Below are 57671 nucleotides of genomic sequence, written 5' to 3' on the forward strand. Positions count from 1 at the left end.
CTACACCGAACTCCCCTCCACCAACCCCGCCGTCCTCGCCTTCCTCCGCCGGCACGACGACGACCTCGTCCTCTGCGTCCACAACTTCTCCCGCTCCGCCCAGCCCACCGAACTGGACCTGCGCGAGTTCGCGGGCCGTCACCCGGTCGAGCTGTTCGGCGGTGTCCGCTTCCCCGCCGTCGGTGAGCTGCCGTACCTGCTGACCCTCGGGGGTCACGGCTTCTACTGGTTCCGGCTCACCCGAGTCGCATCCCGCATCGGCCGCCACGCGTGAGCGCGGGCCGAGGAGAGGACGCGTCACCATGCCGAAGACCGCACCCCTGCGCCCCGGACCCGCGCACCCGGCGGAACCGGCGGTCCCCGCGGCCCCGCTCGGCGCGCTGCTGAGGGAATGGCTGCCGCGACAGCGCTGGTTCGCCGGCAAGGACCGGCCCGTGACCGAGATCGGCCTGCTGTCGATGACGGAGCTGTTCCCCGGCTGTCTGCACCTGCTGGTGCACACCGGGCACGGCACCGTGCCCGCACCGGGCGGCACCCCCCTGGCCGGGGACTGCTACCAACTGCTGCTCGGCGTGCGCGAACGCCCCGCGCCCCGGCTCGGCCCGGCCCTGATCGGACGGGTCGAGGACGGCCCGCTGGCCGGGCGGACCGTCTACGACGCCCTGCACGACCCGCGCACCGCCCATCTGCTCCTGGAACGGCTGCGCCGCCCCGGCACGGCCGGCCCGCTGCGCTTCGAGTGCGATCCGGCGCGTCCCGTCCCCGGCGGGCTGCCGCCGCGCGTCCTGGACGCCGAGCAGTCCAACTCCTCACTGGTCTACGGCGACGCGTACATCCTGAAGGTGTTCCGGCGCATCCAGCCCGGCGTCAACCCCGATCTGGAGGTTCCGGACGCGCTGGCCCGGCAGGGCTGCGACCGGGTCCCGGCACCCGTCGCCTGGCTGCGCACCACCCGACCGTTCGAGGCGACGCTCGGGGTGCTCCAGCCGTTCCTGCCGGACGCCCGCGACGGCTGGTCCCTCGCCCTGGAGGCGCTGGCCTCCGGTGCCGACTTCACCGGCCGGGCGCACCAGTTGGGCGTGGCCACCGCCGAGGTGCACCTGGCGCTGGCGGCCGCCTTCCCCTCGGGACCCGCCGGGGAGAACGGACCGACGGCGGCGGCCATGACCGAACGGCTGACCGCCGCCGCGCACTGCGTACCGGCCCTGCGGCCCCATGTCCCGGGGCTGCGCGCCGCGTTCTCGGCGCTCACCACCTGCGACCCCGGGCCGCCCGCCCAGCGCGTCCACGGGGACCTGCACCTGGGCCAGGTGCTCCGGGCGGGACGGGACTGGTTCGTCATCGACTTCGAGGGCGAGCCGTCGCGCCCGCTGGCCGAGCGACGCGACGCCCACTCCCCCGTGCGGGACATCGCCGGCATGCTGCGCTCCTTCGACTACGCGGCCCGGCAGAGCCGCCCGTGGCGTCCCGAGTGGGCGCGCCGCTGCCGGGAGGCGTACTGCGCGGGCTACGCGGCGCGCGCCGGCTGGGACCCCCGCAAGAAGCACGGACTGCTGCGCGCCCACGAGACGGACCGCGCGGTCTACGAGGTGCTGTACGAGGCCCGGCACCGCCCCGACTGGCTTCCCGTACCCATGGCGGCGATCGAACGACTCGCCGTGAGAGGAGACTGACCCGTGGCCCTCCACGACACCGCGCTGCCCGAACCGTCCGGCCCCGCCCCGGCCCCCGGGGCGGCGCCGCCGCTGGACCCCGCCGACCGGGAGCGGCTCCTTTCGGGCTCCCACCACGATCCGCACGCCCTGCTCGGCGCCCACCCGGTCCCCGGCGGCGTCGTCCTCCGGACGCTGCGCCCGTTCGCGCGCGGGGTGAGCGTGGTCGTGGGCGGTGAGCGGCACGCCCTGGCCGCGGAGGGGGACGGGCTCTTCTCCGGTGTCCTGCCGCTGCCCCGCGTGCCCGGCTACACGCTGGCGGTGGCGTACGAGGAGGGGGAGCACGAGGTCCACGACCCGTACCGCTTCCTGCCCACCCTGGGCGAGCTGGACCTGCACCTGATCGGCGAGGGACGGCACGAACGGCTGTGGCGGGCGCTCGGCGCCGAGCCCATGGTCCACGACGGGGTGGCCGGGACCCGGTTCGCCGTCTGGGCGCCGAACGCGCGCGGGGTGCGGGTCGCCGGGGACTTCGCGCACTGGGACGGCACGGCGTTCCCGATGCGCTCACTGGGCTCGTCCGGGGTGTGGGAGCTGTTCCTGCCGGGCGTCGGCGAGGGCACCCGGTACAAGTTCGAGATCCACTCGCGGTACGGGCAGCGGTTCCTCAAGGCCGACCCCATGGCGCGGGCCGCGCAGGAGCCGCCGGACACCGCGTCCGTGGTGACCGCCTCCCACTACACGTGGGGCGACGCCGCCTGGATGCGGGCCCGGGGCGAGGTGCCGGTGCACGAGGCGCCGTTCTCGGTGTACGAGGTGCACCTGCCGTCGTGGCGCCCCGGGCTCGGCTACCGGGAGCTGGCCGAGGTGCTGCCCGCGTACGTCCGCGACCTGGGGTTCACCCATGTCGAGCTGATGCCGGTGGCCGAGCACCCCTACGGCCCGTCCTGGGGCTACCAGGTCACCGGGTTCTACGCGCCCACGGCCCGGCTGGGCCCGCCGGACGACTTCCGGTTCCTGGTCGACTCCCTGCACCGGGCGGGCATCGGCGTGATCATGGACTGGGTGCCGGCGCACTTCCCCAAGGACGACTGGGCGCTGGCCCGCTTCGACGGGGACCCGCTGTACGAGCCCGGGGACCCGCGGCGGGCGGAGCACCCGGACTGGGGCACATATACCTTCGACCTCGCCCGGACCGAGGTGCGCAACTTCCTCGTCGCCAACGCCGTGTACTGGTGCGAGGAGTTCCACGTCGACGGGCTGCGGGTGGACGCGGTCGCCTCGATGCTCTACCTGGACTACTCGCGCGACTCCGGACAGTGGGAGCCGAACGCGCACGGCGGCCGGGAGGATCTGGCGGCGGTGGCGTTCCTCCAGGAGATGAACGCCACCGTCTACCGGCGCTGCCCCGGGGTGGTCACCATCGCGGAGGAGTCCACCGCCTGGGGCGGGGTGACCCGGCCGACCGACACCGGCGGGCTGGGTTTCGGCCTGAAGTGGAACATGGGCTGGATGCACGACTCGCTGGAGTACGCCGCCCACGAGCCGGTGCACCGCAGGTACCACCACCACGGGATGACGTTCTCCATGGTGTACGCGTACAGCGAGAACTACGTGCTGCCGATCTCCCACGACGAGGTGGTGCACGGCAAGCGGGCGCTGGTGTCGAAGATGCCGGGCGACTGGTGGCAGCGGCGGGCCACCACCCGGGCGTACCTCGGCTTCATGTGGGCCCATCCGGGCAAGCAACTGCTCTTCATGGGGCAGGAGTTCGCCCAGGGTGCCGAGTGGTCGCAGGAGCACGGGCCGGAGTGGTGGCTGCTGGACGAGGGGTACCACTCGGCGGGCGACCACCGGGGGGTCCAGGACCTCGTCCGGGACCTCAACGTCCGCTACCGGGGGACGCCCGCGCTCTGGCAGCGCGACACCGATCCGGGCGGCTTCCGGTGGGTCGCGGTCGACGCGGCGGAGGACAACGTCTTCGCGTTCCTGCGGTTCGCCGCGGACGGCTCCCCGCTGCTGGCGGTGTCCGGCTTCTCGCCGGTCGTGCGGCACGACTACGCGCTCGCCGTCCCCGGCGGGCCCGCCCTCTGGCGGGAGGTCCTCAACACGGACGACACCCGGTACGGCGGCAGCGGGGTGACCCACCCCGATCCGGTCGAGGCGGAGGACGGCGTACTGCGGATCACGCTGCCCCCGCTGGCCACGGTGTGGCTGGCGCCGGTCGCCGGGTGAGGCGCGGCGGCGGGTCGGGGTCGCGCGACCCGGGACGGGCGGCTCCGGGCGAGCGGTACGGCCCGGGCCGCGCGGCGGACCGGGACGGGCCACCGGCCGCGGAGTTCCGGGACACGGCGGAGGGGCCGGGCACTGGGAGGCCGGGCGCGACGCCCCGGAGCGGCGGGCCCGAGCCGTCGGAGGCCGGCTCGGGCGGCTCGGAGCGGTCGGAGCCCGGCCGGGGGCGGCGGGAGCCGTCCTGGAGTGGTCGCCGGCCGACAGAGGACGGGCCGGAGCCGACCGGGAGTGGCCGCCGGCCGACCGGGGACGGGCCGGAGCCGACCGGGGACGGACGGGGCCGTCAGCGCATCAGGGCCAGGGCGTAGCCCACGCAGCCCGCGGCGAAGACGACCACCACGGCCAGGATCAGCGTCAGCGGCCCCTTGCTCCATCCCTTCGTCGGATTGTGCGCGTCGCTCGGGCCCGCGCCGGGCAGACCGCTCTCCGCGGGCGGGGTCTCCCCGGGCGGTACACCACCACCGGGCTCCAGCCCGGTGGTGCTCGCGGGGTCGGGATCGGGGTTCGTGTGGCTCATGCCCCACGAGTCCCCCGATCCCGCCGGATCACCGGACCGGCAACACGTTCCTCCCTCCGGCTCCCCGCCCGCGCCCGGCTGAGCTAGATTCGGCCACGCAGCCGACGTACCCCCCGGCGGTGTCCCTTCCGTACCCCAGGAGCAGCGCATGCACGACCCCGCTCTCGCTCCGGCGGCCCCGCCCCTGGCGGGTTCGCTCGCCGACAGCGTCTTCGAGACGGCGGCCCGCGCCCCCGCGCTGCCCGTGCTCGCGCGCCGCCCCGGACCGTCCGGCGGGGCGTGGCTGCCGGTGACGGCGGCGGAGTTCCGCGACGAGGTGGTCGGCCTGGCCAGGGGGCTGATCGCGGCGGGGGTCGCCCTGGGCGGGCGGGTCGCGATCCTCGCCCGGACCCGCTACGAGTGGACGGTGTTCTGCCACGCGCTGTGGGCGGTGGGCGCCGAGGTGGTGCCCGTCCATCCGACCGCGCCGCGCGATCACGTCGAGCGCGTCCTGCGGGACACCGGCTGCGTCGCGGTGGTCGTCGAGGACGAGCAGAGCGTGATGACGGTCGGCTCGGTGCTCTCCTCGCTGCCGGGGCTGCGCCACGTCTGGCAGCTGGACGCGGGCGCGCTGGAGACCCTGACGGCGCGCGGCACGTACATCCCGGCGACGACGGTGGACTCGCTGCGCCGCGTGGTGCTGCCCGAGGCGACCGCGGCCGTCGTGCACACCTCGGGCACCTCCGGCCCGGCCCTGGGCTGCGCGCTGAGCCACCGCAACCTGGCGAGCCCCTGCGACACGCTGCTGGCCGCCTGGGGCGACGCGGCGACGCCCGGCGGGCAGGGCTCGGTCCTGGCCTTCCTGCCCCTCTCCCACGTGGACGGGCTGCTGGCGCAGTCCCTGGCCGTGCGCGGCGGGCTGGTGCTGGGGCACGAGCCGGAGCCGGACGAGGAGGCGCTCGCCGTGGCACTGCGCTCCTTCCGCCCGACCCATCTGCACGGTGCGCCGTCCGTCTTCGAGAAGCTCTACAAGACCTTCCTGCGCGACGCCCGGCGGGCGGGCCGCGGCGCCCTGTTCGAGCGGGCCGCGGTCACGGCGCGGGACCTCGCCATCGCCCAGGAGCGCCGCCGGCTGGGCCGCGGGCCGGGGCCGGGACTGGACCTGCGGCTCCAGCACGCCGTGTACGACCGCACCGTGTACCGCAGACTGCGCGAGGCGCTGGGCGGCCGGGTGCGCCGCGCCACCTCCGCGGGCTCCCCGCTCGGCCGCGAACTGGCCCTGTTCTACGAGGGCGTCGGCGTCCCCGTGCACGACGGCTACGGGCTGACGGAGACCGCCGGTCCGGTCACGGCGCAGCAGCCGGGCCGGGAGAAGGCCGGGACGGTGGGCCGGGCCCTGCCCGGCTCCGAGGTCCGGGTGGCCGACGACGGGGAGATCCTGGTGCGCGGCCCGTCGGTGTTCCGCGGCCACCCCGGCGACGGGGACGCGGCGGGCCGGACGCTGTACGACGGCTGGCTGGCCACCGGGGACCTGGGACGGATCGACGAGGACGGCTGTCTGACGGTCGTCGGGCGCAAGCGGGACACCGTCGTCACCAGCGGCGGGCAGGCCGTGTCCCCGGCGCCGCTGGAGGAGCGGCTGAGGGCGCATCCGCTGGTGCACCAGGCGGTGGTGGTCGGCGACGGGCGGCCGTGCGTCGGCGCGCTGATCACCCTGGACCCCGGCTTCCTGACGCAGTGGCGGGCGGGTCTGGCACTGCCCGGCGACGCGTCCGCGCGGGCGGCGCGGGAGGAGAACGCGCTGCGCGACGAGATCGGGCGGGCGGTCGCGGCGGCCAACAGCGCCGTGCCGAGGCCGGAGGCGATCCGGGTCTTCCGGGTGCTGCCCGCGCCGTTCGACGTGGCGGGAGGGCTGCTGACGCCGTCGCTGAAGCCGCGGCGGGAGGAGATCGCCCGCGCCTACGCCTTCGAGATCGACGCGATGTACGAGGCGCGCCGGCGCCGCCGCACCGACCCCGGGCCGGGGGACCCGCTGGGCCCCGACGACTCGGACAACGTGTTCCGGCGCTGACCCCGGCGCGCCCGTCCCCGCCGGAACACCCGCCCCGTCCCCGGTCCCTGTCCCTGTCCCGCCGGCAGCTGTCCCGCCGGTGACCGCCCCGACGTCCTGCGCGCGCCGCCCCGTCCCGGCCGGTCGTCGTCCCGGCCCGTGGTCCGCCAGGGCGGCGGTGGTCACCGGCTCCGGCCTGCGCGACCGCCCGCCCCCGTCCGCGCTTCTCCCGTGCTCCCCTCCCCGTGCCCCCGGCGCCGGCCTCGGCCGCGCCCGGCGGCCCCGTCCCCGCGGTGACCGGAGCGTCACCCGGTTACGTCCCCGTCCGCCGGGTGCCGGACGGGGCGCGTAGGCTCCGCCGGTTCGGGAACTAAGCAACGGAGGGGGCGCAGGAGAGAGGACGACGCCCGGCAGGTGGCCGGGCCGGGAAGGCGAAATGGCAGCCGAGTCGCGTTGGGACAGGACACTGGCTTCCGAGGAGATCACGAACCGCACCGCACGCTTCACCGGAGAACTGCACAACGTGACCGGTGCCCGCCTCGTCGCGGAGGAGTTCCTCGGCGACCTGGCCCGCCGGTCACCGCCCTCGGCGCCCGAGCACTGGGACGACATCCTGCTCGTCGTCACCGAGTTGGCGGCGAACGCCGTGCAGTACGCGCCGGGACCGTTCGAACTGCGGCTGCGGCGGACCTTCGACGGGGTGCACGTGGTGATGCACGACACCAGCGCGACCGTACCCGCGCCGCGTCCCTTCCATCCGAGCAGCGGGGGCGGCGGGATCGGCTGGCACCTGATCCACACCCTCTCCGACCAGGTCAGCGTCGTGCCCGGGCAGCGGGGCAAGGACATCCACGTGTTCCTGCCCTGGTGAGGGGGCCGGCGGAACGGGCCTCGGGGTGACGGGGGTTCCTCCGGTGGCCCGGGGTTCCTCCGGTGGCCACAGCGCCCCTGGACGGGCGCGGGGTACCGCCGGTGCGTGACGCGCCCCGTCGTTCCGGTGCGCGCTCCCCCGCCCGCGACACCCCGGTACGCGCCGCTCCGCCACGTGGGGTCGGCCACGCGGGTTCCGGTGCGCGGGGTTCCGGTGCGCGGTGAACACGTACGACCGTGTCCGCGCTCCGGCTGACGGACGATCCGGCCCTGAACCCGCGAACCGCCGCCGTCCTCCGTGCCGCCGGCCCGCTCCGCCCGCCGTCCGGCCCCGGACGCGCCGCTCCCCGCCGTCCGGGCCGCCTCGCGCCCCGTTCCGTCCCCGCGGTCCGGGCCTCCACCGCGTCCCGCGCCGGGCCCGGGCACCGCGCCGCGCGCACCCCGCGCGCCGCGGGCTACGGCTTCCCCGCGCCCGGTCCGGCGGACCGGACCGGTACCAGGACGGAGATCGTCTTGCCGCCGGCCGGGCGCGGCACGATCGCGACGTCCCGTGCCAGCCGGACCACCAGGGGCCAGCCGTAGCCGCTGCCCCGGTGCTCGGTGGGGAACGCCCGGGCCGCGCGGGGCTCCGCCACGCTGTGGTCGTGGACGGCGACCCGTACGCCGTCCGCGGTGGGCCGCGCCTCGAACCCGGCCAGTCCCCCGCCGTGCCGGATGGCGTTGGTGACCAGTTCGGACACGACGAGCAGCAGATCGATGACGTCCTCGGCGCATGCCCCGCCCCGGTGACCGTCCCACTCCGCGCGCACCACCGACTCCGCGTACGCCCGCGCGGCGGCGGCGCTCCTGACGGCGCCCGCCGCCGGAGCCCCGCGCGGCCCGGCACCGGGTGCGGTGCCGGGCGCGGCCGTGGTGGTCCCGTCGGTTGGTTCCATGTCGGTGGTTCCCCTGGTCTCCGCCGTGCTGTCGTTCGGCACCGGCTCAGTCCGCGGTGCTCTCCCGCGGGGGCAGGCGGTGATAGTAGTCGCCCACGGCCGTCAGATATCCCCGGTCCATCGTCTCGCTGTCGGTGCGGAACCGGGGCGCGGTCTTGACCTGGGCCCGGGTGCAGGCGACCGTGACGGTGCGGGCGGCGGGGTCGACGCCGTCGACGACGCCCGCCGGTATGAGCACGCTGCGGCCGAAGACCCAGACGCCGGTGTCGACGACGAGGTGCGGCATGCCGAAGTGCTCGGCCTGCCGGTCCACATGGCCGATGGTCCCGTCGCTCGCGACGACGTCGTACCCCGTCAGGTCCGTCCGTTCCGGACGGCCGATGTCCGCCGGATACGACCAGACGCTCTCCTTCGGCACGCTGCCCCTTCCCTCCCGCGTGGATGACGACCGGCGGTCCGGACGGCCGCCGGGGCCGCTCCGGCCCCCGCTGCGGGCGGGCCGGGCTCCACCACGGCGAATACCCGGAGCGGGCCGCCGCATTCGGGGGTGGCCTCCGGGCGGGCGTGGAAAAACCGGCCGAGTACCCCTTCTCCGCTGAAACATGCGCCCGGGAGGGGGTGGGAAGGAGGCTGTCCGGACGGGAGATCACCGCTTTGGTCAGGGGCCCGCGGCCGGGTTAGCCTCTGGCGTATTTTTCTGATCGGGCGGCTCCGCCGAACTGCGGAGAGGCCGAAGCAAACAGGCCGGTTTCGCCCGGCCGCGCCCGGGGGCAGCCGCCCGGGGCGCGGCGGGCTCCTGGGGAGCGGAACGAGGGTGCGCATGACCAGCGACAGCACCGGAAGTGTCGACGCGGCTCCGGCCGATCAGGAGTTGCGGCGGCTCCTCGCGGGGCTGACGGCCGTACGGGACGGGGACTTCGGCACCCGGCTGCCCGCCGACGCGGACGGGCTGATGGGCGACATCGCCACCGTCTTCAACGGCATGGTGGACCAGTTGTCGGTGTTCACCTCCGAGGTCACCCGGGTCGCCCGGGAGGTCGGCACGGAGGGCACGCTCGGCGGCCAGGCGCGGGTACCGGGGGTCTCGGGCACCTGGGCCGACCTGACGGACTCGGTCAACGCCATGGCGGGCAATCTCACCACCCAGGTGCGGGACATCGCGCAGGTGGCGACGGCGGTCGCCAAGGGCGATCTGTCGCAGAAGATCGACGTGGACGCGCGCGGCGAGATCCTGGAGCTCAAGAACACCATCAACACCATGGTCGACCAGCTCTCCGCCTTCGCCGACGAGGTCACCCGCGTCGCCCGCGAGGTCGGCACCGACGGGCGGCTCGGCGGCCAGGCCGACGTGCAGGACGTCCGGGGGACCTGGCGGGACCTCACCGACTCGGTCAACTTCATGGCGGGCAATCTGACCAACCAGGTGCGCAACGTCGCCCAGGTGGCCACGGCGGTCGCCGAGGGCGACCTGTCGCAGAAGATCACCGTCGACGCGCGCGGCGAGATCCTGGAGCTCAAGAACACCATCAACACCATGGTCGACCAGCTCTCCGCCTTCGCCGACGAGGTCACCCGCGTCGCCCGCGAGGTCGGCACGGCCGGCAACCTGGGGGGCCAGGCGCAGGTGCGGGGGGTCTCCGGCACCTGGAAGGACCTGACCGACAACGTCAACGTGATGGCGTCCAACCTGACGGGCCAGGTGCGCTCCATCGCCCAGGTGGCCACCGCCGTGGCGCGCGGCGACCTCTCGCAGCGGATCACGGTCGAGGCCAAGGGCGAGGTCGCGGCGCTGGCGGACGTGATCAACACCATGGTCGACACGCTGTCCGCGTTCGCGGACGAGGTCACCCGGGTGGCCCGCGAGGTCGGCACCGAGGGGCGGCTCGGCGGCCAGGCGCACGTGCCCAACGTGGCCGGCACCTGGAAGGACCTCACCGACAACGTCAACTCGATGGCCAACAACCTCACCGGCCAGGTCCGCAACATCGCGCTGGTGACGACGGCGGTGGCGCGCGGCGACCTGTCGAAGAAGATCGACGTGGACGCGCGCGGCGAGATCCTGGAGCTGAAGACGACGATCAACACGATGGTCGACCAGCTCTCCGCCTTCGCCGACGAGGTCACCCGGGTGGCCCGCGAGGTCGGCACCGAGGGGCGGCTCGGCGGCCAGGCCGAGGTGGAGGGCGTCTCCGGCACCTGGAAGCGGCTCACCGAGAACGTCAACGAGCTGGCCGGGAACCTCACCCGCCAGGTCCGGGCCATCGCCGAGGTGACCTCGGCCGTCGCCGAGGGCGATCTGACGCGCTCCATCAACGTGGAGGCGTCCGGCGAGGTCGCGGAGCTGAAGGACAACATCAACGCGATGGTGGAGTCGCTGCGCGAGACCACCCGGGCCAACCAGGAGCAGGACTGGCTCAAGACCAACCTGGCCAGGATCTCCGGGCTGATGCAGGGCCACCGGGACCTGCCGGTGGTGGCCGAGCTGATCATGGACGAGCTGGTTCCCCTGGTCTCCGCGCAGTACGGCGCCTTCTACCTCGCGGAGGACGCCCCCGGCGGCCCCGAACTGCGGCTGGTCGGCTCGTACGGCTACCCGGAGGAGACCGACCGGCCCACCCGGATCGCCTTCGGCCGCACCCTGGTCGGCCAGACCGCGCGCAGCCGGCGCACCATCGTGGTGGACGGGCTGCCGCCGGACTACGTGACGATCTCCTCGGGGCTCGGGCACGTGGTGCCGACGGCGCTGGTGCTGGTGCCCATCGTGGTCGAGGGCCAGGTCCTCGGGGTGATCGAGCTGGCCTCGGTGGCCCGGTTCACCCCGATCCACCGGGACTTCCTGGAACAGCTCATGGAGACCATCGGCGTCAACGTGAACACCATCGTGGCCAACGCCCGCACCGACGAGCTGCTGGCCGAGTCCCAGCGGCTGACCGCCGAACTCCAGGCGCGGTCGACGGAGTTGCAGGTGCAGCAGGACGAACTCCAGCGTTCCAACGCCGAACTGGAGGACAAGGCGTCGCTGCTGGCCGCGCAGAACCGGGACATCGAGGCGAAGAACCTCCAGATCGAGCAGGCCCGGCAGGAACTGGAGGCCCGGGCGCAGCAGTTGTCGCTGGCCTCCAAGTACAAGTCGGAGTTCCTGGCCAACATGAGCCACGAGCTGCGCACCCCGCTGAACAGCCTGCTGATCCTGGCCCAGCTGCTCGCCCAGAACCCGTCGCGGAACCTGACGCCGAAGCAGGTCGAGTACGCGGGGATCATCCACTCGGCGGGCTCGGACCTGCTCCAGTTGATCAACGACATCCTCGACCTGTCGAAGGTCGAGGCGGGCAAGATGGACGTCTCCCCGGAACGGGTGACGCTGCGCCAGCTCATCGAGTACGTCGAGGCGACCTTCCGGCCCATGACGACGCAGAAGGGGCTGCGGTTCTCGGTGGCCACGGCCGCGGGGGCGCCCGCGGACCTGCTCACCGACGACTCCCGGCTGCGCCAGGTGCTGCGCAACCTGCTGTCCAACGCGGTGAAGTTCACCGAGCAGGGCAGTGTGGAGCTGGCCGTCGAACCGGCCCCGGACGACGAGGTCCCGGCCGGGGTGGTGCGCGGTGGCGCGGTGGTCGCCTTCCGGGTGCGGGACACCGGCATCGGCATCCCGGAGCAGAACCTGGAGTCGATCTTCGGGGCCTTCCAGCAGGCGGACGGCACCACCAGCCGCAAGTACGGGGGCACCGGGCTCGGCCTGTCCATCACCCGGGAGATCGCGCAACTGCTGGGCGGCGCCGTGACGGTGGAGAGCGTGCCGGACCGGGGCAGCACGTTCACGCTGTTCCTCCCGGTGGCGCGGCCCGACTTCGAGGACGTGCTGCGGCACGCCCCGGGCGCGGAGCAGCCGTCCGCCGAGGCGTCCGACGGCGGCCCGGGAGGGGCGGTGCCGCTGCCCGAGCTGACCTCCGGACAGCGGCGGCGTCCCCGGCGCCTGCTGGTGGTGGAGGAGCGGCCGCGCGGACTGCTGACGCTGGTGGCCGAGAGCGTGGTGGCGGACCTCTCGCACGGCCGGGACGACACCGGGGCCCGGCCCCCGCTCGACGTGATCACCGCCATCGGGGCGCAGGAGGCCGCCGGGGCGCTGGCGGCCGAGCCGTGCCACTGCGTGGTGCTGGAGCTGGGCATGCGGGACGGCGAGGCGTCCCGGTTCCTGGGGGCACTGCGGGGTGACTCGGGGCTGGCGAGCGTGCCGGTGCTGGTGCACAGCGGGCACCGGGCGGACGCGGAGCTGGAGGAGCGGCTGCGCTCCGGTACCGGCGGCGGGACGCTGGAGTTCCTGTCCAGCCTGGACGAGCTGCGCGAGCGCATCGCGCTGCACCTGGCCGCCGAGGAGCCGGGCGACGTGCTCACCCTGGTCCGGCACGAGGACCCGGCGCCGCACGTGGCGCGGTCGGCGGACGCGCCCGACGGGCGGACCGTCCTGGTGGTCGACGACGACGCGCGCAACCTGTTCGCGCTCAGCGGCATCCTGGAGCTGCACGGCTTCCGGGTGCTGCACGCGGAGAACGGCCGCCGGGGCATCGAGACGCTGCTCGGCCATCCGGAGGTGGCGCTGGTGCTGATGGACGTGATGATGCCGGAGATGGACGGCTACACGGCGACGGCCGAGATCCGCCGGATGCCGCGCTACGCCGAGCTGCCGATCATCGCCGTCACCGCGAAGGCGATGCCGGGCGACCGGGAGAAGAGCCTCGCCTCGGGGGCCAGCGACTACGTCACCAAACCCGTGGACACCCAGGACCTCGTCGCCTGTGTGCACCGCTGGCTGCCCGCATGAGCGCCCCCGGACACCCCCGAGGGCCCCGGCCCGGCGGGAGGACGCCCGGCACGGAGACACCCGGCGGAGACCCCCGCGGAACGGAGGCGCCCGGCCCGGAGCAGGACGCCCCGGTGGCGGTCCCGGCGACCGGCCGCCCCGCCCCCGGCGGCGCGCCCGCCGTCCCCCCGGCCCGGCCGGGGGGCGTCACGCCGCTGTCACCGGTGGGCCGGCTGGCGGCCACGGTGGACCGGCTCAGCCGCGAGGTGCGGGCCGCCCAGGCGGAGGCCGAGGGGCGGGCCCTGATCGAGCTGGCCAAGGGCATCCTGGTGGAGCGGCTGCGGTGCGGACCGGCGCAGGCCGCCCGGCAGCTTGCCGAGCTGGCCGAGCAGTCCCAGGTGACCCCGCTGGCGTTCGCGGTCGAGGTCATCAACCAGGCCGCCCGGGACCGGATGTCGGAGGTGACGGAGGCGTTCCTCGCGGCCACCTCCGCCGACGCCCACCGGGACCGGGCCGCCGTCACCGCGGAGACCCCGGCGGGGTCGGCGGCCGTGCGGCTGCGGGCGGCCGAGAGCGGCGCGCTGGCCGCCGACGACACCCAGGCCGTCGCCGACGCCCTGCTGGAGCAGGCGCTGCGCCCCCTCGGCGCGGCCGCCGTCGCCATCTGGGCGGCCGGCTCCGACGGCTCGCTCACCCTGGCGGGCAGCGCCGGGTTCTCCCCGGCGGAGGCCGCCCGCTGGCGGTACGTGCCCCCGGACGTGACCACGGTCGCCCGCACCGGGCTGACCGAGCGCTCCGGCCAGTGGATCGGGTCGCTCGCCCGGACCGGCCCGCCCAGCGTGGGCCGCCACCAGTACCCGGACGGCGGGCGGGTCGCGCTGCCCGCCGGGACGGGGGGCCGCATCCACGGGGTGCTGGAGATCGTCTGGCCGGGCCCGCTGCCGCCCCGCCCGCCGCAGGTGGTGCGCCAGCTGGAGGCGCTGGCCGAGCTGTGCGCGCACACCCTGGAGTCGTACTCCCCGCCCCCGGGCACCGGCTCCGAGCCCCGGGTGATGCCGGACGCGGCCGAGCTGATGGACCTGGCCGACGGGCTGCACGACCCGGCCCTGGTCCTGGTGCCGTATCTGGACGTCTCCGGGCAGCTCGCGGACTTCCGCATCCAGCACGTGAACAAGCGCTTCCTGGACCCGGCCGGACGGCCGCGGGCCGTGGTCGGCGGGGCGCTGCTGCTGGAGGCCTTCCCGATGGCCGCCGGGGAGAGCGAGCTGTTCCGCAGCGTGGAGCGGGTGTACGCGACGGGCGAGCCGTTCCGGGCACGGCGGATGAACCTGACGGCGCTGGTGGACCAGGTGCCGCTGTCGGCCCTCGCGGACATCAGCATCAGCCGGCACGGCAACGCGGTCCTGCTCATCTGGCGGATCGAGGACGAGACCGCGCGGCTGGCCAGCCTGCTCCAGCACGCCCAGCGCCTCGGGCGGATCGGCGGCTTCGAGGAGAACCTGCTGACCGCCGAGATCACCTGGAACGGCCAGCTCTTCGACCTGTACGGGCGGCCCCGGTCGAGCGTGCCGGTGCCCCTGGAGCGGCTCGCGGCGCACGCGCACCCGGACGACGCGGTCGCCATCGGCCGCTTCCTGCGCACCCTGCTGCACCACCGCAGGCCCGCGTCGGCGGCGTTCCGGCTCCAGCGGCCGGAGGGGGTGACCCGGCACGTGCGGGTGGTGGCGGAGCCGGTGCTGGACACCGACGACCGGCTGCTGGTGGTGCGCGGCGCCTACCAGGACATCTCGGCGCAGCACTGGACGGAGGTGGCGCTGGCCGCCACCCGTGACCAGCTGGCCCAGTCCGAGCAGCAGGCCATCGAGCGCAGCAGGCTGACGCTCCAGTTGCAGCACGCCATCATGCCGCCGGCCCAGACGCCGCTGACCGTCCCCGGGCTCCAGGTGGCGGTGCGCTACCGGCCCGCGGAGACCGAGCAGCTGGTGGGCGGCGACTGGTACGACGCGGTGATGCTGCCGAGCGGGCGGGTGCTGCTGTGCGTGGGCGACGTGGCCGGGCACGGCATAGAGGCGGCGACCAGCATGGTGGTGCTGCGCAACGCGCTGCGCGGACTGGCGGTGACCGGGGCAGGACCCGGCCAGCTGCTGTCCTGGCTCAACATCGTGGCGCACCACCTGACGGGCGGGGTGACCGCGACGGCGGTGTGCGGGCTGTACGACCCGGACCACCGGACGCTGCGCTGGGCCAGGGCGGGACATCTGCCGCCGGTGCTGGTCCGGGACGCGGCGGCGGAGCCGCTGCCGCTGGTGCGGGGCATGCTGCTGGGCGCGGTGCCCGAGGCGGCCTACGAGGAGGACGAGGCGCAGCTCGCCGCCGGGGACACGCTGCTGATGTACACCGACGGTCTGATCGAGCGCCGGGACCGGTCGGTGGAGGAGTCGCTGACCCATCTGCTGAGCACCGCGCGGCAGCGGCCGAACACGCTGGACCAGCACCTGGACCGGCTGCTCACCTACAGCAGGTCGGACACGGACGACGACACGTGCCTGGTGGGGATCCGGGTCGGGTGACGTATGAGCCGGGGATCGGGGGGTAGACGCGGAGCGCGATGGGCACCGCGCGCGGTGCCCACCGGGGCGGGAGAGTGCCCCGGCCGTCGAACGCTGGAGGTACACGTGTCCCTTGCCCAGAACCCGCTGTCCGTCGATGTGACGCTGCCCCGGGAGGACGTCGCGCTGCTGAAGGTGGTGGGCTACCTGGACGTCGACACCGCCACCGAGTTCCAGCACCATCTGGCCAACCAGCTCCATCACGGGCGGCGCCACTTCCTGCTGGACCTCTCCCAGGTACCGTTCATGGACTCCTCCGGGATGAACATCATCCTGCGGGTCTACCAGGAGGCGCGCGATCTGCCGGGCAGTGTGCAGATCATCGCGCCGCCGCCCGCGGTGCGCCGGATACTCGACCTGACCGGCGTCAGCATCACCGTGCCGGTCTCCGGGACCGAGCGGGAGGCGCTGGCCCGGGTCGACGCGGGTCCCGCGGTGCCGCCGGAGGCGGGGGTCTGACCCCCGCCCCGGACCGTCGTCCCCCGGCGCGGGGGACGGGGCACCGGCCGCCGGACGGCCCGGCCGGGCCCCGCGGGGGAGCAGGTGCCGTCCCGGGCGCAGCACCACACGCGGTGGGCGCCCGGCAGATTCACGCCGTCGTCTCCGAGCCCCCGGGCCGGTGCGGCGCCACGCGTACGAGGAGTGGAACAGGTGCCGGAGCAGGTACGGGGAACGGCCGGATCGCCGACGGACGAGCTGAAGGGGTTCCTGCGGCGCCGGCGTGAGCAGATCGGCCAGCGCTGGGCGGACGAGCCGCTGTTCCGGGCCGTGTTCACGCTCTCGCGGGACGAGGCGGTCGAGGCGGGCAAGTCCGTGGTGGACGCGCTGGCGCAGGTCGCGGACGCGGCCCGGGTGGAGGACCCGGACGCCGCCGGGTTCACGACCGTGCGCGAGCAGCTCGCCCGGATGGGCGTGGCCCGCTCCCGGGCCGGTCTGAGCACGAGCCAGGTGTCCACCGAGCTGGCGGCGCTGCGCCCGCCGCTGGAGAACCTGCTGCTCGCCGATCTCGCGGACGCCCCGCCGGAGCACGTCCGGGACTGCCTGAGCACGCTGAGCGTGCTGATGGGCACCCTGCGGGTCGTGGTGGTGCAGACGGCGCTCAGCGAGGGCCAGGCGCTCATCGACCGGCAGCGGCTCCAGCTCCTGGAGGTGGCCACCCCGGTGATCAAGCTCTGGGACGGCATCGTGGCCGTTCCGCTGATCGGGACGCTGGACAGCGCGCGCAGCCAGGTGGTGATGGAGACCCTGCTGGAGGCCATCGTCGAGCAGCAGGCGCGGTACGCGATCCTGGACATCACCGGTGTCCCGACCGTCGACTCGCTGGTGGCCCAGCACCTGATGAAGACGGTCGCCGCGGCGCGGCTGATGGGCGCCGAGTGCATCGTCTCCGGCATCCGCCCGGCCATCGCGCAGACCATGGTCCACCTGGGTCTCGACCTGGGCAACGTGGTGACCCGGGCGAGCCTGGCCGACGCCCTGGGCTACGTCCTGCACCAGCTCGGCGGCGGCATCGTGACCCCCGACCCGACGGGTCCGGTCGCCCGGTGAACGAAGCGCTTCCGGGGCCCTTCGCGGAGCCGGTGACGGGGCACGTGCCGGTGCTGCGGCTCGGCGAGGTGCTGCTCGTCACCCTCCAGGGCGATCTGCACGACAGCACGGCGCGGCGGCTCCAGGACGACCTGGCCGGGACCATCGTCCGCAGCGGCGCCACGGGGGTGGTCATCAACATCTCCGCCGTGGAGATCGTCGACTCCTTCCTCGGCCGGGTGCTGGCCGAGATCGCCGCGCAGACCGGGCTGCTGGCCGCGCGGACGGTGCTGGTCGGCATGCGCCCGGCGGTCGCCATCACCCTCGTGGAGCTGGGTCTGGACCTGCCGGGGGTGCACACGGCGCTGAGCACCGAGGCCGCGCTCGACCTGCTGCGCGCGCAGGCACCCTCCTCCCGCTTCGGCGGTCTGCGCGGGGGGCGTCTCTGATGCACACCGCCGCGGGCGCACAGGCCCGCCTGCCGATCCGATCGGACATGGATCTGGTGTGGGTGCGCCAGCACGTGCGGCAGTCCGCCGCACAGCTCGGCTTCGGTCTGGTGGACCAGACGAAGCTGATCACCGCGGCCAGCGAGCTGGCCCGCAACACGCTGGTGTACGGCGGCGGAGGATCGATGGAGACGGAGGTCGTCGCGGACGGCCCGGTGCGGGGGCTGCGGCTCACCTTCAGCGACGAGGGGCCGGGCATCGCCGACGTGGAGCAGGCGCTCAGCGACGGCTTCACCTCGGGCGAGGGGCTGGGCATGGGGCTGGGCGGCGCCCGGCGCCTGGTGCACGACTTCGCGATCGAGAGCGAGCGGGGCGCCGGCACCACGGTGCGGGTCACCTCGTGGGTGGGCCGGCCGCCCCGTCCCCGGGAGGAGGTCTGATGCCCCGGGTGTGGGAGGTGCCGGTGCACGACTCGACCCGGGTGCGCGACGCCCGGGTGGCCGCCGAGCACGCGGCGGCCAGGGCCCGGCTGGACGAGGCCCGCACCGCCGCCGCGGCCCTGGTCGCGACGGAGCTGGCGACCAACCTGCTCAAGCACGCCGGGGGCGGCCAGGTCCTCATCGACGTGGTGGCCCCGCCGGTGCTCGTGGACGGGCGGGACGGGTCGCCGATGGTGCAGATCGCCGCCGTCGACCACGGGCCGGGCATCCCCGACGTGGCCGCCGCCCTGGGCGACGGCTTCAGCACCGCCGGATCGCTCGGGGCGGGGCTCGGCACCTGCGCCCGCCTGGCCGACGACTTCGATCTGCGCAGCGCCCCGGGCGCCGGCACCGTGGCGCTGGCCCGGATCGGCGCGCCCCGGGGCCGTACCGGGCCGTCGGACCCGGTCGCCGGGGTGCGGGCGGGCGGGGTGAACGTGCCGCTCGGCGGGGCGGAGTACTCCGGTGACGCCTGGGCGTGGGTGCGCGACGCGGACCGGGCCACGCTGATGCTCGCCGACGGCCTCGGCCACGGCCCGGAGGCGGCCCGTGCCTCGTCGGCGGCGGTGGAGGCGCTGCGCGGTGCGGCGTCCCTGCGGCCCTCGGAGGCGCTGAAGCGGCTGGACGCGGCGCTGTCCGGCACCCGGGGCGCGGCCGTGGCGCTGGTCCAGGTCGATCCGGGGGCGGGCCGGCTGTGGTTCGCCGGGATCGGCAACATCGGGGCGCGGCTGTGCGCGGGCGGCGTCTGGCGCCCCCTGCTGTCGCAGCCGGGCATCGTGGGCGCGCACCGGCCCACGACCGTGCGCGACGAGGAGCACGCGTGGGCCGGGGACCGGATGCTGATCCTGCACAGCGACGGCCTGCCGAGCCGCTGGACGCCGTCGCCCGGCGCCTGCGCCCCGGAGGCGGACCCGGCGGTGACGGCCGCGGTGACCGTCCGGGACGCCAGCAGCCGCGCCCGCCCGGTGCGCGACGACACCGCCGTGGCCGTCCTGGCCCCGACCCCGCCGGACCGCCGATGACCCGTACGTGGCAGATCACCGACGTCACCGACGCGGCGCGGGCCCGCATCGGCGCCACCCGGCTCGCGGCGGCGTGCGGGGTGCCGACGCTGGAGCGGACCCGGCTGGTGGCGGCGCTCGGCGCGCGGCTGCGGCAGTGCCTGGCCAAGGGCGGCGTCTGGCGCCTGGCCCTGGACACCGGCACGGCGCCGCCGGGCGGCCCCGGGGCCGGGCAGGGCGTGCTGCACGCCGTGCTGACGCCGACGCCGGAGGCCACTGCCGCCGGGGAGCCGCCGTGGCGGATGTCGGTGGCCTGCCCCGACCCCGCGGCGGCGGTGCCGGGGGGCGGCGCGGCGGGGGACGGTCCGGCCGCGCTGGCCCAGGCGCTGCTGGGCGCCGACGAGGACACGGCGCTGGTGCTGGAGCGGCTCGCCGAGCAGGAGGGCCTGGTCGGCTTCCACCGGGAGGAGCTGCACCAGACCAACCAGGGCGTGGTGGCGCTCCACGCCGAGCTGGACGCCGCCGGGCGGGCGCAGCGGGAGGCGTTCGCGGCCGAGCGGGCGGCCCGCACCGAGGCGGAGAACGCGCGCCGCCGGCTGACGTTCCTGGCGGACGCGAGCGCGGTCCTGACGGCCTCGCTGGACCACCACGAGATCGTGCGGCGGCTGCCGGAGCTGCTGGTCCCGGAGTACGCGAGCCGGGTCGACGTCTGGCTGTTCGACGTGGAGGACGAGCGGGACGGATCGCCCGCGCACGCCGCCGCCGCGGTCCTCGCGGCCCGCACCGGGCGGCCCCAGTACGCGGCCCGGCTGCCGGGCGGGCTGCCGGGCGTGGACGACCAGCCGCCCTCGGCGCTGGCCCCGGACCGGCCGCTGCTGTGCGTTCCGCTGCTCACCCGGCGGGCCGCGATGGGTGTGCTGACGCTGTCGCCGCCCGGGGAGCGCTGGGACCCGGACGACGCGGTGATGCTGATCGAGCTGACCCGCCGGACCGGCATCGCCATCGACCACGCCCAGCGCTACCAGCACAACCGCGACATCGCGGAGACCCTCCAGCGCGCCCTGCTGACGGAGCTGCCGGAACCGCCCGGTCTCGGCCTGGCCGCCCGCTACCTCCCGGCGACCCACGGGCTGAACATCGGCGGCGACTGGTACGACGCGTTCCGGCAGCCGGACGGCGGGGTGGTGGTCGTGGTCGGCGACGTGACCGGGCACGGGCTGCGGGCGGCGGTGATGATGAGCCAGTTGCGGACCGCGCTGCGCGCCTACGCCGTCGACGGGGGCAGCCCGGGGCGGCTGCTGACGCGGCTGCACACCTTCCTGCACCACCTGCAGCCCGATCTGTTCGCGACCGCCGTCATGGCCCGCTTCCATCCCGACGGGCGGACCCTGACGTGGGCGGCGGCCGGCCACCCGCCGCCGGTGCTGCGCATGCCGGACGGCGAGGTGCGGCTGCTGGACGCCAAGCCGGGCGCGATGCTGGGCATCCCGCTGAGCCAGGAGATCACGGACCACACGGTGCGGCTGGCGCCGGGCACGACGCTGGCGCTGTACACGGACGGTCTGGTGGAGCGGCGGGCCCGGGGCATCGACCCGGGCATCGAGCGGCTCGCCGGGGTACTGGGCTCCTTCGACGCGGAGCGGCTCGCCTCGGACCTGGAGGGTTCGGCGGACGGCATCCTGGAACCCCTGCTCAGTGACTCCGAACGCGACGACGACGTGTGCCTGCTGCTGTGCCACCTGCGCGGCCGGGACTGAGCGGCCGTCACCGCTCCCCCGGCCCCGCCGCGGTCCCCCGCTCCCCCGCCGTCCCGCCCGGCGGTCCGCCGTCTTCCGGTGCGGTCCGGGCGGGAGCGGGGCATGGTGGTGCCCAGGGTGTGTCGCTGGTCCGGCGCGCCCGGCTCGCCGAACCGCGGCGCGCGGGATGGGATCGAAGGTGCGAAGCGGCGCTCCCCGGGCAGGCGCATGGCGTGCCCGGGGGACCGCCCGGAGCCGCAGGAAGGGATGAACACCGTGACACGACCCAGGATTCTGGTGGTCGGCGCAGGTTTCGCCGGCGTGGAGTGCGTCCGGCGTCTGGAGCGCAGGCTCTCCCCCGAGGAGGCCGACGTCACCCTGGTGACGCCGTTCTCCTACCAGCTCTACCTGCCGCTGCTCCCCCAGGTCGCCTCCGGGGTGCTCACCCCCCAGTCGATCGCCCTCTCGCTGCGCCGCAGCAGCCGGTACCGGACCCGGATCATCCCGGGCGGCGCCATCGGCGTGGATCTCAGGGCCAAGGTCTGCGTGATCCGCACCATCACCGACCGGATCGTCGACGAGCCCTACGACCACATCGTCCTCGCCCCCGGCAGCATCACCCGCACCTTCGACATCCCGGGCCTCACCGACCACGCGTTCGGCATGAAGACCCTCGCCGAGGCCGCGTACATCCGCGACCACGTCATCTCGCAGCTCGATCTGGCGGACGCCAGCCAGGACCCGGCCGAGCGCGCCTCGCGGCTCCAGTTCGTGGTGGTCGGCGGCGGCTACGCGGGCACCGAGACCGCGGCCTGCCTCCAGCGGCTCACGCACGCCGCGGTCCGCCGCTATCCGCGGATCGACCCGGGCCTGATCAAGTGGCACCTCATCGACATCGCGCCGAAGCTGATGCCCGAGCTCGGCGACAAGCTGGGGCGGGCCGCGCAGGAGGTGCTGCGCCGCCGGGGCATCGAGGTCTCGCTCGGGGTGTCCATCGCCAAGGCCGGGGCGGAGGAGGTCACCTTCACCGACGGCCGGGTGGTGCCCACCCGTACGCTGATCTGGACGGCGGGCGTGGTCGCCAGCCCGCTCATCGCCACGCTCGGCGCGGAGACGGTCCGGGGGCGCCTCGCGGTCGGCGCCGACCTGCGGCTGCCGGGCCACGACGGGGTCTTCGCGCTCGGCGACTCGGCCGCGGTGCCGGACCTCGCCAAGGGCACCGAGGGCGCCGTGTGCCCGCCGACCGCCCAGCACGCGGGGCGGCAGGGGCGCAGGGTCGCGGAGAACCTCATCGCCACCCTGCGCGGCCTGCCGACACGGCCGTACCTGCACAGGGACCTGGGGCTCGTGGTCGACCTCGGCGGCGCCGACGCGGTCTCCAAGCCGCTCGGCGTGGAGCTGCACGGGCTGCCCGCCCAGGCGGTGGCGCGCGGCTACCACTGGTCCGCGCTGCGCACCCAGGTGGCCAAGGCCCGGGTGGCGGCGGACTGGGCGCTCAACGCCTTCGCCGGGGACGACTTCGTCCGCACCGGTTTCCAGGCCCGCAAGCCGGCCAAGCTGAAGGACTTCGAGTACACCGACGCCTATCTGACGCCGGAGCAGGTCCGCGAGCGGGTCGAGGGGTCCGGCCGGGCCCGGCTCTGACCCCCCGGCCGGGCCCGGCACCCGGCATGACATGCTGGCGGGCGGATCTCCGCGGCGCCGGTCCCCGTCCAGGGGCCCGGGGCGCACGGCCGCGGATCACCGCTGATCGGGAGGATGTACGGCGGCGTGAAGGCAGCGGGGCGCTCGGGGCGGACACGGCTGCGGGACAGCATCGCGGCGTACGACCCGGGGCTGCTGCGGCTGACCGCCGGGCTGCGCACGGTGGGTGCGATCGCGCTGACGCTGGGCGCGCTGGCGCTGGCCGGGACGGACGTCAAGCACCTGGTGGCCGGGGCGATGGTGGCGATGGTGGCCACCTTCTCCATCCGGGAGAAGACGCTGGGCCCGCAGGCGGTGACCCTGGCCCTGGGCCTGCCCGTCGCCCTGGCCTCGGTGTCGCTGAGCACGCTGCTCGCCTCGCGGGTCGTGGTGGGCGACGTCGTCTTCATCGTCCTGATCTTCTGCGCGGTCTACTGCCGGCGCTACGGCGACCGGGGCACGGCGCTCGGGCTGATCGGCTTCCAGGTCTACTTCGTGTCGCTGTTCGTCGGCGCCGAGGCGGCCGGGCTGCCGGGGCTGTGGGGGTCCATCGCCCTGGCCTTCGGCTGCAGCGCCGTCGTCCGGTTCGGGATCGTCCCGGCGACGCCCACCCGGGTGCTGTCCCGGCTGCGGCAGGCCTTCCGGGCCCGGCTGGGGCAGCTGATCTCGGCCCAGATCGAGCTGCTGGACGCCGGGCCCGACGAGATCGACCGGACCCTTCAGCGGCTGCGGGACGGCACCGCGCGGCTGCACGAGACGGCGCTGATGATCCAGTCCCGGCTGGAGGAGGGCACCCCGGACGCCTCCGTGGCCCGGCTGGTGCAGCGCCGCATCGCCGACGCCGAGATCGCCGCCGAGCGGCTCGGACTGCTGCTGCTGGGCGCGCGCAGCGCCGAGCGGGCGGACACCCTGACCCTGCACCTGCCGGGCGCGCCCGCCCCCGAGGTGGGCGGCACCCCGGCGCCCGGGGAGGCGACGGCGCTGCTGCGCCGGGATCTGGAGGCGCTGCGCGCCCTGGTGCTGCGGCCCCCGTCGGAGGCCCGCGGCACGGCGCTGTCCCAGTTGCGCAACCGGCTCCTCGGTTACCGCGACGAGGAGAACCTGCCCGAGGCGGCGGCGGCCACCCAGGACGTGTTCCGGGGCATCGGCGAGACGGCGCGCGCGGTGATGGGCCTGCGGATCGCCCTGGACGGACCGCAGGACGAGTCCGACGACTCCCCCGCGACGACCCGGTCGCGGGAGGAGCTGGACGCCGAGGACGCGGCCATCGACGCCGGGGAGGAGGCCGCCGGGCCGCCCGAGGAGGAGACCGGGCTGCGGCGGCCGACCACGCGGGCTGCGGTGCAGGTGGCCGTGGGCTCCTCGCTCGCCATCGTGGGCGGCGAGCTGCTCTCCTCGCAGCGCTGGTACTGGGCGGTGCTGGCCTGCTGGATCGTGTTCCTCAACACCTCGTCCACCGGGGAGATCCTGGTCAAGGGCTACCGCAGGGTGCTGGGCACGGTGTTCGGGGTGGTCGCGGGCATCGTGCTGGCGGGCCTGGTGGGCCAGCACACCCTGACGGCGTTCGGGCTGGTGCTGCTGCTGATCTTCGCCATGTTCTACACGGCGCCGCTGTCGTACACGCTGATGTCGTTCTTCGTGACCGCGATGCTCGGGCTGCTCTACACGCTGCTGCACACCTACAGCCTGTCGGTGCTGCTGCTGCGGCTGGAGGAGACGGTGCTCGGCGCCGCCTGCGGGATCTTCGCGGCGGCCCTGGTGCTGCCGGTGCACACCGACCGGCGGACCAACGAGCTGCTGGACACGGTGCTGGAGCGGCTGGTGGAGGTCACCGAGGGCGCCGTCGACCAGCTCAGCGGCGGCCCGGCCGCCGATCTGCTGGACACGGCGCGCGAGCTGGACCAGGCGCTCGGGGACCTGCGGGCCGCCACCCAGCCGCTCACCCACCCGATCACCCCGCTGCGCACCCGCCGGGACACCGCCCGGTACGTGGTGGCGCTGCTGGAGACCTGCGCCTACCACGCCCGTTCGCTGGCGGCCACGGCCGAGCTGCTGCCCACCCATCCGTCGATCGCGGCGGACCCCCGGCTTCGGGGGGCGGTGCGGCGCACGGTGCGCAACATCGAGGCCATCGCGGCGAAGGTGGTCGACGAGGACGCGGACACCCGGGTGGAGACGGGCCCCAGCATCGCGTCGCTGCTGGAACCGGACGTCGACGGCACGCCCCGCTACGGCCGCATCACCGGCCGGGTGCTGCGGCACCTGGAGCGCCTGGACGAGGCCGTGGTGGGCCTCGCCCGGCCGCTGGGCGTACCGGTGCGGACGCCGGGTCACTGACGCCGGGTCGCTGCCGGAGGGGGCCGGAGCGCCGCCGGGGTGCCGGTCGGTTCCGCGGCCCGGCCGGGGGCGCCTCACGGACGCACGGCACGGTGAGCTTGTCGCGCACCGGTGCCGTGCATTCCGTACCGGCGTCGGGGCGGCACTCCGTCGGCCCGATCGACGCCGGTCACGGGGCCGGGGACGGCCCGGCCCCGGAGCGGGCCCCGGCCCCGGAGCGGGCCCCGGCCCCGGAGCGGGCCCCGGCCCCGGAGCGGGCCCCGGCGCCGGAGCGGGGCTCCCGGCGCGCGGGAGGGCTCCCGGCCGGCGGGAGCCCTCGGCGGACGGCGGAACCCCGGGTGAGGTCCGGCGGACGGTCAGAAGTCGCTGGGGAGCCCGCTGGCCTCGGCGATGCCGCGCAGCTCCTCGTTCTGCACATGCCGTTCCCTGAGGTACGCCGCGATCTCGCCGAGGCGTTCGGGATCGGAGGCGGTGACGGCGTCGGTGACGACGCGCACCGGACCGGTCTCGTCGGTGCTGATCTCGACGACCTCGTTGTCGAGCCGGCCGGTGACGGCGGTGGCGATGACCAGGGCGGCCTCGTCCCTGATCTCCTGGGGCAGGGCCTCGGCGCTGTCGCCGTCCAGCGAGAAGTCGATCGTCGGCATCTGCTGCTCGTCGATCGCCCGCAGCACCGGCTCGACCACGCTGAGCAGGAGCTGGTAGTCGTCGTTCTCCATGCGGATGCGCAGGAGGTCCAGGTAGACGTCCACGGGACGTCCGTCCGGCGGAGGAATCTCGTGTTCGTTCATCCCTGCCGTGTTCCCCGTGCGGCGCGGCTCAGACGCGGCGCGGGGACCCGGCCCGGGGGGAGGACCCCGGCCCGGCCCGGGCCGGGACCCGGTGGTCCGCGCGGCGCCCGGACGGGCCGGGGCGGGCCGGGGCCTCAGACGCGCGGGCGGCTCGCCAGCACGAAGGAGAACAGGCCGGACAGGACCAGGCCCGCGGCGACGCAGGCGAGCAGCCAGGGGCCGAGGGGGGTGTCGGCGAAGGACCGGAGGGTGTCGTCCATCCCCTTGGCGCGGCCGGGGTCGTAGTCGACGGCGGCCCGTACGGCGAAGACCCCGGCGGCGGCCACGACCGCGCCGAGGGCGGTGCCGCCGCCGACCCCGGCGACGTCGATCAGCCGCCGGGCGGGGCGGCCGAGCCCCCCGGTCCTCAGCTCCTCGCGGTAGCGGTGGCGCAGCGCCCGAACGGCGATCACGGCGCCGACGACGACCACGGCGGCTCCGGCGACGCCGACGGCCCAGCGTCCCGCGGGCACGGCCATGACCCGTGCGGTGACGTCCCGGGACCGGCGGTCACTGGAGCCGCCGCCGCTGGAGCCGGAGCCCGCCGCGAAGGCGAGGACCTGGAAGGCGACGACCGAGGAGAAGACGCAGCGGGCGGCGGCCAGGGCCCGTTTCCGGACCGTGCGGCCGTCCTCCCCGGCGGCGCCGAAGACGGTCTCCGACAGCCGCCACAGCGCCATGCCGACCAGTCCGGCGCCCAGCGCCCACAGCAGCAGGGCGCCCAGCGGCTTGTCCGACAGCTCGTCCAGGGCTCCGCCCCGGTCGGCCTGGCGGTGCCCGTCGCCGAAGGCGATGCGCAGGGCCAGCACCCCGATCAGCAGGTGGATCACCCCGCGGGCGGCGAGCCCGGCCCGGGCGGCTCCCTCGGTGGCCGGGCCCCGGGCCGCGCGGCGGGCCCGGACGGCGGTGTCGGGCGGCAGTGCGGGCGTGTTCATGTGGTCCTCCCCTCCCGAACCGCGCGTGCCCCCGCTCCGCCCGCGCACACCCGGACCGGGGCCGCGCACGGGGAACGGCCCGCCCCGGGGCGGGGCGGGCCGTTCCCAGGACCGTTCTCAGGACTTCCGCGAACGCCGGCGGTCATCCGTCGCGGGGGCGGGCGCTCCCTCGTCGCGCGGGCGGGGCCGTGGTCGGCCGCGGGGCCGACCGGTTATCCGTACCGGGGGTCCGCCGGCGGGCGCGGAACGGTTCCGCGGGGGCGTCGTCCACGGCTCGGGGGGGCGCCCGGCGCGGGCGCGGAGGGGAGCCGCAGCGGGGCGTCCGTGCGGTCAGGGCCGGGACGGACGGCCCGGGCCCCGGCCGCCGGGGCGGCGTCCCGTCGCCTCGTCGCGGACCCGGGCGCAGCTCCGGCTGATCAGCCGCGAGACGTGCATCTGCGAGATGCCCAGCCGGTCGGCTATGCGGCTCTGCGTCATGTCCTCGAAGAAGCGCATGTACAGGATGGCGCGCTCGCGCTCGGGCAGCCGGCGCAGCCCCTCCTTGGCGGACTCCCGGTCGATCACGACGTCGTACGAGGCGTCCGCCGAGCCGAGGGTGTCGGCGAGGCTGTACCCGTCGTCCCCGCCCGCCAGCTCGGCGTCGAGCGAGAGGGTGCTGAAGCTCTCCAGAGCCTCCATCCCGGCGCCGACCTCGTCCTCGGTCAGTCCGGTGTGGGCGGCGAGGGCGGCCACCGACGGCTCGGGGCTGCCGGGGCTCTGGGTCAGCTCGCGCCGGGCCACCCGGACCTTGTTGCGCAGTTCCTGGACGCGCCGGGGCACCCGCAGCGCCCACATGCGGTCCCGGAAGTGCCGCTTGACCTCGCCGGTGATGGTGGGCACGGCGTAGCTCTCGAAGGCGCCGCGCTCCGGGTCGAAGCGGTCGACGGCCTTCACCAGTCCGAGGGCGGCCACCTGGCGCAGGTCCTCCAGGGACTCCCCCCGGTCCCGGAAGCGTCCGGCGATCCGGTGGGCCATCGGCAGCCAGGCCCGCACCAGCTCGTCGCGCAGGGCGTCGCGCTGCGGCCCGTCGGGCAGCCCGGCGAGCCGGACGAAGAGGGCCACGGTGTCGGGGGCGTCGTCGTGGCGGCGGCGTCCTCCGGCGGCCGGCGGGGCGGCGGGAGCGGCGGCGACGGAAGGGGCGGAGGAGGTGGAAGGGGTGGCCGAAGGAGCCGGGCCCTCGGGGCGGGCCGTACCGGGACGGACGGTGGGGGTCTCTATGAGCATGCGGATTCGCTCCTGAACGGTGGGGTCAGGGGACATTCCGCGGGAACGGCGGTCCGGGACACCCAGGGCGCCGAAGCGGCCGCACCGCTCCCGCTGCTGCGCCTCCGGTCCGAAGCACGACCTTGCGACTGCCCAGGCACCGGTGGGACAAACTCCGCCTCCCGGAAAGTCCTCAGGACGGCCCAGCCCCCGGGGCGCCGTCCCGTCTCCCGTGAGACCATCTCCCGCGCCCCTCCGGGAGCGGGGGACGCCGCCCGCGGTGACCGCGTTCCGTCCCTCCGGCCCGGCACCCGGGTGCCCCCTTCCCGGTGGAACAGCCGTCCGGGCGCGCATCCGGGCCCGTACGGGGGTACGCGAAGGCCATGACGGATGTTGTGGACTCGGACGAACTGCTGCGCCGCATGCACCGCGCGAGGGCGGTGGCCAAGGAGCAGGTGCGGCTCTGGCGGGCCCGGCACGAGGAGCTGCGGGCCACGGACGAGGAGGCCGCGCGGGAGGCCGCGACGCGCACCGTGGCGTACGAGGCGGTGCTGCGGACCCTGGACGAGATCATCGCCCCGGGCCGCCGCCCCTCGCCCCCGCCCCGCTGACCGCGCCCGGGACCCGTGCGGGCGGGGTCACCGAGGGCTCCGGGGATGGGCCCGGCGGTGCCGGGTGACCCGGTGGGCATGACGCACCGCCCCGGCCCCGACCACACCCGTGCCCCCGTGCTCGACGCCCTCGCCGACCACCGCCGGGCGGCGCGGCTGTCGTTCGCGCCGCCCGGGCACCAGCGGGCGCGCGGGGCCGGTCCGGCCGGGCGGGAGGTGCTCGGGGACGCGGTGTTCCCCGGGGATCGCGGCGGAGATGATCACGCCGTACCCCCGGGCATCCCGGCCGTGCTGCCGGGCGGGCGGCTCTCCGGTCCGGTGCCGCGGTATCCGAGCGACGGCCCGCCGGCCGGAAAGCGTCTTCCCGACCCCGCCGACCCGGCCCTCAGAACGGTCCGGGTCGCCGCCGGGAGGACGTGACGCCGGACGTGGCGCGGGGGCTCCGGAGGCGGTCCGGGGCGGTCCGGGGCGGTCCGGCGGCCGTGGGCGGGCCGGAGTCCCGGGCTCCGGGGCGCACCGGGACCGCCGGGCGGAGACGACGGAGTGAAACAGGTCACGCGACCTGCTTCAGGGTTAGCGAAATGGCCGAAAATCGTTTAGCGTTCACACACACGTGGCGACGGGGTCGACCGGAACATCCCCCGTACGTCACCGCTGACGGCCCTGGCTGGCTTCCCCCGTCCAGCCAGGGCTTTTTCCTGCCCGGACGCCCCCGGCGCCGCAGGGGCGCGCCCCTCGGGCCGGGAACGCGCGGGGCGGGCGGGGCTTTCCCCGGTGGCCGGGAGCCGCCGACGTGCCCCGAACGGCGGCGGCCGGTGCAATGGCTGTGGGAGCACCGTCAACGCCGCCGGTGAGGAGCACCTCATGACCAAAGCCATCAAGCTGCTGACCGCCGTCCCCCATCCCCAGCGCGAGCGGCTGATGGAGCTGGCACGGGAGGTCTCCTTCCCCGAGGACGCCCGCATCTTCGAGGCCGGCGGACGGGCCGACCGCTTCTGGGTGATCCGGTCCGGCGCGGTGTCGCTGGCCCAGCAGGTGACCCCGTTGCAGCGGGTGACCGTGGCCAGCCTCGGCGTCGGGGACCTGCTCGGCTGGTCCTGGCTGTTCCCGCCGTACGAGTGGGACTTCGGCGCCGAGGCGTTCAGCCCGGTGCGGGCCTACGAGTTCGAGGCGGAGCCGGTGCTCGCCCTGTGCGAGGAGGACCCCCGGCTCGGGATCGTGCTGGTGCGCAGCGTCGCGGAGATCCTCGCCCACCGCCTGGAGACCACCCGGGGGCAGCTCATGGACCACTACGCCGCCCACGGGCACGGAGTCCTCTGAGAGCCGCCCCTCCCGGGCCGCGCGGGACCGGGCGGCCGCGCCGGCGGAGCGGGCGCGCGGCCGGTCAGACGCGGTAGCGGCGCAGCGCGGGCACCGCGGCGGCCAGCGCCAGCATCAGCACCACGACCAGCAGGCCGCCGCCCGCGACGGCCTCGCGCGCGCCGACGGCGGAGCCCGCGCCGCCGTGCAGCACGTCCGCCAGACGCGGGCCGCCCGCGACGACGACCGTGAACACGCCCTGCATGCGTCCGCGCATCTCGTCGGTCGCGGCCGACAGCAGAATCGCCCCCCGGAACACCATCGACACCATGTCCGCGACCCCGGCGACGGCGAGGAACGCCACCCCGACCCAGAGGCTGCCGCTCAGCCCGAAACCGGTGATGGCCACGCCCCAGACGACGACGGAGCCGATCACCATCCAGCCGTGCCGCCTGGCCCGGGAGAAGGTGCCGGAGAACAGCCCGCCGACCACCGCGCCGATGGGGATGGCCGCGAACAGCAGCCCCAGGGCGAGCCCCTCCCCGTAGGGGGCGTAGGTCTCGGAGGCGAGCTGCGGGAAGAGGGCGCGGGGCATGCCGAGGACCATGGCGATGATGTCGGCCACGAAGGAGAGCAGCAGCACGGCGTGCCCGGCGATGTAGCGGAATCCGGCGGCTATCTCCCGCACGCCCGCGCGCCGGGCGACCCCCGAGACCAGCGGCGGCAGGGCGGGCAGCCGGTGGACGGCCCACACGGTGACGCAGAGCGCCAGCGCGTCGATGAGGTACAGCTCCGCCAGCCCGACCACGGGTATCAGGGCACCCGCGAGCAGCGGCCCCGCCACCTGGCCGATCTGCATCACGGTGGTGCCCAGCGCGTTGGCGGCGGGCAGTTCGTCCTCGGGGACGAGGCGGGCGATGGAGGCGTTGCGCGCGGGCGCGTTCAGCCCCCAGAAGGCCTGTTGCAGCGCGAGCAGCACCATCAGGACGGCGACCGACCCCGTGCCGGTGACGGCCTGCGCCCAGAACAGCAGCGAGGTGACGGCGATACCGGTGTTGGTGATCAGCAGCAGCTTGCGCCGGTCCATGGCGTCGGCGACGGCACCGCCCCACAGGGCGAACACGATCAACGGAAGCAGACCGGCGAGGCTCGCGGCGCCGACCCAGGCGGAGGAGCCGGTGATGTCGTAGATCTGCTTGGGCACGGCGACGGCGGTGAGCTGGCTGCCTACGGCCGTCACGATGGTGGAGGTCCACAGCCGCCGGTAGGCGGGGCGGCGCAGGGGCCGGGTGTCCATGGCCCAGCGGCCCGGTCCGCGCCGCCGGGGCGCCTTCGCGGCCGGGGTCCCCCCGCCCGGCGGCCCGGGGGGTGCGGCGGGCTCCCGGGCCGGTTCCCCGGCGGGGTCCTCCGGCCGGGGTTCGGTACTGCTCTCGCTGGTGTCCACGGCTTCCCATGCGGTCGGTGCGTACGTCGGCTGCGGGGTTCACTATCGCAGCCGCCCCTCGGCGCCCCGGAGCCGACCGGGGCGGAACGGGGCAGACCGGGCGGGACGGGGCGGGTTCGGGGACGGGAGCGGGACGGGACCGCGGACGGGACGGGGCGTGGGGCGTGCGTCGGCGCGGCTCCGGGCGGGCGGGAGCGCCGGCCGTTCGGCCCGGGCGATCAGGCCCGGGCGATCAGGGTGACGCCGAGGACGGCCATGGTGGCGGCGACCAGGGCGTCCAGGACCCGCCAGGCCGCGGGGCGGGCCAGGAAACGGCCGAGGCCCCGGGCGCCGAAGCCCAGCGCGGCGAACCAGCAGAGGCTGGCCAGCGCGGCCCCCAGCCCGAAGGTCCAGCGCAGCGGTCCCCGGTCGGCGGCGACGGACCCCAGCAGGAGGACGGTGTCGAGGTAGACGTGCGGGTTGAGCCAGGTCAGCGCCAGACAGGTGAGCACCGCCCGCCGCCGCGACCCGGCCGCGTCACCGTCCGCGCCGAGCACCCCGGCGGGACGCAGCACCCGCCGGGCGGCCAGGGCGGCGTAGCCGAGCAGGAAGACGCCGCCGATCCAGCCGACCAGGGTCATGGCCCCGGGCCAGGCCGCGACGACCGCCCCGACCCCGGCGACGCCCAGGGCGATGAGGACGGCGTCGGACAGGGCGCAGATGCCCACCACCGCGAGGACGGCGTCCCGGCGGACGCCCTGGCGCAGGACGAAGGCGTTCTGGGCGCCGATGGCGACGATGAGCGACAGTCCGGTGCCGAATCCGGCGGCCGCCGCGGTCAGGGCGTTGGTCATGACCGCGACGCTAGGGCGGACGATCACCCGGCGTCCAGCTAAAGATCCTCACGTATCTTTAGCCGGGGTTAAGACGGTGGGGGACGGAGGCGGTGGACGGTGGACATGGGAGCGGCTGCGGGCACGGAGGCGGCGGCATCGGCGGCATCGGCGGCATCGGCGGCATCGGCGGCGGATCTTCCGCTGGACCAGGTGCGGACCCTGCTGGCCGTGGTGGACGAGGGCACGTTCGACGCGGCCGCCACCGCCCTGCACGTCACGCCGTCCGCCGTGAGCCAGCGGGTGAAGGCGCTGGAGCAGCGCACGGGCCGGGTGCTGCTGCTGCGCACCAAACCGGTGCGGCCCACCGAGTCCGGCGCGGTGCTGGTCCGGCTCGCCCGGCAGGTCGCCCGGCTGGAGCGGGACGCCCACGCGGAGCTGGGGCTCAGCGGGGCGGGTGAACCGACCCGGGTGTCGGTGGCGGTCAACGCCGACTCGCTGGCGACCTGGTTCCTGACGGCGCTCGCCCGCGTGCCCCGTGATCCCGGGCTCTGCTTCGAGCTGCGCCGTGAGGACGAGAGCCATACGGCGGCCCTGCTGCGGGAGGGCGTGGTGATGGCTGCGGTGACCTCCTCACCCGACCCGGTGCCGGGGTGCGCGGTGCGCTCCCTGGGCCGGATGCGCTATCTGCCGTGCGCGGCACCGGAGTTCGCCGCGCGGTTTCTCACGGGTCCGCTCAGGGGGGTGCTGACGGCGGCCCCGGTGGTGGTCTTCGACCGCCGGGACGACTTCCAGGACGCCTTCGCCCGGCGGCTGGGACTGCCCGGGGCGGGTTCCGCGCGGCACCACGTGCCGACCTCGGAGGGGTTCGTCGAGGCCGTCGCCGCGGGACTCGGCTGGGGCATGGTGCCCGAGCCGCAGGCCCACCCGCTGCTGCGCCGGGGCCGGTTGGTGGACTTCGCGCCGGACCGGGCGGTGGAGGTGCCGCTGTACTGGCAGCAGTGGAAGCTGGACTCGCCCGCGCTGGCGGCGGTGGCCGGGGCGGTGACGGCGACGGCGGCGGAGGCGCTCCGCCAGTGACCCGCCGCTCCCCTCCCCCGCGTTCCCCGGCTCGTCCCATCTGTCCGGCTTCCCGGCTTCCCGGCGGATGGTTCGGCGAGGGAGGAGTTGGTGCCGCGACCGCACAGGTTCACCGGGTTGCCGTCGCTGTGAAGTGCTCGACGCGGCGGATGTGCCGGTGTGCCTCAGCGGTAGTCGGCCAGGCCGTCCGCGAGTTCCTCCTCGTCGCCGTCGCGGATCGCGCAGAGGGCTTGCTGCAGGGCGAATGTGCCGCGGATCGCGGCGACGCGGGTGAGGAGTCCGCGGTCCGACCGGTCGCCGAGAGCGAGCACCCGCTCCAGGAACTCGGGGCCGTGGCCGGCGCTGATGGCCGCGAGGTCCTCGGCCGGATCGCCGAGCGCGACGTCGTCCCAGTCGAGTACCCCGGAGAGGCGCGGCAGGCCGTGCGTCCACTCCCACAGGACGTTCTCGGCACCGAGGTCGCCGTGCACCACCGCTCGGGTGAGGTGGGGAAGGCCGTCGAGCGCTGCGAGTTCCCGCTCGGCCCGCTGTCGTCCGCCGTCGGACATCAGCGGGAGCAGTTCCGCGCGTACGTTCTCCGCGAACCGCCGCCACCGGCCCTCCGCCGCCCCGGGCAGAACCGCTCGCACGGCCTCCTCGGTGCCGGCACGGGCCAGAGCGGACAGCAGCACGGCGTACTGCGCCGCCACGGTGTCGACCACGCGGGCCTCGTCGAGGGCGTCGGTCTCCAGCGGTTCCCCGGGAATGCGGCCGAGTACCAGGAACGGCGCTCCGTCGGTGCCGTGGGCGCCGCCCTGGAGCAGCGGCTCAGGTGTGCGGCAGCCGAGGTCGAGGCCGGCGAGCGCGTGCAGTGCGACGGCCCGCTGGGGCAACCGGGCGGCCGCTGCCCGGGTGCGGGGCAGGCACACAACACGGTCCGAGCCGATGACCACGACGTGGAACTGACCCTGACGCACTGCCAGGTCGTCCGGTTTGTCCTCGGGCAGCAGACGGCTCAGCAGAGCGCGATGCGTCGTACGGATGCTCACGAGTGTCCTCTGGTTCCTTCCCCGGGTCGGAGGCGATGTGCGCGAAGCGCCGTCGGGCCGCACCGGCGAGCGGGCGTCCTCCTCGGCGCATGCCCTTCTCCTCGCGGAAGCGGGCACGTTCTCGGCGTCGTGCGGCGAGGAGGTCGGGGTGGCGGCCGTCGGCGTCGCGCCATCGCGGACGGCGGGCAGGGCCCGGGACCGCGCGGGACGACCGCGATGGTCTGAGTGTGCCGAGGGGGACTGCCGCAGCGGGCCGGCGTGGGTCCCGATCGGGTCGGCCCGTGAGGCGCGGGTCGGGGTGGAGCACGGCTCGACCTCGCACTCCCTCGCCCGGTGGCGGACGTCCTGACCGGCGCGGGAGGAGGGGGGTCCGGGGTGACGCGGATCGGTGCGCCGTCGGTCCGGGCCGCGCGGACCGACTTCAGCGCGGCCAGGGCGTCGGCGGCGTCCTGGCGGCGGTTGACGCCCACAGCCGGTCGTCGCCGACCCGGCGGGCGGGGACGGCCTCCCGCCCGGTGAGGGTCCGGACGGTGCGGGCCGATCTCGTTGAACCGCTGGATCACGTGCCCGCACCGTGTCCCCGTCGGCCTGTACCGGCCGGACAGGCACCGGGACACGGTTCCCACCGGCGGGCGCGAGCGGCGTCGTCGCCCGCCGACAGCGCGCCGGGCTCGTACTGCCCCGGCGCACGACCCGCTGCGGCTTCCGCCCCTCCTGGTCGGTCGGTCCGGGTGTCGCACCGCCTCGGCCACCACACCTCCCACGGTCGGAACGGACGCCCACCGCCCATCCAACCGCTCCGAGCGCCAATCCGGCGAACCCTCCCGGTCAGAGCACCGGTCGGGCCCCTCCACGCGAAGGGGCGCGTCAGGCGGGGCCGGAGACCGCCGCGGGCGGTGCACCCGCTCCGGGCCCGGCGGCCCCGCCCCGCCCCGGCCCGGCGCCGTCCGTCGGCCACCGCCCGTGCGTCCGCCCGCCGTTCACCGCGCCGGCCGTCGGCGCGGCGCGGGCGTCGCCGGCGCCGGACGGCGACGGGCCGGGGCGTGTCGGGTCGGGGCGGGCCGGGGCGGGGCGGGCCGGGTGTGAACGGACGCCCCCCGCACCGCCGTTCTGTGAACGGAACCTGTCCTTTCGGCCGCCCCGATCCCGTTTCGTCCCCCGTCCGGGAGGTGACCCGGGGGTGAGCAAGGCGTTCACGAGGGCGCGAAGGACATCGACCGCAGGTGGCTTTGATGGAGAACTGGCGACAGCACGCCGCGTGCCGCACCGAGGACCCCGACCTGTTCTTCCCGATCGGCACCACCGGCCCCGCGCTGGTGCAGACCGAGCGGGCGAAGGCGGTCTGCGCCCGGTGCGCGGTGCGCGAGGAGTGCCTCCGGTGGGCGCTCGGCACCGAGCGGACCCTCGGGGTGTGGGGCGGGACGGACGAGGCGGAGCGCCGCACCCTCCGGCGCCGGGCCGCGCGGCGCGGCGCGGGCTGACCCGCCTCCCCGCGGTCCGGGTCCGGGGCCCTGCGCAGATCCCGGACCGGGGGCGGGGACGACCGCCCGTCCCGCCCGCCGGGCGGCCGCGCGTGCCCCACGCACCCCGACCGGCCCCGCCCCCCGAACGGGCCAACACGGGGCCCTCCCCGGGATGGGGGCGGACGTAGGCTCGCGGGAGCAGCGTCCCCGTGGAGAGGAACGACCATGACCGTGCGGGTGCGCCGCATCTACGATCCGCCAGAGCCCGACGACGGCGTGCGCGTCCTCGTCGACCGGCTGTGGCCGCGAGGTGTGGCGAAGGACGCGGCGCACATCGACGAGTGGCCCAAGGGACTCACCCCGTCGACCGAACTGCGCCGCTGGTACCACGGGGGCGGCGGCTCCTACGACGAGTTCGTCGAGCGCTACGAGGCGGAGCTGACCGCCCCCGAGGCGGCCCGGCTGCTCGATCACGTGCGGGGGCTGGCCCGTGCGGGCGACGTGACGCTGCTGACCGCGTCCACGTCCCCCGACGAGAGCCAGGCGTCCGTCCTGCTCCACCTCCTCGACCGGGGATGACCCCCGGCCCCGGCGCGCGGGGGAGCGCGGCCCGGGGCGGGCGCCCGGGTCCGTGCCGGCGCCCGGAGGCGGCGGGGTGCCGTGGGTCCGGGGCCCCGGCCACGCGTGCGGGCGCGCGGCGTCAGGCGGTGTTCCGGGCCGCCGCCCGCCCCGCGGCCCGGCCGGAGAACAGGCAGCCGCCGAGGAAGGTGCCCTCCAGCGCGTTGTAGCCGTGCACCCCGCCTCCCCCGAAGCCCGCCACCTCACCGGCGGCGTAGAGGCCGTCCACCGGGGTGCCGTCGGCGCCGAGGGCGCTGGAGTCCAGGTCGGTCTGGATGCCGCCGAGGGTCTTGCGGGTGAGGGTGTGCAGCCTGACCGCGATCAGCGGACCGGCCGCCGGGTCGAGCAGCCGGTGCGGGGAGGCGACCCGGCCGAGGCGGTCACCGAGGTAGCGGCGGGCGTTGCGGATTCCCTGGACCTGGGCGTCCTTGGCGAAGGGGTGGGCCATCTGGAGGTCGCGGGCCTCGATCTGGCGCCGGACGGCGGCGGCGTCCAGGAGCGGTTCGCCGGTCAGTCCGTTCATCGCCTCCACCAGCCGTTCCGGGTCGGGCGCGGTCACGAAGTCGGCGCCCCTGCGCAGGAAGGCGTCCACGGGGGCCGGGGCGCCCTTGCCGAGGAGCCGTTCGCGCAGGAAGCCCGCGCGGTCCTTGGCGGTGATGTCCGGGTTCTGCTCGGAGCCCGACAGGGCGAACTCCTTCTCGGCGATCCGCCGGGTGAGCACGAACCAGGAGTGGTCGTGCCCGGCCAGGCCGTCGGCGGTGCGCAGATGGCGCAGGGTGCCCAGGGTGTCGTGGCCGGGCAGGCACGGCGCGGGCAGCCGGCGGCCGAGGGCGTCGAACCACATCGACGACGGCCCCGCCAGGATGCGTATGCCGTGTCCGGGCCAGACGGGGTCCCAGTCGCGCACGCCCTCGGTGTAGTGCCACATCCGGTCCTGGTTGACCAGCCGGGCCCCGGCCGCCTCGCTGATGCCGAGCATCCGCCCGTCGACGTGGGCGGGCACTCCGGTGAGCATCCGGGCGGGCGGGGTGCCCAGGCGTTCGGGCCAGTGGCGGCGCACCAGTGCGTGGTCGGCGCCGATGCCGCCGGAGGCGACGATCACGGCCCCGGCGGTGAGCGCGAAGCCGCCGTCCGCCGCACGGCTGGAGGCCACGCCCCGGGGCGCGTCGTCCGCCGCGAGGACCGTGCCGCGCACCCCCGTGACGGCACCCCCCTCGACGAGGAGCCCGTCGACGCGGTGGCGGTGGTGGAAGGTGAGCAGCCCGTCCCGGGCGGCCTGCCGGGCGTACCGGACGAAGGGCTCGACGACGCCCGTGCCGGTGCCCCAGGCGACGTGGAAGCGCGGCACCGAGTTGCCGTGGCCCCCGGCCGTGAGGTCGCCGCGCTCGGCCCAGCCCACGGTGGGCAGGAAGCCGACGCCGTGTCCGGCCAGCCAGGAGCGCTTCTCCCCCGCCGCCCACTCGACGTAGGCCCGCGCCCAGCGCACCGCCCAGGAGTCCTCGTCGTCCGTCCGGTCGAACGCGGCGCTGCCCCGCCAGTCGCTCCAGGCCAGTTCGAAGGAGTCCCTGACGCCCAGGCGGCGCTGCTCCGGCGAGTCGACGAGGAAGAGGCCGCCGAAGGACCAGAACGCCTGGCCGCCGAGGTTGGCGGCGTTCTCCTGGTCGACCAGGGCGACCCTGCGGCCCCGGCGGGTCAGCTCGTGGGCGGCGGCCAGTCCCGCCAGTCCCGCTCCGACCACGATGACGTCGGCATCCATGACGACCGTTCCTTCCTCGTCCGTCGCCTCGACGGCGGGTGGGGCGCGCCGCGGGTACGGCGCGCGGGGTGGCGCGGGGCGGCGCTGGTAGGGCCGACGGCGGTCGGCGCGGTGTGCGCGCGGCGCCGGGGCCGACCACCGCCCCGACCGTACGTTCCGCCCTGCCCGCGCCCGTCCCCTCGCCGTCCGCCCCCGGGGACGCGCCGGACAGGCGAAGCTACCGGATGCGGCGGCGCGCGGGACAGGACCGGGGCGGCGCCCTTGGCGACGCATTCGAACGTAAATTCGAACACACGGTACGGTGGGGTCATGACCACGCATCTCCAGGGCTCGCTCTTCGACCAGGCCGACGAGGTGCGGCTCGGCCCCCTCGACGGGCTGCGCCGCACGGTCCTCGGCTCCGGCGCGTGGATCGACGTGCTGCCCGGCTGGCTCGGCGGGGCCGACGCGCTGTGCGAGCGGCTGGCCGCCGAGGTCCCCTGGCGGGCGGAGCGGCGCGCGATGTACGACCGGGTCGTGGACGTGCCCCGGCTGCTCGCCTTCTACCGCGCGGCCGACCCGCTGCCGCACCCCGTGCTGGACGAGGCGCGCGGGGCCCTGTCCGCCCACTACGCCGGGGAGCTGGGCGAGCCGTTCACCACGGCGGGGCTCTGCCTCTACCGCGACGGACGGGACAGCGTCGCCTGGCACGGCGACCGGCACGGACGCGGCGCCCACCGGGACACCATGGTCGCCATCCTCTCCGTCGGCGCCCCGCGCGATCTGCTGCTGCGTCCGGCGGGCGGGGGCGGCGACACGGTGCGGCGGCCCCTGGGCCACGGCGACCTGATCGTGATGGGCGGCTCCTGCCAGCGCACGTGGGAGCACTGCGTGCCCAAGAGCGCCCGCGCGGCCGGACCGCGCGTCAGCGTCCAGTTCCGGCCGCACGGCGTGCGCTGACGGGGGCGCGTCGCCGGGGCCGGGGCCGGCCGCCCCGCGTGGTCCGGAGGCGCGCGTCGCCCAGGGCGTGTGCCGGACGGACGCCGAGCGCGCGACCACGGCGCGGGGGAACGGGTCACGCACCTGACGGCAGCGGGCGCACGCCCCGCGGAGAAGCGGGACGGGGCCCTCGCCGGACGGGCCCGGGACGGGTGCCGACGGCCCGGCCGGCGCGGGCCGGGGACGGCGCGCGGGGCGGGCAGGGGACGGCGCGCAGGGCGGGCCGGGGACAGCGCGCAGGGCGGGGACGGCGCGCAGGGCGGGGACGGCGCGCAGGGCGGGCCGGGACCGCGCGCAGGGCGTCGGTCCCGAGGACGCTTCACTCACCCCGCGCGCCTTCCGCACCTCGCGCCGGCCGTCCGCGCCTCCCCGTCGCCCGCCCTCGCCACCCGCACCTCCGCGGGCGCGCGTCGGACGCGGTCGCGCCCCGCCGCGCGTCCGCTCCTCCCGCCGGCCGCATTCCCTGGCCGCACTCCCTGGCCGCACACCCGGACCGCACGGCCGCCGCCGCTGCTGGCGCAAAGCCGCCCTCCCCGCCGGGAGGCCCGCCGCGCCGACGTGTGCGCGGGGCTCCCGGTCTGGTTGGCTGTCGCCCCCAGCGGTCGCCACGGGAGGGCCACCGGGCGGTCACCACGAGGCGGGAGAAGCATGCGCGCGGACGTGCGTCGGGTCGCGGAGGGCATCCATCTGGTGCACGGCGGCCACACCAACTGGATCATCCTCACCGAGGGCGACGCCCTCACCCTCATCGACACCGGCTACCCCGGCGACCGGGGCCTGCTGCTGGACTCCCTGGCCGCCGTGGGCGGTTCGCCGGAGGCGGTGGCCGCGGTGCTGATCACCCACGCGCACAACGACCATCTGGGCTCCGCCGAGTACCTGCGCGCCACCCACGGCACCCCGGTCCTCCTGCACGAGGCGGAAGTCCCGCACGCCCGCCGCGACTTCCTCCAGCAGGTCTCCGTCGGCGCGGTGCTGCGCAACGGCTGGCGGCCCGGCGTGCTGCCCTGGGCCGCGCACGTGGTCCGCGCCGGGGGCGCCGCGCAGCACCCGGTGGCCGCGCCCGCCGCCTTCCCCTCCCCCGGCCCGCTCGACCTGCCCGGCCGCCCGGTGCCGGTGCACACGCCCGGCCACACCGACGGGCACTGCGCCTACCACCTCCCGGACGCCGGTGTGGTGATCTCCGGGGACGCCCTGGTCAGCGGCCACGCCACGTCCCGCCGCACGGGACCGCAACTGCTGCCCGCCATGTTCCACCACGACCGGGCCCGCGCCCTCGCCTCCCTGGACACGCTCGCCGCCCTCGACGGGGACGTCCTGCTGCCGGGCCACGGTCCCGTCCACCGCGGCCCGGTGGGGGACGCCGCCCGTCGGGCCCGGGAACGGGCGTTCTAGAGTCTGGGCATGGCCTTGCAGATCAGCGCCACCAACCCGGAGCATCCCGCGCTCCTCCTCGAACTGCCCTGGCAGACACCGCTCGCCGAGTGGCCCGAGGAGTACCTCGTGCCGCTCCCCCGCGGCATCTCCCGCCACGTCGTGCGCTACGCCCGGGCCGGCGAGGAGGTGATCGCCGTCAAGGAGCTGGCGGAACGGCCCGCGCTGCGCGAGTACGGGCTGCTGCGGGACCTGGACCGGCTCACCATCCCCGCGGTGGACGCCCTGGGCGTCGTCACCGGCCGCACCACCGCCGACGGCAGCCCGCTGGAACCGGTCCTCATCACCCGGCACCTGCGCGGATCGCTGCCGTACCGGTCGATGTTCGAGACGACGATGCGCCCGGCGACCGTGCACCGGCTGATGGACGCGCTGGCCGTGCTGCTGGTGCGGCTGCACCTGGCCGGGTTCGCCTGGGGCGACTGCTCGCTGTCCAACACCCTGTTCCGGCGCGACGCGGGCGCCTACGCGGCCTACCTGGTGGACGCCGAGACCGGCGAGCTGCACCCCCGGCTGAGCGCGGGGCAGCGCGAGTACGACATCGATCTGGCGCGGGTCAACATCAGCGGCGAGCTGCTCGACCTGGAGGCGTCGGGGGCGCTGCACCCGTCCGTCGACCCGGTCGACTTCGGCACCGAGATCTGCGCCCGCTACCAGCGCCTGTGGGAGGAGCTGACCCGCACCTCGGTCTATCCGGCGGGCAAGTACCACTACATCGAGCGCCGCATCCGGCGGCTGAACGACCTCGGCTTCGACGTGGCCGAGATGCAGATCGAGCACGCCTCCAACGGGGACACGGTCACCTTCGTGCCCAAGGTCGTGGACGCCGGGCACCACCAGCGGCAGTTGCTGCGGCTGACCGGGCTGGACGCCGAGGAGAACCAGGCGCGGCGGCTGCTGACCGACCTGGAGTCCTGGATGGCCACCCAGGACGACTACGCCCCGGGCGATCCGCTCGGAGCCCGGCCCGAGGTGCTCGCCCACCGCTGGGTGCGGGAGGTCTTCCGGCCCACCGTGCGGGCGGTGCCGCGCGAGCTGTGGGGCCCCATGGACCCGGCGGAGATCTACTACGAGCTGCTGGAGCGCCGCTGGTACCTGGGCGAACGGGCGCAGCACGACATCGGTCTGGACGCCGCGGTCGCGGACTACGTCGCCAACGTCCTGCCGAAGGCCCGGGAGACCCTGGAGCCGACGGAGGAGTCCCTGCGGACCGACGCGGAGCGGCGCGGCGTCTGACCCGCGCCGCGTCCGTCCCGTCCGGGGTCCGGCCCGCGCGACGCCCGCGCCGTCCGCTGTCCGACCCGCGCGGCACCGCGCCCTCGCCCCGCCACCCGGCCACGGGGCGACCGGCCCCGGGACAGCGCACGCCGGAACCGGGCGCACCGGTCCTGGCAGCACGGCGCGGCGCCGGGAAGCGGCGTCCGCCGGGGCGGGCGGCACCCGCGGGGAGGGCGCCGTCGAGGAGGGCGGGGAGCGCCGCCCCGTCGCCGGACCGGCCCCGGGAGCGCGTCCGTCGGCCGCTGCGGGCGGCGGTCCGCGAGCGTATCGTGGCGGGGGAGACCGGGGTGCGGCGCACCGCTTTGGACGGGAGCCGTCGCGGCGTCGTCCCGGCGTACACCCGGGTCCCACGGACCGGTGGTGCGCGGCGCCGCCCACACCCCGTCCGGCGCCGGGTGCGCCGATGCCGCCCGGGAGGCCCGCGCGGGTGTCCGGCCCGGGGACCGCATCGTCAACGGCACGCGCCGTACCGGTCGGCGTCCACCGCGTGGCGCGACGCGCGGCACGCGCGTGCGGAGCAGACGAAGGAGCCACAGCACATGAAGGCTGCACGCTACTACGGCCGGGGGGACATCAGGATCGAGGACATCCCCGAACCGTCCGTCCTGCCGGGCACCGTGGGGATCGACGTCGCCTACTGCGGCATCTGCGGCACGGACCTGCACGAATACCTCGACGGGCCGATCTTCGTCCCGCCGGCCGGTCATCCGCACCCCGTCTCGGGCGAGTCCGCCCCGGTGACGCTCGGCCATGAGATGTCCGGCGTGGTGTACGCGGTGGGCGACGGGGTCGAGGGGCTGAAACCGGGCGACCGCGTCGTCGTCGAGCCCTACATCCTGCGCCCGGACGTCGACACCAGCGAGAACAATCCGACCTACCACCTCTCCCCCGACATGAATTTCATCGGTCTGGGCGGGCGGGGCGGCGGTCTCGCGGAGAAGATCGTCGTCGAGCGCCGCTGGGTGCACCCGGTCGGCGACATCCCCCTGGACCAGGCGGCGCTGATCGAGCCGCTGTCGGTGGCCTACCACGCGTTCCAGCGGTCGGGGGCGAAGGCGGGCGACTTCGCGCTCGTCGGCGGCGCGGGCCCCATCGGACTGCTGACCTGCGCCGTGCTCAAGGCGATGGGCGTCGAGGTCGCGGTCTCCGAACTGAGTCCGCTGCGACGGCAGAAGGCACTGGACTCCAGGGCCGCCGACCACGCCCTCGACCCCGCCGCCATGGACGTCGCCGACGAGGTCCGGCGCCTCACCGAGGGCAGGGGCGCGGACGTCGCGTTCGAGGCCACCTCCGTGAACGTCGTCCTCGACACGCTGTTCGACGCGGTGCGGCCTGGCGGCGTCATCACGGTCATCTCGATCTGGGGCAGGCCCGCCTCGGTCGACATGCAGAAGCTCGTCCTCAAGGAGATCGACCTGCGCGGCACCATCGCCTACGTCAACTCCCATCCGCAGACCATCGAACTGGTGCGGGAGGGACGCGTCGACCTGTCGCAGTTCATCACCAGGACCATCGGCCTGGACGACCTGATCGACGAGGGCTTCGACACCCTGATCCACCACAACGAGACGGCCGTCAAGATCCTGGTGGACCCCCACGCCTGAGACGCCGGGGGCCCCTCCCCGGCGACGCATGGGGAAGCCCGGCCCGGCCCCGGTGGCGCGACGCCTCCGGGGCCGGGCCGGGTCCGGGCTCGCCCGGTCCGGTCCGCTACTCCTGCGGGAGCATGGCGCGGCGGCCGGGCGCGGCGGAGGACTGCATGGTCATCCCGCCGTCGACGACCAGGAGCTGGCCGGTGAGGTAGCGGGACTCGTCGGAGGCGAGGAAGACCATGGCGTGCCCGATGTCCTCGGGAGAGCCCAGATAGGGCAGGGCGTTGCCGTTCCGCAGGCCGTCGATGACCTCCACCGGCAGGTTGTTCTCCAGGGCGGGCGTCATCACGGCGCCGGGGGCGATGGCGTTGCACCGGATGTTCCGGGGCCCGTACTGGGTGGCGATGGACTTGGTCATGCTGACCACCGCGGCCTTGACGGCGCCGTACGAGGTCTGGAGGACGTCCCCGACGAGCGCGGCGACGGAGGCGGTGTTGATGACCGAGCCGCCGCCGGCGCGGATCATGTGGGGTATCGCGTGCCGGGAGCCGAGCAGCGTGCTGCGCATGTTGAGGCGGACGGCCCGGTCGAACTCGTCCATGTCCATCCGGAGCACGTCGAGGTCGGTACGGGGGTTGGTGCCGCCCACGTGGTTGCACAGGACGTGCAGGGCGCCGTACTCCTCGACGGTGGCGCCGATCATGGCGGCGATGGAGTCCTCGTCGAGCACGTTCACCGTGAGGGGCAGGGCCTCGCCGCCCCGGGCGGTGATCAGGTCGGCGGTCTCCCGCGCGGCCGCGGTGTCGTGGTCGGCGACGACGACACGGGCGCCCTCCGCGCTCATCAGTCCCGCGGCGGCGCGGCCGATGCCGCTGCCGGCCCCGGTGATGACGGCTACCTTGTCCCGCAGACGGTTCATGGTGGTACTTCTCCTTGCTGGTACTGCCGGTGGGCGGGGAGCCCCCGGTCTCAGTGCTTTCCGGTGCCGGCCGGCAGGGCGTCCCGCAGGCTCGCGGCGGATTCGGTGTGCGCGGCGTGCCCGGCCGCGGCGCGGGCGCGCGGTATCGCGAGGGTGAGCAGGAGACCGGCGACGGAGGCGAGCACCGCCACCACGTAGGTCATCCGGAACCCCTGCTCGGACGGCAGGTGCGCCGGCCCGAGGCTCATGGTCATGTTCGCCAGGATCGCGGCCATGACCGCGCTGGCCGCCGAGGTGCCGATGGAGCGCATCAGCGCGTTGACCCCGTTGGCGGAGGCCGTCTCGCTGACCGGCACGGCGCCCATGATCAGGGCGGGCATGGCGGCGTAGGCGATGCCCACGCCCGCGCTGATCACCATGGAGGTGACGACGATCTGCCACACCTCGGCCATCAGCAGCAGTCCCACGCCGTAGCCGAGGCCGATGACCGCGACTCCGATGAGCAGGGAGGTACGGGCGCCGTGGCGCGCGGTGATGCGGGCGGAGACGGGCGAGAGGGCCATCATGACGAGGCCGCCCGGGGCGAGGGCGAGGCCCGCGGCGAGGGTGGAGCGCCCCAGCCCGTAGCCGGTGGCCTCCGGCGACTGGAGCAGTTGGGGCAGCGTCAGCGACATGGCGTACATCGCGAAGCCGACCAGGACCGAGGCCAGGTTGGTGAAGAGCACGGGCCGCCGGACGGTGACCCGGAGGTCGACCAGCGGCTGGGACACCCGCGTCTCGTACCAGGCCCACAGCGCGAGCGTGAGCACACCGGCCCCGAGCAGCGACAGGGTCGTGGCGCTGGTCCAGCCCCAGTCGCCGCCCTTGGTGACGGGGAGCAGGAGGAGCACCAGGCCGCCGGCGAGTCCGGCCGCGCCCGGCACGTCGAAGCGGCCCGGGGAGAGCCGGCGGGACTCGGAGAGCAGCAGGGTCACGAGCACCAGGCAGAGGGTGCCGAGGCCCGCGGCCAGCCAGAACAGGACGTGCCAGTCGGTGCCCTGGGCGATGGCGGCCGAGACGGGCAGGCCGATCGCACCGCCCACTCCGAGGGTGGCGCTGACCAGGGACACGGCGCCGCCGATCCGGGCGGGCGGCAGTTCGTCGCGCAGGACACTGATGCCGACCGGGATGACCCCCGTCGCCAGGCCCTGGAGCGCCCGGCCCACGATCATCGGGACCAGGCTGTCCGAGACGGCGCAGACGACGGAGCCCACGACGAGGACGGCCAGGCTGGCGATGAGCACCCGCCGCTTGCCGTACATGTCGCCGAGGCGTCCGGCGATGGGGGTGACCACGGCCGCCGCGAGCAGCGTGGCGGTGATCACCCAGGAGGCGTCGGACGCGGACGCGCCCAGCAGCTCCGGGAGCTTCGGGATGATCGGCACGACGAGCGTCTGCATCAGGGACACGACGATGCCGCTCAGGGCGATCACCGCGGTGATCGCGCCCGGCCCCAGGGATCGGCTACGGGTCGGCAAGAGGGTCTCCTTGTGGCATTGCGGGGTCTCGGGTGGTCGGCGGGCGGGGCGAAGGACGCACGGCGTCCGGTGGACGCCGCCGTCCGGGCCGGTGCCCGTCGGGCGGACCGGCCCGGCGGACCGGCCGCCCCCGCCGTCCGGCCCCGGCCCGGAGCATCCGCTGTCGGACTCCGGGCCGGGGCCGGCGGGTGACCGCCACGGCCGCAATGTGCATCATGCACACTCGATGTACTGTACACATCGCGTGCACTGTGCACAACAGGGTGGGCGGCGCCCCCCGGCGCGGGCGCCATGGGCGATGATGAGTCGAGGTGTCGGCACGGGAAGGGGCAGGTCATGACGGAGCAGGAAGGTCGGCTGAGCGATCTGGAGAGGGAGCTGACGCTCCTGTCCCGGCACTTCCTCACCGCTCGCGGCCCCCGCATCGGCCAGAGCCTGGAGCGCTCCGCGTACGTCCTGCTCACCCGTCTGGAGATGAGCGAGCCGCTCACCCTGAAGGAACTGGCGCACACCTTCCAGGTCGATGTCTCCACCATCAACCGCCAGGTCAGCGCCATGCTGAAGAACGGACTGGTGGAGCGCATCCCCGATCCCGACGGCGGTATCGCGCGCAAGTTCCGGCCCACGGAACTGGGTCTGGAGCGGCTGAGGGCCGACCGCGACATCAGCCTCGAGGGCACCGCGCGCCTCATCGACGCCACCGGGTGGACGCCGGGCAGGACCGGCGAGTTCCTGACCCTGCTGGCACAGCTCAACGAGGGCATCGCCCGGCTGGAGGGCCTCTCCTGGCCCGGGGACCACGCGCCGGGCTCCGCCCCGACCCGGCAGGACTGACCCACCGCTCCCCCGCGTGTCCGGTGGGGGTGACACGGGGCGGCGGGCGGGGTGAACACGGGGCGGTGGCGCGGGCGGGGCGGTCGACGGCGGGGAGGTGTCGGCGTCGACCGGGCGGCCCGGGCAGGGTGGTCGACGGCAGGGGCGCGGGCGCCCGGTGCCCGTCGCCATCGCCCGGTACCGGGCGCGTACGAGATGGCTTCGGGTCCCGCCGGCCCACGGGGCGGCGGGCCGCCGACCGCGGTCACCGGACCGGTGGACCGGGCGAGGCCCGCCGCCCACCGCCCCCCACCGGGCCCGGCCCGTCGCCACTGAACGGTGCGTGCGCGGCTGTCCACACGGTCGGGTCCGATGCCCCGGGTGGAGCCGCCTCCCGTGGGACGGGTCCCGGACCGACGCTGTACGCGCGTCGGCGGGGACGGCCCTGACCGGCTCGGGATGTTCGACGGGCCCGGGGCGGGCCCCTCAAGGGGCATCCGCTCGGGCGGGCCCCGCCGCCCGACGACCCCGGCCCCGGAACCCCGCGCCGGAGCGGTACCTGCTTCCACGAGGCCCCTCGCGCCACGCCACCCGGCCCAACCCGTCGGGGCCGTACCCGGGCCGACCCCGGGGACCGGCGCCGACGCACCGCCACGGACACCCCGTCAAGGAGACGGAGCCGCCAAGACGGCGTCGCGGAGGCCGCGTCACGGGCGGGCCGCCTCAGGACACGGCGCCGCGCGCCCCGGCGGCGATCCACCGCCGGGAGCACGCGGTCACGCACCCCCGTCAGGCGTGCGGTACCACCGCCACCGGGCACGGCGCGTGGTGCAGCACCCCGTGGGCGACGGAGCCGATGCGCGCGCCCACGGCGGTGCGGCGCGCCCGGCGGCCGACGACCACGAGCTGGGCGCCGCCCGCCACCGCCAGCAGCACCTGCCCGGCGCTGCCCATCTCCACGTGCTCCACCACCGGCACGTCCGGGAAGCGCTCGCGCCAGGGACGCACCGCCTCCTCCAGCGCCTTGCGCTCGTACGGCTCCAGGCCCCCGGCCTCGTCTGCCAGGCGCAGCGAACCGGGGCTGTAGGCGAAGACCGGCGGGAGCGTCCAGGCCCGCACGGCCCGCACCGAGGCACCGCGCGCCGCGGCGGTGGCGAAGGCGAAGCCGAGCACCTCGGCGCTGTCCTCCTCGTCGCCCTGCTGGCCGACGACGATCTCGCGGCCGGCCGCCTCCGCGCTGGCCTCGTCCCCGGCGCGGACCAGGACGACGGGCCGGGTGGCCCCGGCGATGACCTGCTGGCCGACGGAGCCGAGCAGGAAGCCGACGACGGCCCCGTGCCCGCGCGAGCCGAGGACCAGGGTGTCGGCGTCGGCCGACGCCGCGAGCAGGGTGTCGGCGGCGTCGCCCTCGCGGGCCTCGGTCGTCACTTCCAGCCCCGGGTGCCGGTCGGTGAGGGTGCGGGCCGCCCCGGCGACCGCGTCGAGCACCCACTTCTCCTGTGCCTCGCGGCCCCCCTCGCCGCTCCCGCCCCGCGGTTCGAACCGCCAGGCGTGCGCGATGTGCAGCGGGGTCCCCCGGCGGATCGCCTCCCTGGCCGCCCAGGCCAGCGCGGCCAGGGACTCCTCCGATCCGTCCAGCCCTGCCGTGATCGGGCGCGTCATGCGGTTCCTCCTGTGTCGGGTTCCTGTGCGGCCCAGTCTTCACTACCGCGCCCCCGGGGTGTCGCGGCGGGCGCCCCGGCCGGCGGCGCGCCCGCTCCGCGCACCCCACCGCCGCCGGCCGGCGCGGTCCCCGCGGCGCGGACGGCGGCCGTCCCGCGCCGGCCGTCGCGGGGTCCCCGGGGCGGGCCGGTGCCCGGGCGGCGGCCGGGGACGGGGTGGGGCGCAGGCGTGCCAGGATGGGGGGATGTCCGAGATCCCGGTCGGCAGACCCCTCGTCGGCCGCGGGGCCGAACTCGCCCGTCTCGACGGCGTGCTGGAGCGCGCCCGGGCCGGTGAGCCGCGGGCGGTGCTGGTCGCCGGGGACGCCGGGGTCGGCAAGACGCGGACACTGGACGAGGCCGCCGCGCGCGCCGCCGGTGCCGGGACGACGGTGCTCACCGGGCACTGCGTCGACCTGGGCGACGTGGGCCTGCCGTATCTGCCGTTCACCGAGATCCTGGGCGCGCTGTCCGCCGACGGCCGGTTCGCGGACGTGCTCGCCGCCCATCCGGGGGCCGGGCGGCTGCTCGGCGGCGGTGACGGGGCCTCCGGCGACGCCGCGCGCTCCGGGCGGCTGCGGCTGTTCGACGATCTGGCCGCCCTGTTCGCCGCGCTCGCGGAGACGGCACCGCTGCTGCTGGTCCTGGAGGACCTGCACTGGGCCGACCAGTCCTCCCGCGATCTGCTGCGGTTCCTGCTCAGCCGGGGTGTCCTCCAGCGGCCCGCGGGCGGCGCGCCCGGCCACCGCATCGCCCTGCTCGCCTCGTACCGGGCCGACGACCTGCACCGGCGCCATCCGCTGCGTCCCCTGCTCGCGGAGCTGGTCCGGCTGCCCTCGGTGGAGCGGCTGGAGCTGCTGCCGCTGGCCGACGCGGACGTGGCGCGGCTGGTCCGCTCGCTGCGGGACCGGCCGATCCCCGAGGCCGCGGTCCGCCGGATCGTGGACCGCGCCGAGGGCAACGCCTTCTACGCGGAGGAGCTGGTCGCGGCCGCGGACCTGCCCGACGGCGGCCTGCCCAGCGGCCTCGCGGACGTCCTGCTGATCCGTTTCGAACGGCTCTCCGGCACCGCCCAGCGGGTGCTGCGCACCGCCGCCGTCGCCGGCCTCCGGGTCGGCCACGACCTGCTGCGGGACGCCATGGCCCTGCCCGAGGCCGAGCTGGAGGAGGCGCTGCGCGAGGCCGTGGGGCACCGCATCCTCGTTGCGGGCTCCGGGGACACCTACTCCTTCCGGCACGCCCTGGCGCGCGAGGCGGTCTACGCCGATCTGCTGCCCGGTGAACGGGCCCGGCTGCACGGGGCGTTCGCCCGGCTGCTGACCGGCCGCGAGGGGCCGTCCGGGGGCGCCGCCGAACGGGCGCACCACTACCGGGAGAGCCACGACCTGCCCGGGGCGCTGGCCGCGTCCCTGGAGGCGGCCGACCACGCCCGGCGGATGGGCGCCCCCGCCGAGGAGCTGCGGCAGGTGGAGGCCGCGCTGGACCTCTGGCCGGCGGTGCCCGCCGAGGCGCGCCCGGCCGGGGCCGACACCGTGACGCTGACCCTGCGGGCCTCCGCCGCCGCCGCGCACGCCGGGGAACTGCACCGGGCGGTGGCGCTCACCCGGTCCGCGCTGGCCGGGCTCGGCGAGGACACCGATCTGGAACTGGCGGCACGGGTCCGCTACACGCTCGCCGGGAACCTGCTGAACGTCGACAACCTGAGCGCCGCCCACGCCCACAGCAGCGAGGCCCTGTCGCTGATCCCGGCCGATCCCCCGTCGTCGACGTGGGTGTGGGCGGCGGCGACCCATGTGGCCGCGGCGCGCCAGGTCGGTGAGACCGGCGTCGCCCTGGAGGTCGCCCGGCGGGCCGTGGCCGTCGCCGAGCAGCTGGGCGTCGCGGACGCGCGGGCCGACCTGCTGATCTCCCTGACCGGTCTGGAGGGCGAGGGCCGGACCACCCCCGGGGGCCGGGAGCGGCTGTTGCGCGCGCGGGAACTGGCGCGGCGGGCGGGCAACGGCCAGGTCGAGATGCGGGCCCTGTTCAACCTGGCGATCGGCTGTTTCGAATCCGGCGAGCTGCGCGCGTGCCTCCAGCGGGCCGAGGAGGGCCTGGAGCGGGCCGGGCACTTCGGGCTGCTGTCCTCGCTGTACCCGAGGGCGATGAGCTATCTGCGGCAGCTGGTGCACTACACGCTGGGCGACTGGGACGCGCTCCTGGAGGGCTCGCGGGGCGACGCCCCGGAGGCCGCCCCGGGTGGCGGTCACACCGCCGGCCCGGCGCTCTACGCGGCGCTGGCGCGCGGCGACCTCGGGGCCGCGGACCGGGCGCGGGCCCTGCTGGAGGGGCCCTGCGACTGGATGGCCGCCCTGGTCGCGGGCAGCGTGCTGACGGACGCCGCCGCGCTGCGCGGGGACGCGGAGGAGGCCGTGCGCTGGGCGCGGACCACCGTGGAGGCGCTCACCGACGAAACGGGCGTCCTGCCCTCCGCCACCGTCCGCCTCGCGGCGCTCGCCCTGGGCGCGGTCGCGGACGCCGCCGGGACCGCCCCGGCGGCGGACGGGCGGTGGACGGCCACGGCGGACGAACTGGTGGGGATGGCGCGTGAGTCGGCCCGGCGCGGCGAGGACGGGCTGCCGCAGGGGCCGGAGGGACGGGCGTGGCTCGCCCGCGCCGAGGCGGAGTGGACGCGGGCGGTGTCCGGTCCGGACCCGGCGGCCTGGGAGCGGGCGGTGGCCGCGTTCGCGTACGGCGACTCCTATGAACGGGCGCGCTGCCGGCTGCGCCGGGCGGAGGCCCTGCTCGCCGCGGGCCGCCGTGAGGAGGCCGCCGCCGAGGCCGACGCCGTCCGGGAGGAGGCCGACCGGCTCGGCGCGCTGCCGCTGCGGGAGCGGCTGGAGGACCTGCTGCGGCGCGGGGGGATGGCCGTCGGCGCGGACGGCGGCGGGCGGGTGGCGTCGCTGACCGCCCGTGAGGGGGACGTGCTGCGGCTGCTCGCCCTCGGGCACAGCAACCGGCGCATCGGGGAGGAGCTGTTCATCAGCGCCAAGACCGCGAGCGTCCATGTCTCCCGCATCCTCGCCAAGCTGGAGGCGTCGAGCCGTACGGAGGCGGTCGCGGTCGCCTACCGGGAGGGCCTGATCGTGCCGGAGCCGACCACTCCCGGCTGACCGGCCCGTGCGGCCCCCGCCGTCGGGACCGCGCGGACCCGCCGGGGGTTCCGGTGGCGGCCGTCGTCCGGCGACGTACCCCCGACGGACGGGCGGGCGATGCGCGGGGACCACCCTCGGCGGCCCCCGTCCCGTCGGACCGTCCGGAGCGCGGCGGGACGGTGCGGGCGGCGGGGGCGTACCCCGGCGGCGTGGGACGGGGCGCGGCGGGCGCGGGCCGGGGCACGGCAGCGGGGGGACGGGCCGGGGCACGGCGGGCGCGGGCCGGGGCAGCGGGGGACGGGTCGCCGGGGCGTGCGGCGGGGCACCGCGGCGCGGGCCGGGTGGCGGGCCGCGGGCCCCGGGGCTCCCCCACGCTCCGGCCTCTCCGGGCTCCCCGCCGCGCGGCGGCTCCCGGGCCGCCTCCGGCGGGACGCGGCATCCTGTGCCCCGGACAGGGCCCCGGCGGAACCCCGACGCGAGGCCCCCGGAGCGAAGGCGCGCCGGGGCCCGTACGAGGGGGCCCGGCCCCCTCGCCGGGGTCCGGGCGAGGACTCCGGGCGAGAGGTCCGGGCGAGAGGTCCGGGCAAGGACTCCGCCGGGGCGCGGCCGGGTGGGCCGGGCCGCGCGGGCTCTTCGCCCACCGGCCGCTCCGCTCGGCCGTCCGCCGTCACGCCGCGCCGCCGGGTGGCCCGGCGGGCCCCCGCGTTGACCGGCGGCGCGGCGCGCGAAAGGCTGCGGAGCGACGCGGGGCCGGCCCGCGCCGGAAGGATGAGTGCCGTGATCGGGTTGACGCAGATCGAAGCCGCCGCCGAGCGGATCGCCGGGCATGTCGTACGCACGCCCACGGTGCCGAGCCCCGGCCTGTCCGGACTGCTCGGCGTCCCGGTCACCACCAAGCTGGAACTGCTTCAGCGCACCGGTTCGTTCAAGGCGCGGGGCGCGGTGGCGAAGCTGCTGTCGCTGACGCCGGACGAGCGGGCCGCCGGGGTGGTCGCGGTCAGCGGCGGCAACCACGGGATCGCCGTGGCGGTGATGTCCGCCGCCCTCGGGGTGCGGGCCACTGTGGTGATGCCCCGTACGGCGCCCGCCCGCTCCGTCGCGACGGCCGAGGAGGCGGGCGCGCTGGTCCGGCTGACCGACGGCATGGACAGCGCCTTCGCCCTGGTGGACGACCTGCGCGAGGAGGGCCTGACCCTGGTCCACCCCTACGACGATCCGCTGGTGGTCGCCGGGCAGGGCACGGTGGGGCTGGAGTTCGCCGAGGACGCCGGGGAGCTGACCGACGTGCTGGTGAGCATCGGGGGCGGCGGGCTGATCGCGGGGATCGCGGCGGCGCTCCGGGCGCGGCGGCCGGGCCTGCGGATCTGGGGGGTGGAGACGGAGGGCGCGGAGTCCATGTCGCAGGCGCTGGCGAAGGGCGGACCGACCCCCGTGCGGCTCTCCTCGATCGTCACGACGCTGAGCGCCCCGTCCGTCTCCCGGCTGACGTACGAGCATGTGGCGGCCCTGGTCGACGAGGTCCTGGTGGTGCCGGACCGGGACGCCGTCGCGGGCTGCGTCGATCTGGCGGAGCACGCCAAGCTGTGGACCGAGCCGGCCGCCGGGTGCCTGCTGCCGGCGGCGCGGCGCGTGGTGGAGCGGGTCGGGGACGGCGCCCGGGTCGGGCTGGTGGTCTGCGGCGGCAACGCGACCACCGCCGACATGGCCGCCTGGACGGACCGTTTCGGCCTGCGCTGATCACCGACGAGCATGTGGTCGGCGGCGGCCGGCCGCCGGTCGACGTGCGGCACGCGATGCCGCGGGAGGCCGTGGAGATCGTCCGGGCGCTCTTCGCGGGCGGGCACGTCGACCACCGGGGCGAGCGCTTCGACGTGGAGCCGGCCCGGCGGTGGGACCTGCCGGACACCCCTCCGCCCGTCGGGATCGCCCTCTCCGGCGAGCGTTCCTGCCGGCTCGCGGGCGCACTCGCGGATCCGGTGGTCGCCACCGAGCCGAAGGCCGGGTTGCCGGATTCCTTCGACCGCCACGGCGGCGGGAAGCCCCCGGGTGGGCCGGTTCCCGGTCTCCTGGGGCACCGACCGGGACGCGGCGGTCGAGCGGGCGCACTCCCGGTTCCGCCGGTTCGGCGGCGGCTGGAAGGCCGACTCCGAACCGCCGCACCCGGACGCGTTCGAGGCGGCCACGCGGTTCGTGGTGCCCGGCGACGTCGCCCCGGCGATCCCCTGCGGGGACGACCCCGGTCTCCTCGTCGAGGCCGTACGCCCGTACGCGGAGGCCGGGTTCACCGGGGTGGCGCCGGTGCCGATCGGCGGGGAGACCCGGCCGGACTTCGCGGACCGGTCGGAACGGACCCTGCCGCCCGCGCTCCGCACGGCGCCGGACCGGCCGCCCGACGCCGGTGCCACGCGACGGAGTTGGATGAATCGTCCGCCCGCCCCGACATCATCCCGGCGGGCGGGGTACTAGAAGGGCCCATGTCCGTACTCCCGGAGGGCCCGTCGTGAACCCCGTCCTGCGCAAGACCCTGGTAGTCCAGCTCCGGACGGTCGGGGCCGACCGCTTCCCCCTCCTCGCCCACCTCCTCTACGACCCCGCCGACCCCTTCGCGCTGACCGTCACGTTCACCCATGAGGGCCGGGTGCTCGCCCGCTGGGCGCTGGACCGGGGGATGGTGGCCGAGGGCCTCACCCGGGAGGTCGGGGTGGGCGACGTGCGGCTGCGGCCGTGTGCGCGCGGCATGTGGGAGGAGCTGCGCATGGAGTTCCTCGGCGACGTGCGGCCCGACGGGGAGCGCCCCCGGGCCGTGGTGTTCGTCTGGGCGGTGCCGCTCGCGGCCTTCCTGCGCGAGACGCGGAGGGTGGTGCCGGAGGGCACGGAGGAGATCCGTATCGACGACGTCCTCGCGGCCCTGACGGCCGAGGGCTGACCCGGGCCCGCCGGCCGCGGGAGCCACGCGCCGGGAGCGGCCCGGCCGCCCGCACCGGCCCCCGTTCGGGCGTGCACCGCGCGGTTGCGCGGGCCGGAACCGAACCGGCCGAGGAGGGAGACGCGTGTCGGGCACTCAGCTCACCGTGACGCTCAGCGGCGGCGGCATCGACGGCGCGCGGGCGGTGGATGCGCACGCCGGAGGAGGTGTTCGGGGCGTCCGACGGGCCTCCGGACGACGAGCGGGCGAGGTCCGCACGGCGACGTTCGAGGCCCCGGCCGCCGGCCCGCCCCTCCGCGAGCACCGGGCCTGCGGGCCGTCCGCCCCCGGAGGGTCCGGCGCCGCCCGGCTGCCCGCGCCGGTGTCGGTCACCGTGCAGGGCACCCCGGGGGCCGTCGAGGCGGCCGGGGCGGCGCTCGCCGGTGCCCTCACCGTGCGGGACGAGGGCGCCGCCGCCGGTGACCGGGAGCGGGAACGGCAGTTGCTCCTGCTGCGGTGAGCCCCGCCTTGCCGGGCGGCCGTGTCCGCCCGGCGCACCGGGTCAGCGCGCGGGAGCGGGGGTCACCAGCGGCCCTCGACCTGCTCCCGGACGCGCCGGTCGTAGAGGTCCCCGATCGCGGTGAGCGTCTCCTCGGACAGCTCCGGCAGCCGCGCGGCCTCGGAGTTGGCGCGGGCCTGCTCGGGCGAGCGGGCGCCGGGGATGACGGTGGTGACACCGGGCTGCCGCGCGATCCACCGCAGGGCGAGCTGCGCGGGCGTGTACCCCTCGGGGGCGAGGGCGGAGAACTCCGCGGCGGCCTCCACACCGGTGGCGAAGTCGACGCCGGAGAAGGTCTCGCCCTGGTCGAACGCCTCGCCGTGGCGGTTGAAGGTACGGTGGTCGTCGGCCGCGAAGACGGTGTCCCTGGTGTACTTGCCGGACAGCAGGCCGGAGGCGAGCGGCACCCGGGCGATGACGCCGACGCCCGCCTCCCGGGCGGCCGGGAGGACCTCGCGCAGCGGCTTCATCCGGAACGGGTTGAGGATGATCTGCACCGAGGCGACGTTCGGCCGGGCGATGGCGGTGAGGGCCTCGGCGCAGGTCTCCACGCTGACGCCGTAGGCGGCGATCCGCTCCTCCTCGACCAGGGTGTCCAGGGCGTCGAACACCTCGTCGCTGGAGTAGACGGGCGTGGGCGGGCAGTGGAGCTGCACCAGGTCGATCACGTCGACGCCCAGGTTCCGGCGGGAGCGGTCGTTCCACTCGCGGAAGTTGCCGAGGACGTAGTTCTGCGGGATCTGCTCGACCCGGCGGCCCATCTTGGTGGCGACCGTCACGCGCAGATCGGGCCGCCCGCCGAGGAATCCGGCGATGGCCTGCTCGCTGCGGCCGTCGCCGTAGACGTCGGCGGTGTCGAAGAAGGTGACGCCGGACTCGGCCGCCGCCTCCAGGACCGAGAGGGCCTGCTTGTCGTCGACGTCACCCCAGTCGGCTCCCAGTTGCCAGGTGCCGAGGCCGATCACGGATGCGTGCTGGTTCGACCTCTTGAAAGTGCGCTCGTCCATGGCGACAGTCTGTCATCAGGGGTTTTCCCGCACCGCGCGGGGCGGGGAGCGTTCCCACCGGTGGCCGGCGCCCGGTCCGGCACCGGGCCGGAACCCGTCCGGCCCCGATCCGCCGCCGGTCGGCCGCCGGGCCGGAACCCGTCCCCTCCGCCCGGGCCGTCCGGTCCCCGGGCCGGGTCACCGCCCCGCCGGGACCCGCCGCTCCCCCGCCGCGTCCGGCGCGCTGCGGGCCTGCACCGTGCGGGCGACCCTCGGGCCCAGCCAGTGCTTGAGGCGGCGCAGCGGCTCCAGCCGCCCGGCCGCCCGGTCCAGCCGGTAGTACACCTGCGGCGGGATGTGCGGCAGCAGCGGGGAGTGGCGCTGGCCGAGCAGGGCGAACATCACCTCGGGCGGCAGGCCGATGTAGCGGGGCAGGTTCTCGTACCACTGGGCGCTGTAGCGGGCGGCGCTCTGCACCGGGAGCAGGGCGGCCCGCCGTTCGCGCTCGTAGCGGGCCAGCGCCGCCGGGAGGCCCCTCTCCCCGTCCAGCGCGGCGGCGAGCGCCATGGCGTCCTCCAGGGCGAGGGTGGTGCCGGCGCCGATGGAGTAGTGGGTGGTGTGGGCGGCGTCGCCGAGCAGCACGAGGTTGCCCCGGGACCAGGTGCGGTTGGTGAGGGTGCGGAAGGTCGTCCAGGGGGCGGGGCCCGCGCCGGGGGCGGCGCGCCCGGTGAGCGGATGGCCGTCCAGGACCCCGGCGAACAGGTCCTCCAGCAGGGCCAGCCCCTCGGCCTCCTCCGCGCGGTCCAGACCGAGCCCGCTCCAGGTGCCGGGCGCGCACTCGATGACGCAGGTGCTGCCCCGGGGGCCGTAGCCGTAGCCGTACGCCCAGATCCAGCCGTGGGCGGTCTCGGCGAAGGCGAAGGTGAAGGCGTCGAGGACCTTGGTGGTGCCGAGCCAGAGATAGGGGTTGCGGCCGGTCCTGATCCGGGTGCCGAAGTGGTCGGCGTACTCGGTGCGCAGGGCGCTGCGGACGCCGTCGGCGGCCACCACGAGGTCGGCGTCGGGCGGGTGGGCGGCGGTGACCTCGTCCTCGTACGCGACGCGCACGCCCAGTGAGCGGGCGCGGGCCGCGAGGATCTCCAGCAGCCGGTGGCGGCCGATGCCGAAGCCCTCGTCGCCCCGGTGCCGTGCGGCCGGGCCGCCCAGGTGGGCGACGCCGTCGCGCCAGCGCGCGGAGTGCTCCCCGACGGCACGGGCGGACTCGGGGTCGTGCGCGTGGAGCCGGTCGAGGAGACCGCGCCAGTAGGTGACGCCCCAGCCGTAGGTGGAGCCCTCGGGGTCGCGTTCGTGGACGGTGATCTCGTGGGCGGGGTCCCGCAGCTTCAGCAGGATCGAGAGATAGAGTCCGGCGGGCCCGCCGCCGACGCAAGCGACCTTCACACACACCCCTGCGATACGACCAAATCGGACATTTGGTGCGCAGGCTAGCAGGGCCGGGCGGGTCCGGCGCATGGGCGCGGGAGGGGCCGGGGTGTCCGGCGCGTACGTCCGGACACCGTCGCGGCGCGGCGGGAGGGGGCTCCGCTGGACCGGCGGGGGCGGGCGCCGCCGGGTGTCCGGGCGCCGCGCCCGGGCGCCGCCCGGCGCCGGGCACCCCGGTCGCGGCGGGTCCCGGCGCGGGGCCGGGGGAAGCGCTATCCGGCCGCCGCGGTGCGGCAGTCCGGGTGGCCCCAGCCCTGGTCGTTCCTGGCGATGGACTCACCGGCCGCGTAGGACCGGCCGCAGACGCAGCGCCCGGGGAACTTGGCCTTCAGCGTCCGCGAG

Annotated in this window: 46 protein-coding genes and 1 pseudogene (1 of these 47 running past the window's edge); 31 read left to right on the forward strand and 16 right to left on the reverse strand. The window is 76.1% G+C overall.

What is annotated here, in order from left to right:
- From ACZ7LB_RS15545 to glgB, 3 genes are all read left to right on the forward strand, one after another.
- Positions 1–274: alpha-glucosidase C-terminal domain-containing protein (locus ACZ7LB_RS15545; RefSeq protein ID WP_471468494.1), on the forward strand; the 274-nt coding region annotated here is incomplete at its 5' end.
- A gap of 28 nt (positions 275–302) precedes the next feature.
- Entirely contained in the window at positions 303–1673 is a 1371-nt protein-coding gene (locus ACZ7LB_RS15550; protein WP_471468496.1) for a maltokinase N-terminal cap-like domain-containing protein, read from the forward strand.
- A 3-nt stretch (positions 1674–1676) separates the two neighbouring features.
- Positions 1677–3887 (forward strand): 1,4-alpha-glucan branching enzyme, encoded by a 2211-nt coding sequence (gene glgB, locus ACZ7LB_RS15555; RefSeq protein WP_471468498.1) that lies wholly within the window; start codon positions 1677–1679, stop codon positions 3885–3887.
- Between the two features lie 340 nt (positions 3888–4227).
- Here glgB and ACZ7LB_RS15560 read toward each other — a convergent pair whose 3' ends face one another.
- The gene (locus ACZ7LB_RS15560; protein ID WP_471468500.1) at positions 4228–4461 is read right to left on the reverse strand and encodes a DUF6480 family protein; all 234 of its coding nucleotides are present in this window, start codon (positions 4459–4461) and stop codon (positions 4228–4230) included.
- A gap of 148 nt (positions 4462–4609) precedes the next feature.
- Here ACZ7LB_RS15560 and ACZ7LB_RS15565 point away from each other — a divergent pair, with 148 nt between their 5' ends.
- Together ACZ7LB_RS15565 and ACZ7LB_RS15570 are read left to right on the forward strand one after the other, a co-directional pair.
- A complete protein-coding gene (locus ACZ7LB_RS15565; RefSeq protein ID WP_471468502.1) occupies positions 4610–6511 on the forward strand; it encodes an AMP-dependent synthetase/ligase in 1902 nt (633 codons plus the stop codon).
- A 415-nt stretch (positions 6512–6926) separates the two neighbouring features.
- The gene (locus ACZ7LB_RS15570) at positions 6927–7361 is read left to right on the forward strand and encodes an ATP-binding protein (RefSeq protein WP_161224909.1); all 435 of its coding nucleotides are present in this window, start codon (positions 6927–6929) and stop codon (positions 7359–7361) included.
- Positions 7362–7815: 454 nt separating this feature from the next.
- On the opposite strand, the gene ACZ7LB_RS15575 is transcribed toward ACZ7LB_RS15570, so the two are convergent.
- Together ACZ7LB_RS15575 and ACZ7LB_RS15580 are read right to left on the reverse strand one after the other, a co-directional pair.
- Positions 7816–8295: an ATP-binding protein gene (locus ACZ7LB_RS15575; RefSeq protein WP_471468504.1), complete on the reverse strand. Its 480-nt coding sequence runs from the start codon at positions 8293–8295 to the stop codon at positions 7816–7818.
- Between the two features lie 46 nt (positions 8296–8341).
- Positions 8342–8713: a PRC-barrel domain containing protein gene (locus ACZ7LB_RS15580; RefSeq protein ID WP_471468506.1), complete on the reverse strand. Its 372-nt coding sequence runs from the start codon at positions 8711–8713 to the stop codon at positions 8342–8344.
- Positions 8714–9115: 402 nt separating this feature from the next.
- On the opposite strand from ACZ7LB_RS15580, the gene ACZ7LB_RS15585 reads away from it, so the two are divergent.
- The 10 genes from ACZ7LB_RS15585 to ACZ7LB_RS15630 all read left to right on the forward strand — a co-directional run bounded on the left by ACZ7LB_RS15585 (position 9116) and on the right by ACZ7LB_RS15630 (position 24914).
- Positions 9116–13114 carry a HAMP domain-containing protein gene (locus tag ACZ7LB_RS15585; protein WP_471468507.1) on the forward strand — a complete coding sequence of 1333 codons (3999 nt, stop codon included), beginning with the start codon at positions 9116–9118 and terminating at the stop codon, positions 13112–13114.
- The gene (locus ACZ7LB_RS15590; RefSeq protein WP_471468509.1) at positions 13111–15663 is read left to right on the forward strand and encodes a SpoIIE family protein phosphatase; all 2553 of its coding nucleotides are present in this window, start codon (positions 13111–13113) and stop codon (positions 15661–15663) included. Before ACZ7LB_RS15585 ends, ACZ7LB_RS15590 begins: the two co-directional genes overlap by 4 nt.
- 105 nt (positions 15664–15768) lie before the next feature.
- Positions 15769–16161 carry an STAS domain-containing protein gene (locus ACZ7LB_RS15595; RefSeq protein WP_471468511.1) on the forward strand — a complete coding sequence of 131 codons (393 nt, stop codon included), beginning with the start codon at positions 15769–15771 and terminating at the stop codon, positions 16159–16161.
- Between the two features lie 192 nt (positions 16162–16353).
- Entirely contained in the window at positions 16354–17250 is an 897-nt protein-coding gene (locus ACZ7LB_RS15600) for an STAS domain-containing protein (RefSeq protein WP_471468513.1), read from the forward strand.
- The gene (locus ACZ7LB_RS15605; protein WP_471468515.1) at positions 17247–17678 is read left to right on the forward strand and encodes an STAS domain-containing protein; all 432 of its coding nucleotides are present in this window, start codon (positions 17247–17249) and stop codon (positions 17676–17678) included. The genes ACZ7LB_RS15600 and ACZ7LB_RS15605 overlap by 4 nt, the downstream gene beginning before the upstream one ends.
- On the forward strand, positions 17678–18118 hold the full coding sequence (locus ACZ7LB_RS15610) for an anti-sigma regulatory factor (RefSeq protein ID WP_471468517.1): 441 nt from the start codon (positions 17678–17680) through the stop codon (positions 18116–18118). The genes ACZ7LB_RS15605 and ACZ7LB_RS15610 overlap by 1 nt, the downstream gene beginning before the upstream one ends.
- On the forward strand, positions 18118–19179 hold the full coding sequence (locus ACZ7LB_RS15615; protein ID WP_471468519.1) for a SpoIIE family protein phosphatase: 1062 nt from the start codon (positions 18118–18120) through the stop codon (positions 19177–19179). Before ACZ7LB_RS15610 ends, ACZ7LB_RS15615 begins: the two co-directional genes overlap by 1 nt.
- Positions 19176–20915 carry a PP2C family protein-serine/threonine phosphatase gene (locus tag ACZ7LB_RS15620; protein ID WP_471468521.1) on the forward strand — a complete coding sequence of 580 codons (1740 nt, stop codon included), beginning with the start codon at positions 19176–19178 and terminating at the stop codon, positions 20913–20915. The genes ACZ7LB_RS15615 and ACZ7LB_RS15620 overlap by 4 nt, the downstream gene beginning before the upstream one ends.
- Positions 20916–21161: 246 nt before the next feature.
- On the forward strand, positions 21162–22538 hold the full coding sequence (locus ACZ7LB_RS15625) for an NAD(P)/FAD-dependent oxidoreductase (RefSeq protein ID WP_471468523.1): 1377 nt from the start codon (positions 21162–21164) through the stop codon (positions 22536–22538).
- A gap of 126 nt (positions 22539–22664) precedes the next feature.
- Positions 22665–24914 carry an FUSC family protein gene (locus ACZ7LB_RS15630; RefSeq protein ID WP_471468525.1) on the forward strand — a complete coding sequence of 750 codons (2250 nt, stop codon included), beginning with the start codon at positions 22665–22667 and terminating at the stop codon, positions 24912–24914.
- Between the two features lie 356 nt (positions 24915–25270).
- On the opposite strand, the gene ACZ7LB_RS15635 is transcribed toward ACZ7LB_RS15630, so the two are convergent.
- From ACZ7LB_RS15635 to ACZ7LB_RS15645, 3 genes are all read right to left on the reverse strand, one after another.
- Positions 25271–25705, reverse strand: coding sequence for a hypothetical protein (locus ACZ7LB_RS15635; protein WP_471468527.1), 435 nt, complete (start codon positions 25703–25705; stop codon positions 25271–25273).
- A gap of 134 nt (positions 25706–25839) precedes the next feature.
- Positions 25840–26679, reverse strand: a complete 840-nt coding sequence (locus ACZ7LB_RS15640) for a DUF1206 domain-containing protein (protein WP_471468529.1) — start codon at positions 26677–26679, stop codon at positions 25840–25842.
- Positions 26680–27009: 330 nt separating this feature from the next.
- Positions 27010–27942, reverse strand: a complete 933-nt coding sequence (locus tag ACZ7LB_RS15645; protein ID WP_471468531.1) for a SigB/SigF/SigG family RNA polymerase sigma factor — start codon at positions 27940–27942, stop codon at positions 27010–27012.
- Positions 27943–28304: 362 nt separating this feature from the next.
- On the opposite strand from ACZ7LB_RS15645, the gene ACZ7LB_RS15650 reads away from it, so the two are divergent.
- From ACZ7LB_RS15650 to ACZ7LB_RS15660, 3 genes are all read left to right on the forward strand, one after another.
- The gene (locus ACZ7LB_RS15650) at positions 28305–28532 is read left to right on the forward strand and encodes a hypothetical protein (protein WP_471468532.1); all 228 of its coding nucleotides are present in this window, start codon (positions 28305–28307) and stop codon (positions 28530–28532) included.
- Between the two features lie 78 nt (positions 28533–28610).
- Positions 28611–28952, forward strand: coding sequence for a hypothetical protein (locus ACZ7LB_RS15655; protein WP_471468534.1), 342 nt, complete (start codon positions 28611–28613; stop codon positions 28950–28952).
- Between the two features lie 444 nt (positions 28953–29396).
- The gene (locus tag ACZ7LB_RS15660; RefSeq protein WP_471468535.1) at positions 29397–29852 is read left to right on the forward strand and encodes a cyclic nucleotide-binding domain-containing protein; all 456 of its coding nucleotides are present in this window, start codon (positions 29397–29399) and stop codon (positions 29850–29852) included.
- 64 nt (positions 29853–29916) lie between these two features.
- Here ACZ7LB_RS15660 and ACZ7LB_RS15665 read toward each other — a convergent pair whose 3' ends face one another.
- Together ACZ7LB_RS15665 and ACZ7LB_RS15670 are read right to left on the reverse strand one after the other, a co-directional pair.
- Complete coding sequence (locus ACZ7LB_RS15665; protein WP_471468537.1) at positions 29917–31275, reverse strand: MFS transporter; 1359 nt, start codon at positions 31273–31275, stop codon at positions 29917–29919.
- 218 nt (positions 31276–31493) lie between these two features.
- Positions 31494–32108 carry a LysE/ArgO family amino acid transporter gene (locus ACZ7LB_RS15670; RefSeq protein ID WP_471468539.1) on the reverse strand — a complete coding sequence of 205 codons (615 nt, stop codon included), beginning with the start codon at positions 32106–32108 and terminating at the stop codon, positions 31494–31496.
- Between the two features lie 105 nt (positions 32109–32213).
- Here ACZ7LB_RS15670 and ACZ7LB_RS15675 point away from each other — a divergent pair, with 105 nt between their 5' ends.
- The gene (locus ACZ7LB_RS15675; RefSeq protein WP_471468541.1) at positions 32214–33167 is read left to right on the forward strand and encodes a LysR family transcriptional regulator ArgP; all 954 of its coding nucleotides are present in this window, start codon (positions 32214–32216) and stop codon (positions 33165–33167) included.
- Between the two features lie 164 nt (positions 33168–33331).
- On the opposite strand, the gene vph is transcribed toward ACZ7LB_RS15675, so the two are convergent.
- Positions 33332–34195: a viomycin phosphotransferase gene (gene vph, locus ACZ7LB_RS15680; RefSeq protein WP_471468542.1), complete on the reverse strand. Its 864-nt coding sequence runs from the start codon at positions 34193–34195 to the stop codon at positions 33332–33334.
- Between the two features lie 1232 nt (positions 34196–35427).
- Between vph and ACZ7LB_RS15685 the strand changes: the two genes are divergently transcribed.
- A complete protein-coding gene (locus tag ACZ7LB_RS15685) occupies positions 35428–35676 on the forward strand; it encodes a WhiB family transcriptional regulator (protein WP_161224888.1) in 249 nt (82 codons plus the stop codon).
- Between the two features lie 207 nt (positions 35677–35883).
- Positions 35884–36237, forward strand: a complete 354-nt coding sequence (locus ACZ7LB_RS15690; RefSeq protein WP_471468544.1) for a DUF488 domain-containing protein — start codon at positions 35884–35886, stop codon at positions 36235–36237.
- A 121-nt stretch (positions 36238–36358) separates the two neighbouring features.
- Here ACZ7LB_RS15690 and ACZ7LB_RS15695 read toward each other — a convergent pair whose 3' ends face one another.
- Positions 36359–38032: an FAD-binding dehydrogenase gene (locus tag ACZ7LB_RS15695; RefSeq protein WP_471468546.1), complete on the reverse strand. Its 1674-nt coding sequence runs from the start codon at positions 38030–38032 to the stop codon at positions 36359–36361.
- 309 nt (positions 38033–38341) lie between these two features.
- Here ACZ7LB_RS15695 and ACZ7LB_RS15700 point away from each other — a divergent pair, with 309 nt between their 5' ends.
- The 4 genes from ACZ7LB_RS15700 to ACZ7LB_RS15715 all read left to right on the forward strand — a co-directional run bounded on the left by ACZ7LB_RS15700 (position 38342) and on the right by ACZ7LB_RS15715 (position 43326).
- A complete protein-coding gene (locus tag ACZ7LB_RS15700; protein ID WP_471468548.1) occupies positions 38342–38971 on the forward strand; it encodes an alpha-ketoglutarate-dependent dioxygenase AlkB in 630 nt (209 codons plus the stop codon).
- A 687-nt stretch (positions 38972–39658) separates the two neighbouring features.
- Positions 39659–40405 (forward strand): MBL fold metallo-hydrolase, encoded by a 747-nt coding sequence (locus ACZ7LB_RS15705; protein WP_471468550.1) that lies wholly within the window; start codon positions 39659–39661, stop codon positions 40403–40405.
- A 9-nt stretch (positions 40406–40414) separates the two neighbouring features.
- The gene (locus ACZ7LB_RS15710; RefSeq protein WP_471468552.1) at positions 40415–41680 is read left to right on the forward strand and encodes a DUF4032 domain-containing protein; all 1266 of its coding nucleotides are present in this window, start codon (positions 40415–40417) and stop codon (positions 41678–41680) included.
- A gap of 581 nt (positions 41681–42261) precedes the next feature.
- Complete coding sequence (locus ACZ7LB_RS15715) at positions 42262–43326, forward strand: 2,3-butanediol dehydrogenase (protein ID WP_471468554.1); 1065 nt, start codon at positions 42262–42264, stop codon at positions 43324–43326.
- A gap of 106 nt (positions 43327–43432) precedes the next feature.
- Here the strand turns inward: ACZ7LB_RS15715 and ACZ7LB_RS15720 are convergent, their stop codons facing one another.
- Both ACZ7LB_RS15720 and ACZ7LB_RS15725 read right to left on the reverse strand, forming a co-directional pair.
- Positions 43433–44233: an SDR family NAD(P)-dependent oxidoreductase gene (locus ACZ7LB_RS15720; RefSeq protein ID WP_471468556.1), complete on the reverse strand. Its 801-nt coding sequence runs from the start codon at positions 44231–44233 to the stop codon at positions 43433–43435.
- Between the two features lie 50 nt (positions 44234–44283).
- On the reverse strand, positions 44284–45750 hold the full coding sequence (locus ACZ7LB_RS15725) for an MFS transporter (RefSeq protein ID WP_471468558.1): 1467 nt from the start codon (positions 45748–45750) through the stop codon (positions 44284–44286).
- A gap of 336 nt (positions 45751–46086) precedes the next feature.
- Here ACZ7LB_RS15725 and ACZ7LB_RS15730 point away from each other — a divergent pair, with 336 nt between their 5' ends.
- Positions 46087–46584, forward strand: coding sequence for a MarR family winged helix-turn-helix transcriptional regulator (locus ACZ7LB_RS15730; RefSeq protein ID WP_471468559.1), 498 nt, complete (start codon positions 46087–46089; stop codon positions 46582–46584).
- A 768-nt stretch (positions 46585–47352) separates the two neighbouring features.
- On the opposite strand, the gene ACZ7LB_RS15735 is transcribed toward ACZ7LB_RS15730, so the two are convergent.
- A complete protein-coding gene (locus tag ACZ7LB_RS15735; protein ID WP_471468561.1) occupies positions 47353–48225 on the reverse strand; it encodes a universal stress protein in 873 nt (290 codons plus the stop codon).
- A gap of 244 nt (positions 48226–48469) precedes the next feature.
- Here ACZ7LB_RS15735 and ACZ7LB_RS15740 point away from each other — a divergent pair, with 244 nt between their 5' ends.
- From ACZ7LB_RS15740 to ACZ7LB_RS15760, 5 genes and pseudogenes are all read left to right on the forward strand, one after another.
- On the forward strand, positions 48470–51415 hold the full coding sequence (locus tag ACZ7LB_RS15740; protein WP_471468563.1) for a helix-turn-helix transcriptional regulator: 2946 nt from the start codon (positions 48470–48472) through the stop codon (positions 51413–51415).
- A gap of 759 nt (positions 51416–52174) precedes the next feature.
- Positions 52175–53134 (forward strand): threonine/serine dehydratase, encoded by a 960-nt coding sequence (locus ACZ7LB_RS15745; protein ID WP_471468565.1) that lies wholly within the window; start codon positions 52175–52177, stop codon positions 53132–53134.
- Positions 53135–53139: 5 nt separating this feature from the next.
- Positions 53140–53773, forward strand: a pseudogene (locus ACZ7LB_RS15750) (TIGR03557 family F420-dependent LLM class oxidoreductase); the annotation flags it as partial.
- A 124-nt stretch (positions 53774–53897) separates the two neighbouring features.
- A complete protein-coding gene (locus tag ACZ7LB_RS15755) occupies positions 53898–54323 on the forward strand; it encodes an SsgA family sporulation/cell division regulator (RefSeq protein WP_471468567.1) in 426 nt (141 codons plus the stop codon).
- Positions 54324–54447: 124 nt separating this feature from the next.
- Positions 54448–54822 (forward strand): hypothetical protein, encoded by a 375-nt coding sequence (locus tag ACZ7LB_RS15760; RefSeq protein WP_471468569.1) that lies wholly within the window; start codon positions 54448–54450, stop codon positions 54820–54822.
- 62 nt (positions 54823–54884) lie between these two features.
- Here ACZ7LB_RS15760 and ACZ7LB_RS15765 read toward each other — a convergent pair whose 3' ends face one another.
- From ACZ7LB_RS15765 to ACZ7LB_RS15775, 3 genes are all read right to left on the reverse strand, one after another.
- Entirely contained in the window at positions 54885–55868 is a 984-nt protein-coding gene (locus ACZ7LB_RS15765; protein ID WP_471468570.1) for an aldo/keto reductase, read from the reverse strand.
- A gap of 177 nt (positions 55869–56045) precedes the next feature.
- Positions 56046–57287: an FAD-dependent monooxygenase gene (locus ACZ7LB_RS15770; RefSeq protein ID WP_471468572.1), complete on the reverse strand. Its 1242-nt coding sequence runs from the start codon at positions 57285–57287 to the stop codon at positions 56046–56048.
- A 254-nt stretch (positions 57288–57541) separates the two neighbouring features.
- Positions 57542–57671 carry the 3' portion of a ribonuclease H family protein gene (locus ACZ7LB_RS15775; protein ID WP_471468574.1) on the reverse strand. The gene runs 560 nt beyond the window's last position, so 130 of the gene's 690 nt are visible here — the last part of the coding sequence; the start codon falls outside the window, past its right edge; its stop codon occupies positions 57542–57544.

It is taken from the genome of Streptomyces sp. NPDC107521 (assembly GCF_055598485.1).

Coding starts and splice junctions, on each gene's coding strand:
- ACZ7LB_RS15550 (WP_471468496.1), top strand. CDS start 303: ATGCCGAAGACCGCACCCCTGCGCCCCGGACCCGCGCACCCGGCGGAA.
- ACZ7LB_RS15560 (WP_471468500.1), bottom strand. CDS start 4,461: ATGAGCCACACGAACCCCGATCCCGACCCCGCGAGCACCACCGGGCTG.
- ACZ7LB_RS15565 (WP_471468502.1), top strand. CDS start 4,610: ATGCACGACCCCGCTCTCGCTCCGGCGGCCCCGCCCCTGGCGGGTTCG.
- ACZ7LB_RS15570 (WP_161224909.1), top strand. CDS start 6,927: ATGGCAGCCGAGTCGCGTTGGGACAGGACACTGGCTTCCGAGGAGATC.
- ACZ7LB_RS15575 (WP_471468504.1), bottom strand. CDS start 8,295: ATGGAACCAACCGACGGGACCACCACGGCCGCGCCCGGCACCGCACCC.
- ACZ7LB_RS15585 (WP_471468507.1), top strand. CDS start 9,116: ATGACCAGCGACAGCACCGGAAGTGTCGACGCGGCTCCGGCCGATCAG.
- ACZ7LB_RS15590 (WP_471468509.1), top strand. CDS start 13,111: ATGAGCGCCCCCGGACACCCCCGAGGGCCCCGGCCCGGCGGGAGGACG.
- ACZ7LB_RS15610 (WP_471468517.1), top strand. CDS start 17,678: ATGCACACCGCCGCGGGCGCACAGGCCCGCCTGCCGATCCGATCGGAC.
- ACZ7LB_RS15615 (WP_471468519.1), top strand. CDS start 18,118: ATGCCCCGGGTGTGGGAGGTGCCGGTGCACGACTCGACCCGGGTGCGC.
- ACZ7LB_RS15620 (WP_471468521.1), top strand. CDS start 19,176: ATGACCCGTACGTGGCAGATCACCGACGTCACCGACGCGGCGCGGGCC.
- ACZ7LB_RS15625 (WP_471468523.1), top strand. CDS start 21,162: ATGAACACCGTGACACGACCCAGGATTCTGGTGGTCGGCGCAGGTTTC.
- ACZ7LB_RS15635 (WP_471468527.1), bottom strand. CDS start 25,705: ATGAACGAACACGAGATTCCTCCGCCGGACGGACGTCCCGTGGACGTC.
- ACZ7LB_RS15640 (WP_471468529.1), bottom strand. CDS start 26,679: ATGAACACGCCCGCACTGCCGCCCGACACCGCCGTCCGGGCCCGCCGC.
- ACZ7LB_RS15645 (WP_471468531.1), bottom strand. CDS start 27,942: ATGCTCATAGAGACCCCCACCGTCCGTCCCGGTACGGCCCGCCCCGAG.
- ACZ7LB_RS15650 (WP_471468532.1), top strand. CDS start 28,305: ATGACGGATGTTGTGGACTCGGACGAACTGCTGCGCCGCATGCACCGC.
- ACZ7LB_RS15655 (WP_471468534.1), top strand. CDS start 28,611: ATGACGCACCGCCCCGGCCCCGACCACACCCGTGCCCCCGTGCTCGAC.
- ACZ7LB_RS15660 (WP_471468535.1), top strand. CDS start 29,397: ATGACCAAAGCCATCAAGCTGCTGACCGCCGTCCCCCATCCCCAGCGC.
- ACZ7LB_RS15670 (WP_471468539.1), bottom strand. CDS start 32,108: ATGACCAACGCCCTGACCGCGGCGGCCGCCGGATTCGGCACCGGACTG.
- ACZ7LB_RS15675 (WP_471468541.1), top strand. CDS start 32,214: ATGGGAGCGGCTGCGGGCACGGAGGCGGCGGCATCGGCGGCATCGGCG.
- ACZ7LB_RS15685 (WP_161224888.1), top strand. CDS start 35,428: ATGGAGAACTGGCGACAGCACGCCGCGTGCCGCACCGAGGACCCCGAC.
- ACZ7LB_RS15690 (WP_471468544.1), top strand. CDS start 35,884: ATGACCGTGCGGGTGCGCCGCATCTACGATCCGCCAGAGCCCGACGAC.
- ACZ7LB_RS15695 (WP_471468546.1), bottom strand. CDS start 38,032: ATGGATGCCGACGTCATCGTGGTCGGAGCGGGACTGGCGGGACTGGCC.
- ACZ7LB_RS15700 (WP_471468548.1), top strand. CDS start 38,342: ATGACCACGCATCTCCAGGGCTCGCTCTTCGACCAGGCCGACGAGGTG.
- ACZ7LB_RS15705 (WP_471468550.1), top strand. CDS start 39,659: ATGCGCGCGGACGTGCGTCGGGTCGCGGAGGGCATCCATCTGGTGCAC.
- ACZ7LB_RS15710 (WP_471468552.1), top strand. CDS start 40,415: ATGGCCTTGCAGATCAGCGCCACCAACCCGGAGCATCCCGCGCTCCTC.
- ACZ7LB_RS15715 (WP_471468554.1), top strand. CDS start 42,262: ATGAAGGCTGCACGCTACTACGGCCGGGGGGACATCAGGATCGAGGAC.
- ACZ7LB_RS15720 (WP_471468556.1), bottom strand. CDS start 44,233: ATGAACCGTCTGCGGGACAAGGTAGCCGTCATCACCGGGGCCGGCAGC.
- ACZ7LB_RS15730 (WP_471468559.1), top strand. CDS start 46,087: ATGACGGAGCAGGAAGGTCGGCTGAGCGATCTGGAGAGGGAGCTGACG.
- ACZ7LB_RS15735 (WP_471468561.1), bottom strand. CDS start 48,225: ATGACGCGCCCGATCACGGCAGGGCTGGACGGATCGGAGGAGTCCCTG.
- ACZ7LB_RS15740 (WP_471468563.1), top strand. CDS start 48,470: ATGTCCGAGATCCCGGTCGGCAGACCCCTCGTCGGCCGCGGGGCCGAA.
- ACZ7LB_RS15765 (WP_471468570.1), bottom strand. CDS start 55,868: ATGGACGAGCGCACTTTCAAGAGGTCGAACCAGCACGCATCCGTGATC.